This window comes from Streptomyces sp. AB3(2024) (genome assembly GCF_041862025.1).
Lineage (GTDB): Bacteria > Actinomycetota > Actinomycetes > Streptomycetales > Streptomycetaceae > Streptomyces.
The window spans coordinates 1-40,893 of sequence record NZ_JBGWAB010000069.1 but is presented as its reverse complement, the minus strand read 5'-3'; the positions used below and the strand labels follow the sequence as shown (position 1 = coordinate 40,893).

At 73.5% G+C, this 40,893-nt stretch carries 38 protein-coding genes; 23 read left to right on the top strand and 15 right to left on the bottom strand.

Features of this window, described 5'->3' with window-relative positions; genetic code table 11:
* Window positions 1–159: 159 nt before the first annotated feature.
* Window positions 160–642 (bottom strand): lamin tail domain-containing protein, encoded by a 483-nt coding sequence (locus ACEPPI_RS24600; RefSeq protein WP_373917425.1) that lies wholly within the window; start codon window positions 640–642, stop codon window positions 160–162.
* Between the two features lie 215 nt (window positions 643–857).
* Between ACEPPI_RS24600 and ACEPPI_RS24595 the strand changes: the two genes are divergently transcribed.
* From ACEPPI_RS24595 to ACEPPI_RS24585, 3 genes are all read left to right on the top strand, one after another.
* On the top strand, window positions 858–1,814 hold the full coding sequence (locus ACEPPI_RS24595; RefSeq protein ID WP_371680608.1) for a GlxA family transcriptional regulator: 957 nt from the start codon (window positions 858–860) through the stop codon (window positions 1,812–1,814).
* A gap of 110 nt (window positions 1,815–1,924) precedes the next feature.
* Complete coding sequence (gap, locus tag ACEPPI_RS24590; RefSeq protein ID WP_373917424.1) at window positions 1,925–2,923, top strand: type I glyceraldehyde-3-phosphate dehydrogenase; 999 nt, start codon at window positions 1,925–1,927, stop codon at window positions 2,921–2,923.
* A gap of 232 nt (window positions 2,924–3,155) precedes the next feature.
* Window positions 3,156–3,569 (top strand): nuclear transport factor 2 family protein, encoded by a 414-nt coding sequence (locus tag ACEPPI_RS24585; protein ID WP_356223825.1) that lies wholly within the window; start codon window positions 3,156–3,158, stop codon window positions 3,567–3,569.
* Window positions 3,570–3,599: 30 nt separating this feature from the next.
* Here ACEPPI_RS24585 and ACEPPI_RS24580 read toward each other — a convergent pair whose 3' ends face one another.
* The 3 genes from ACEPPI_RS24580 to ACEPPI_RS24570 all read right to left on the bottom strand — a co-directional run bounded on the left by ACEPPI_RS24580 (window position 3,600) and on the right by ACEPPI_RS24570 (window position 5,623).
* The gene (locus ACEPPI_RS24580; RefSeq protein ID WP_373917423.1) at window positions 3,600–3,815 is read right to left on the bottom strand and encodes a hypothetical protein; all 216 of its coding nucleotides are present in this window, start codon (window positions 3,813–3,815) and stop codon (window positions 3,600–3,602) included.
* A gap of 111 nt (window positions 3,816–3,926) precedes the next feature.
* The gene (locus ACEPPI_RS24575) at window positions 3,927–4,643 is read right to left on the bottom strand and encodes an intradiol ring-cleavage dioxygenase (RefSeq protein WP_373917422.1); all 717 of its coding nucleotides are present in this window, start codon (window positions 4,641–4,643) and stop codon (window positions 3,927–3,929) included.
* 146 nt (window positions 4,644–4,789) lie between these two features.
* Entirely contained in the window at window positions 4,790–5,623 is an 834-nt protein-coding gene (locus ACEPPI_RS24570; RefSeq protein WP_373917421.1) for a class I SAM-dependent methyltransferase, read from the bottom strand.
* Window positions 5,624–5,864: 241 nt separating this feature from the next.
* Here ACEPPI_RS24570 and ACEPPI_RS24565 point away from each other — a divergent pair, with 241 nt between their 5' ends.
* The gene (locus tag ACEPPI_RS24565) at window positions 5,865–6,851 is read left to right on the top strand and encodes an MsnO8 family LLM class oxidoreductase (RefSeq protein ID WP_373917420.1); all 987 of its coding nucleotides are present in this window, start codon (window positions 5,865–5,867) and stop codon (window positions 6,849–6,851) included.
* Between the two features lie 27 nt (window positions 6,852–6,878).
* Here ACEPPI_RS24565 and ACEPPI_RS24560 read toward each other — a convergent pair whose 3' ends face one another.
* Entirely contained in the window at window positions 6,879–7,562 is a 684-nt protein-coding gene (locus ACEPPI_RS24560) for a DUF4232 domain-containing protein (RefSeq protein WP_373917419.1), read from the bottom strand.
* Window positions 7,563–7,849: 287 nt separating this feature from the next.
* Here ACEPPI_RS24560 and ACEPPI_RS24555 point away from each other — a divergent pair, with 287 nt between their 5' ends.
* The 3 genes from ACEPPI_RS24555 (at window position 7,850) to ACEPPI_RS24545 (ending at window position 10,105) form a co-directional block, all read left to right on the top strand.
* Window positions 7,850–8,407 carry a 2'-5' RNA ligase family protein gene (locus tag ACEPPI_RS24555; protein ID WP_373917418.1) on the top strand — a complete coding sequence of 186 codons (558 nt, stop codon included), beginning with the start codon at window positions 7,850–7,852 and terminating at the stop codon, window positions 8,405–8,407.
* A gap of 102 nt (window positions 8,408–8,509) precedes the next feature.
* Window positions 8,510–9,088 (top strand): RNA polymerase sigma factor, encoded by a 579-nt coding sequence (locus ACEPPI_RS24550; protein WP_373917417.1) that lies wholly within the window; start codon window positions 8,510–8,512, stop codon window positions 9,086–9,088.
* A gap of 228 nt (window positions 9,089–9,316) precedes the next feature.
* Complete coding sequence (locus tag ACEPPI_RS24545) at window positions 9,317–10,105, top strand: CU044_5270 family protein (protein ID WP_373917430.1); 789 nt, start codon at window positions 9,317–9,319, stop codon at window positions 10,103–10,105.
* A gap of 73 nt (window positions 10,106–10,178) precedes the next feature.
* On the opposite strand, the gene ACEPPI_RS24540 is transcribed toward ACEPPI_RS24545, so the two are convergent.
* Window positions 10,179–10,829, bottom strand: a complete 651-nt coding sequence (locus tag ACEPPI_RS24540; protein ID WP_373917416.1) for a class I SAM-dependent methyltransferase — start codon at window positions 10,827–10,829, stop codon at window positions 10,179–10,181.
* Between the two features lie 186 nt (window positions 10,830–11,015).
* On the opposite strand from ACEPPI_RS24540, the gene ACEPPI_RS24535 reads away from it, so the two are divergent.
* From ACEPPI_RS24535 to ACEPPI_RS24525, 3 genes are all read left to right on the top strand, one after another.
* On the top strand, window positions 11,016–11,600 hold the full coding sequence (locus ACEPPI_RS24535) for a hypothetical protein (RefSeq protein ID WP_373917415.1): 585 nt from the start codon (window positions 11,016–11,018) through the stop codon (window positions 11,598–11,600).
* Between the two features lie 630 nt (window positions 11,601–12,230).
* Window positions 12,231–12,827: a hypothetical protein gene (locus tag ACEPPI_RS24530; protein ID WP_373917413.1), complete on the top strand. Its 597-nt coding sequence runs from the start codon at window positions 12,231–12,233 to the stop codon at window positions 12,825–12,827.
* A 51-nt stretch (window positions 12,828–12,878) separates the two neighbouring features.
* Complete coding sequence (locus ACEPPI_RS24525; protein WP_373917412.1) at window positions 12,879–13,562, top strand: M15 family metallopeptidase; 684 nt, start codon at window positions 12,879–12,881, stop codon at window positions 13,560–13,562.
* Between the two features lie 26 nt (window positions 13,563–13,588).
* Here ACEPPI_RS24525 and ACEPPI_RS24520 read toward each other — a convergent pair whose 3' ends face one another.
* The 3 genes from ACEPPI_RS24520 to ACEPPI_RS24510 form a co-directional block, all read right to left on the bottom strand.
* Entirely contained in the window at window positions 13,589–14,752 is a 1,164-nt protein-coding gene (locus ACEPPI_RS24520; RefSeq protein WP_373917411.1) for a serine hydrolase domain-containing protein, read from the bottom strand.
* 216 nt (window positions 14,753–14,968) lie between these two features.
* Window positions 14,969–16,252 carry an MDR family MFS transporter gene (locus ACEPPI_RS24515; protein WP_373917410.1) on the bottom strand — a complete coding sequence of 428 codons (1,284 nt, stop codon included), beginning with the start codon at window positions 16,250–16,252 and terminating at the stop codon, window positions 14,969–14,971.
* Window positions 16,249–18,807, bottom strand: coding sequence for an ATP-grasp domain-containing protein (locus tag ACEPPI_RS24510; RefSeq protein ID WP_373917409.1), 2,559 nt, complete (start codon window positions 18,805–18,807; stop codon window positions 16,249–16,251). Before ACEPPI_RS24510 ends, ACEPPI_RS24515 begins: the two co-directional genes overlap by 4 nt.
* Window positions 18,808–19,185: 378 nt before the next feature.
* Here ACEPPI_RS24510 and ACEPPI_RS24505 point away from each other — a divergent pair, with 378 nt between their 5' ends.
* Window positions 19,186–20,073 carry a TIGR03619 family F420-dependent LLM class oxidoreductase gene (locus tag ACEPPI_RS24505; RefSeq protein WP_373917408.1) on the top strand — a complete coding sequence of 296 codons (888 nt, stop codon included), beginning with the start codon at window positions 19,186–19,188 and terminating at the stop codon, window positions 20,071–20,073.
* Between the two features lie 118 nt (window positions 20,074–20,191).
* Window positions 20,192–22,180: a PE-PGRS family protein gene (locus ACEPPI_RS24500; protein ID WP_373917407.1), complete on the top strand. Its 1,989-nt coding sequence runs from the start codon at window positions 20,192–20,194 to the stop codon at window positions 22,178–22,180.
* An 18-nt stretch (window positions 22,181–22,198) separates the two neighbouring features.
* Here the strand turns inward: ACEPPI_RS24500 and ACEPPI_RS24495 are convergent, their stop codons facing one another.
* Window positions 22,199–23,644 (bottom strand): hypothetical protein, encoded by a 1,446-nt coding sequence (locus ACEPPI_RS24495; protein WP_373917406.1) that lies wholly within the window; start codon window positions 23,642–23,644, stop codon window positions 22,199–22,201.
* On the opposite strand from ACEPPI_RS24495, the gene ACEPPI_RS24490 reads away from it, so the two are divergent.
* Complete coding sequence (locus ACEPPI_RS24490; protein ID WP_373917405.1) at window positions 23,595–24,371, top strand: PE-PPE domain-containing protein; 777 nt, start codon at window positions 23,595–23,597, stop codon at window positions 24,369–24,371. The two genes, ACEPPI_RS24495 and ACEPPI_RS24490, sit on opposite strands and share 50 nt — an antisense overlap.
* A gap of 134 nt (window positions 24,372–24,505) precedes the next feature.
* On the opposite strand, the gene ACEPPI_RS24485 is transcribed toward ACEPPI_RS24490, so the two are convergent.
* Window positions 24,506–25,111: a TetR family transcriptional regulator gene (locus tag ACEPPI_RS24485; protein WP_373917404.1), complete on the bottom strand. Its 606-nt coding sequence runs from the start codon at window positions 25,109–25,111 to the stop codon at window positions 24,506–24,508.
* Window positions 25,112–25,200: 89 nt separating this feature from the next.
* Between ACEPPI_RS24485 and ACEPPI_RS24480 the strand changes: the two genes are divergently transcribed.
* Window positions 25,201–26,067, top strand: coding sequence for a class I SAM-dependent methyltransferase (locus ACEPPI_RS24480; RefSeq protein ID WP_373917403.1), 867 nt, complete (start codon window positions 25,201–25,203; stop codon window positions 26,065–26,067).
* Window positions 26,068–26,140: 73 nt separating this feature from the next.
* On the opposite strand, the gene ACEPPI_RS24475 is transcribed toward ACEPPI_RS24480, so the two are convergent.
* The 4 genes from ACEPPI_RS24475 to ACEPPI_RS24460 form a co-directional block, all read right to left on the bottom strand.
* A complete protein-coding gene (locus ACEPPI_RS24475; RefSeq protein ID WP_373917429.1) occupies window positions 26,141–26,500 on the bottom strand; it encodes a subtilase-type protease inhibitor in 360 nt (119 codons plus the stop codon).
* A 393-nt stretch (window positions 26,501–26,893) separates the two neighbouring features.
* Complete coding sequence (locus ACEPPI_RS24470; RefSeq protein WP_373917402.1) at window positions 26,894–27,454, bottom strand: DinB family protein; 561 nt, start codon at window positions 27,452–27,454, stop codon at window positions 26,894–26,896.
* A gap of 153 nt (window positions 27,455–27,607) precedes the next feature.
* On the bottom strand, window positions 27,608–28,009 hold the full coding sequence (locus tag ACEPPI_RS24465; protein ID WP_373917428.1) for an ArsR/SmtB family transcription factor: 402 nt from the start codon (window positions 28,007–28,009) through the stop codon (window positions 27,608–27,610).
* Window positions 28,010–28,250: 241 nt separating this feature from the next.
* Entirely contained in the window at window positions 28,251–28,625 is a 375-nt protein-coding gene (locus ACEPPI_RS24460) for a hypothetical protein (RefSeq protein WP_280919650.1), read from the bottom strand.
* Between the two features lie 298 nt (window positions 28,626–28,923).
* On the opposite strand from ACEPPI_RS24460, the gene ACEPPI_RS24455 reads away from it, so the two are divergent.
* The 9 genes from ACEPPI_RS24455 (at window position 28,924) to ACEPPI_RS24415 (ending at window position 40,791) form a co-directional block, all read left to right on the top strand.
* Window positions 28,924–30,498: a purple acid phosphatase family protein gene (locus ACEPPI_RS24455; RefSeq protein WP_373917426.1), complete on the top strand. Its 1,575-nt coding sequence runs from the start codon at window positions 28,924–28,926 to the stop codon at window positions 30,496–30,498.
* A gap of 485 nt (window positions 30,499–30,983) precedes the next feature.
* Complete coding sequence (locus ACEPPI_RS24450; protein WP_373917401.1) at window positions 30,984–31,508, top strand: hypothetical protein; 525 nt, start codon at window positions 30,984–30,986, stop codon at window positions 31,506–31,508.
* Window positions 31,509–31,920: 412 nt separating this feature from the next.
* Complete coding sequence (locus ACEPPI_RS24445) at window positions 31,921–34,065, top strand: hypothetical protein (protein WP_373917400.1); 2,145 nt, start codon at window positions 31,921–31,923, stop codon at window positions 34,063–34,065.
* A 103-nt stretch (window positions 34,066–34,168) separates the two neighbouring features.
* A complete protein-coding gene (pelF, locus tag ACEPPI_RS24440; RefSeq protein WP_373917399.1) occupies window positions 34,169–35,887 on the top strand; it encodes a GT4 family glycosyltransferase PelF in 1,719 nt (572 codons plus the stop codon).
* On the top strand, window positions 35,884–37,341 hold the full coding sequence (locus ACEPPI_RS24435) for a hypothetical protein (protein WP_373917398.1): 1,458 nt from the start codon (window positions 35,884–35,886) through the stop codon (window positions 37,339–37,341). The genes pelF and ACEPPI_RS24435 overlap by 4 nt, the downstream gene beginning before the upstream one ends.
* A gap of 57 nt (window positions 37,342–37,398) precedes the next feature.
* Window positions 37,399–38,400, top strand: a complete 1,002-nt coding sequence (locus tag ACEPPI_RS24430; protein WP_373917397.1) for a GDP-mannose 4,6-dehydratase — start codon at window positions 37,399–37,401, stop codon at window positions 38,398–38,400.
* Between the two features lie 93 nt (window positions 38,401–38,493).
* Window positions 38,494–39,207 carry an NDP-sugar synthase gene (locus ACEPPI_RS24425; RefSeq protein WP_373917396.1) on the top strand — a complete coding sequence of 238 codons (714 nt, stop codon included), beginning with the start codon at window positions 38,494–38,496 and terminating at the stop codon, window positions 39,205–39,207.
* A 7-nt stretch (window positions 39,208–39,214) separates the two neighbouring features.
* The gene (locus tag ACEPPI_RS24420) at window positions 39,215–40,132 is read left to right on the top strand and encodes an NAD-dependent epimerase/dehydratase family protein (RefSeq protein WP_373917395.1); all 918 of its coding nucleotides are present in this window, start codon (window positions 39,215–39,217) and stop codon (window positions 40,130–40,132) included.
* Complete coding sequence (locus ACEPPI_RS24415; protein ID WP_373917394.1) at window positions 40,129–40,791, top strand: spherulation-specific family 4 protein; 663 nt, start codon at window positions 40,129–40,131, stop codon at window positions 40,789–40,791. Before ACEPPI_RS24420 ends, ACEPPI_RS24415 begins: the two co-directional genes overlap by 4 nt.
* Window positions 40,792–40,893 lie beyond the last annotated feature (102 nt).

Sequence of the window (40,893 nt, the reverse complement as noted above, 5' to 3'; positions counted from 1 at the left end):
CCCCCCCCCCCCCCCCCCCCCCCCCCCCCCCCCCCCCCCCCCCCCCCCCCCCCCCCCCCCCCCCCCCCCCCCCCCCCCCCCCCCCCCCCCCCCCCCCCCCCCCCCCGGGGAGGGAGGCCGGCGGCTCAGCACCCCCGCGGGGGTGGCCGCCGGTCCGGGTCAGCCGTGGTGGTGGTGGCCGCCGCGCCCCCACGACTGGGTGTCCAGCACGTTCCCGCGGTTGTCGCGCAGGGTGGCGGTGTCGCGCTTGTCCCAGATCTGCTGGCGGCGGCCCTGGTAGAGGTCGCGCTGGGTGTTGCGGCCCTGGCCGGTGTGGACCTTGACGCTGGAGCGGCCGTCCAGGCGGAAGTCGCTGAAGCGGTAGCGGTTGCCCTCACGGTCGGTCAGCGTGAAGCCGCGCAGGTTGACGCTGTGGCGGCCGGTGTTCTTGACCTCGACCCACTCCCCGTTCAGGGCGCGGTTGGAGCGGTCGTCGCGGTTGGGGCTGTCGTACTGGACGCCGCCGATGACGACCGCGGAGCGCTGGCCCTTGTGGTCGCGTCCGTGGTCGGCGGCGACGGCCGGCAGGGCCGCCGCGCCGATGAGGGCGCCCGCGGCCACGAGGGAGGCGACCACGCGGCGGGTGGCGAGAGAAGCAGACATGGAGATGACCCCTTCAACAGACAGCCCGGTCCGGTCTCCTGAAAAGCCGGACGGGCTCCGAACGGTTCCCGGCGTCCTGCCGAGGAGCCACACTCTTTCGCCCCCGGCGCGCCAAAAGGTGGACCATTCGGCGCGTGTTGCCAAATGCGGATATATCCATGACTATCCCTTGAAGTCAATAAACATCTAAGCTGCGTTGGCGTACGCTCTTGCCCGTGCCACGTTCCCGCCTGCACCATGTCGCCGTCCTCGTCCTCGAAGGGGCCAAGCCGCTCGACGTCGGCATTCCCGCGCAGGTGTTCTCGACCCGCGCGAGCATGCCGTACGAGGTGAGGGTGTGCGGTGCGGCGCCCGGCCTGGTGACCGGCGGCGACGGACTCTCGTACTACGTCGCGCACGGCCTCGAAGCACTGGCCTGGGCCGACATCGTCTTCGTCCCCGGCTACCGCTTCCCCGACCGCGACGACCCGCCGCGGGCCGTCGTCGACGCGCTGATCGCGGCCCACGCCCGCGGCGCGCGACTCGCCGCCATCTCCACCGGTGCCTTCGCGCTCGCCGCCACCGGACTCCTCGACGGCAAACGCGCCACGACGCACTGGCACTACGCACGGGCCCTGGCGGCGAAACGCCCGCTGGTACGGGTCGACGAGAACGTCCTGTTCGTGGACGAGGGCAGCGTGCTGACCTCGGCCGGCGCCGCCTCGGGCATCGACCTGTGCCTGCACGTCCTGCGGGGCGACCTCGGGGTGGCCGCGTCGAACCACGCCGCCCGGCGCCTGGTAGCGGCGCCCTACCGCAGTGGCGGCCAGGCACAGTACGTGCCCCGCAGCGTGCCCGAGGTGCTCGGCGAGCGGTTCGCCGCCACCCGTGAATGGGCGCTGCACCGGCTCGGCGAGCCCCTCACCCTGGAGATCCTCGCCCGGCACGCCGCCGTGTCGGCGCGCACCTTCTCGCGCCGCTTCGCCGAGGACACCGGGTACACGCCGATGCAGTGGGTCATGCGCGCCCGCGTCGACCTGGCCCGCGAGCTGCTGGAGCGATCGGAGCGCGGCGTCGAGCAGATCGCCGCCGACGTCGGCCTCGGCACCGGATCCAACCTGCGGCTGCACTTCCAGCGGATCCTCGGCACCACGCCGAGCGAGTACCGGCGCACCTTCACCCGGGGCGAATAGCCGCGCGCCGCCACCCTGTGGCGCGATCCTTGCGGACCGTGGCAATCCCGCCGCTGTCACGGCCGCGACCAGCGGGGGAACCTGGTGGCGAACCCGAAAGGACACCCCTCATGACTCGCATCGCCATCAACGGATTCGGCCGCATCGGACGCAACGTGCTGCGCGCGCTGCTCGAACGCGACAGCGACCTCGATGTCGTCGCCGTCAACGACCTCACCGAGCCCGCCACCCTGGCGCGGCTGCTCGCCTACGACACCACCTCGGGCCGGCTCGGCCGCCCGGTGACCGTCGAGGGGAACGTCCTGGTCGTCGACGGCCGTCGCATCACCGTGCTGGCCGAGCGCGAGCCGGCGAACCTGCCGTGGGCGGAGCTCGGCGTCGACATCGTGCTGGAGGCCACCGGTCGCTTCACCTCCGCCAAGGCGGCCCGCGCCCACCTCGACGCTGGTGCGAAGAAGGTGCTGGTCAGCGCGCCGGCGGACGGAGCCGACGTCACGCTCGCCTTCGGTGTGAACACCGACGCGTACGACCCGGACCTGCACACGATCGTCTCGAACGCCTCCTGCACCACCAACGCGCTCGCCCCCCTGGCCGCGGTGCTCGACGACCTCGCGGGCATCGAGCACGGCTTCATGACCACGGTGCACGCCTACACGCAGGAGCAGAACCTCCAGGACGGCCCGCACCGCGACGCCCGCCGCGCCCGCGCCGCCGCCGTCAACATCGTGCCGACCACGACGGGCGCCGCCAAGGCGATCGGCCTCGTCCTGCCGAACCTCGACGGCAAGCTGTCCGGCGACTCGATCCGCGTACCGGTGCCCGTCGGGTCGATCGTCGAGCTCAACACGACCGTCGCCCGCGACGTGACGCGCGAGGAGGTGCTGGAGGCCTACCGCGCCGCGGCCGAGGGCCCGCTCGCCGGCGTGCTGGAGTACTCCGAGGACCCGCTCGTCTCCTCCGACATCACGGGCAACCCGGCCTCGTCGATCTTCGATTCGGAGCTGACCCGCGTCGAGGGCCGCCACGTCAAGGTCGTCGCCTGGTACGACAACGAGTGGGGCTTCTCCAACCGCGTGATCGACACGCTGCAGCTGCTCGCCGCGCGCTGACCCGGGGCCGGTGCACGGGGCGCCCGCGGCGGCGGGCGCCCCGTCCTGCTCCCGGGACGGCCGACAGGCCCTTCCCGGCCGCCCGGACACGGCCTCCACCGGCGGCGACAACGTTCGGTTGTCGAGGCGGCCGGACCGTTGTTGGATCTGCGGGAGCCCGTGCGATGAGCTGTGACCACAGCGGTCCGACGGACCGCGGGACACAGGACACAGCCACCGAACGGAGCTCCCCATGACCGGCACCGACCCCAAGGCCGTCGTCACCCGATACGTCGAAGCGGTGCGCGACGGCGACCTCCCCGCCATCCGCGACAGCTTCGCGCACGACGCCACCTGGACCTACCCCGGCGACCTGCCGATCTCCGGCACCTACGAGGGCCGCACCGCCATCCTGGAGGACTTCCTCGGCTCCGTCGGCCCGCTGATCCGGCCCGGCACCACCGTGATCGAGCTGACCCACGCCTTCGCCGACGGCGACCAGGTCCTCGCCGAATGGACCTCGACGGCGACCACGGTCGACGGCGCGGCCTACGCCAACCGCTGCGCCGGGGTGTTCACGGTCCGCGAGGGCCGGATCGCCGCGGTGCGCGAGTACGCGGACACCCGGCACACCGCGGACGTGCTCTTCCCTGCGCACCGCCGCTGATCCCCCCGGCCACGGCCCGCTAGAAGCCTTCTAGCCGCCGCCCCACTCGTCGGGCGCCCCGCCCAGCCAGCGGATCGGCGGCCACCCCACGGCGGTCTCCAGCCCGGCCGCGCGGAACATCTCGACCACATCGGCGAGGGAGTGCGCCATGCCGAGCGGGCGGTCCTCGCCGTGCACGTGCGCGACCACCGCCCGGCCACCCCCGGGAGCGACCGGATGGACGACGACGTGCAGGCGATCGGGCATGCCCCCAGCGTGCGTGCGCCGCGGCGCTGCGGCACGCCGGGCGCTCCGTACGGGCGACCCACCCGCACCCGCCCGGACGGCCCGCGCTCACGATGGCGGACGCGCCGACGGTCAGACGATGCCGATGACGAACGACGCCCGGTAACCGGCGCCGTCCCGCACCGGGGCCAGCGTCAGCCGGGCGCCCTTGGACGCGAAGCGGTCGTCGCGGGTGTTGGGGTGCGCGGGGGCCTTGCGGCGGGAGTAGGGATCGCCCGCGTACACCGTGTTGAGCAGCTCCTCGGGCAGGAACAGCTGGGAGGAGACCGCGGTGCGGCGCCCGGGGCGGACCTTGAAGTGCACGTGCGGGGCGATGTGCGCGTACCAGCCCGGCACGATGGTGCGGAACGACACGCGGCCGTCCCCGTCGGTGGTCTGGGTGCCGCGCAGATAGGTGGCGCCGCGCTGCGAGTACAGGCCGGAGGCATCGGCGTGCCAGATGTCCACGGCCACCTCCGCCAGCGGGGCGCACCCCTTGGCGGCCCGTACGATCTGCAGGTCCAGCCGCAACGGGACGCCTTGGCGGTCCTCCGTGACGTCGGAGCGGATCTGGCTCTTCGGGGTGTAGTACGGGCCCTCCCCGGTCTCGGCGGCGAGGACGCAGGACGGCGGCGGGCCGGACGGGTTCGGTGTGACGGCCCGTACGTCGGCGGCCCGGCCGGCGGCCGCCTCCGTCGTGCCGTCCCGCCTTGCGGTACACGCCGATGCCAGGCCGGTGAGGGTGGTGGTGCCGGCGGCCAGCAGCAGCGTACGTCGGCGGGTGTCCAGGGGGCGGGGCTCGGGGGTCACGGCGTGCCTTTCGCGGGGGTGGGGGCCATGGGCCCCACCGTGGCGCAGCCGCTCCCGCACCTCTCCCGACACGCCGCCGCACGGCCCCCGCTTACCTCCCCCCGGCCGACGCACCCGACGGCCGCCGGGCCGGTCGGCTCGGTCGCCTACGGGTGGTGGGCCGTGACGACGTAGTAGTCGAGGATCCGCCGCTCGTACGCCTTCAGGAAGTTCCGCGGCCAGGTGCCCGGTGCCCACAGCCGGGACAGCCAGGCGTCCCAGCCGGCCCAGACCCGGTGGCCGATCGACTCGGCCCGCGCCCCCGCGAGCCCGGACGCCGTGAGCGCGTCGGTGAGGGCGGACACCGGGCGGGCGATGTCCAGTCCGTTCGCGTAGGTGTCCAGCAGCAGGGCCAGTTCCTCGTCCCGGGCCGGCGCGTCGTCCGCGGCGAAGAAGCTGGCGACGGCGACCCGTCCGCCCGGACGCAGCACGCGCGCCGTCTCCGCGGCGAAGGCGGCCAGGTCCGGGAAGTGCTGCGCGGCCTCCACGCTGACGACGGCCTCGAACTCGCCGTCCGCGAAGGGCATCCGCTCCGCCGCGCCCCGTACGAATCTCAGCCGTTCCGGTGCTTCGCCGAGGAGGCCCGCGTGCGCCTCCCGGGCCCGGCGCAGCTGGGCGGGGTGGATGTCCATGCCGGTGACCCCGGCGGGGTGGCGCTCGCGCAGGGCCAGCGCACAGCCCATGCCGAGCCCGCAGCCCACTTCGAGGACCCGCAGCCGCTCCATCGGCCCGGCGGCGTCGAGCACCCGTCGGTAGAGGTCCTGCTGGCTGCGGATCCGCTCCGCCTCGCCGAGCGGGGCCGTCAGGTCGATGCCGTTCCAGTAGCCGAAGTTGATGAATCCGCCGGCGAAGACCGGCTCCCCGCTCAGGTCGGCGGGCCCGTAGGTCTCCCGTACCGCGGGCCGCATGACGGGGAAGGACTCCTCGGCCTCGAACGCCACGCCGTGACACCTCCGGGAAAACGCGACCGCCGCCGAACGTACGGACTCGCCCAGTCTGGCACCATCCGTACGCCCGACCGGGGCGCGCCCGGACCTGTGGCCGGTGTCGTACCCCGGACGGCCGGAAACGAGTGGGAGCGGTACCGCAGGTGGTCCGCCGGACCGTCGGGCCCGTCCGCAACGGTGGCGCGAAAGTGATCATCGATCCGGTATCCGGACGTGTGATCCCTATGCTGACGCCATGCTCGACATACCTCTTTCAGCGCTGGAAGTCGCGATGGTCCAGACGGACTCCCGCGCCCTGGACACCCTGCGGGACACCGCCGCCTTCGCTCAGGGAATCGAACAGCTGGGCTACCACCGGATCTGGTACGCCGAGCACCACCATTCGCCCGCGATCGGAGCGTTCCCGCCGGTCGTGCTGATCGCGCACGCCGCCGCCTCGACCTCGGCCGTCCGTCTCGGCTCCGGCGGCGTGCTGGCCCCCAACCACGCCCCCATCATGCTCGCGGAGCAGTTCGCGACGCTGGCGGCCCTGCACGAGGACCGCATCGACCTGGGCATCGGACGCGGCCCCGGGACCTTCGACGAGGGCGTCGCACGGGCACTGCGCCGCGGAGCCGGACCGGTCACCGACGCGGAGTACCGCGACGACGTGGCCGCCACCCTGTCCTTCCTGGTGGGCGAGGTCGCCCTGGGCCCGCTGCCGGAGCCGTGGCTGCTGGCCTCCAGCACGGCGGGCGCCGCCCTCGCCGCAGAGCTCGGTCTGCCGGTGGCCGTGGCGCACCACATCCGGCCGGACAACACCCGCGCGGTCCTGGAGCGTTACCGCGCGGAGTTCACCCCGTCCCGCTGGTGCGAGCGGCCGCGCGTGCTGCTGTGCGTGGAGACCGTGTGCGCCGAGACGGAAGAGGAGGCCGCCTGGCGCGTCGGACCGATGGACGTCGTCAAGGCCGGGCTCCTCAAGGGGGTGAGCGACCGGCCGTTCCCCACCCCGGCGGCCGCGGCCGCGCACCCCTTCACGCGGGAGGAGCGGCAGGCGCTGGCCCACTTCCGGTCACAGCAGGCCGTCGGCACGCCCGAAAACGTCGTACGACGGCTCGCCGGACTGGCGCGGGAGACGGGCGCGGACGAGCTGATGCTCACCACGCCCGTTCACGACCTCGGGGACCGCCTCCGCTCCTACGAGCTGGTCAGGAAGTACGTGGAGGCCACCGCCGCGGCGTAGGCACCGGCGGGCCACCGGCAGTGGCGTTCAGGACGGGCGGGTGGAGGAGAAGGCGGTGACGGTCACCTTGTCGTCGCACTCCGCGAAGATGCCGTCGTCCATGGCGATCTGGTGTGAGCCCGCGGTGGGGACGCCCAGGACGAGCGTGGGGAAGGTGGCGGGCGTGGCGCCGGACGCGCAATAGCCGTCGGCCTCGCCCTGGACGTTGACGAAGGTGAGCTTGGTCCAGGCACGGGCCCCCGGGGCCAGGGACACCGCGGTGGCCGGACCGCTGCGGGTGGTGGCCAGCGGGCGGTTGTGGTCGGGCGAGCCGTTGCCGGCTCCGGCGACCGTCGGGAACCCCTGGACCGTGCAGGGGTGGGCCGAGGTGTTGGTCACCGAGACGATGGCGGCACCCGTTCCCGTACCCGGCGGCCGGACGTCCGCCTGGTGGGCGTCGGAGACCTTGACCTGCCCGATCGTGCAGGCCTTGGTCCCGCCGATGCCGCCGGAGGACGTGACCCCGGCCGGCTTCGGCTCGGCCGGCGCGGGACCCTTGGGCGTCGCGGAGGGCGCCGACGGGGTCGAGGGCGCCGACGCCGATACCGGCGACGACGGCTCGGTGACCGCGCCGTCCCCGCCGGTGGGCGTACATCCCGTCATCAAGGCCGTGACCGCCACCGCCGCCGCCAGCACCGCTGCGGCCCGGCCGACGCCTGCTGTGTAGTGCATGAGCGCTCCCCGAGGTCCACGACCGGTTCCGCACCGGCACGCGTGGCCGGACACGCGACCGGGCCCCGCCCGGTTCTCGGGGGCACGGGGTTGTGGCGGTTCCGTGACGTGAGGCGGACGTGACGTGGCGTGACGTGACCGGGCGACCCCACCATCGTCGTACGGGCCCGCCCGCCGCCGGCCGCCGCGCGGCGGGGGGAGCCCGCGTCCCCCGCCCGGGGCATGATGACGGGGTGAACGTCTCCGCGACGGCCGGCGGCGGAAGCGGTGTCCCGGGTTCCCTCCGCGTGGCTCCCACGCCACGGACCGCCGTCGCCTGGCTCCCTCCTCCCGCGCTGTGGCCCCCGATCCAGGGCATCCGGGCCGAGCACGACCCCCAGATCCGCCGCTGGCCACCGCACGTCAACCTGATCTTCGGCTTCGTCCCGGAGAGCGACTTCGCGGCCGCGGCCCCGCTGCTGGCCGCGGTGGCCGCCGAGCGGGAGCCCTTCGCCGTCCGCCTCGGCGGGGTACGTACGTTCGGGCACCGCGCGTACGCCACGGTGTGGCTGGACCCGGCGGCAGCCGGCCTGGCCCCATGGACGGCGCTCCGGGACGCCCTGGCGGAGCCGTTCCCCCTGTGCCGCGGCCGGTTTCCCCGCTTCACCCCGCACCTGTCACTCGGTCGCACCGGCCGGGACCCGCGCGGGCTGGCCGCGGAGTGCGCCGCACGCCTGGACAGCATGTCGGCGCGGGTCGACCACGTCGTCCTGCTCGCCCGCCGGGGCGACGGGCCGATGCGGCCCCGTGCCACGATCACCCTGGGCACCGGGGCGGTGGACTGGCACCACGCCCCCGGCACCTGACGGCCCGTCGGACCAATCGTCACCGTCGGCGCCCGCGGCATGCCCTGCACCCTATGGCGGAGATCACATGCAACGGGCCGGTGCCCGCGGACACTTCCCACTGTGGACCAGCAACTGTTCGCGGACATTTACGACGCACACGCCCGGGCGGTGTACGCGCATGCCGTCCGCATGACCGCGGATCCCGCCGGGGCCGAGGACATCGTCTCCCTCACCTTCCTGGAGGCCTGGCGGCTCCGGGATTCGCTCGACGAGGTGGTGAACCAGCGCGCATGGCTCTTCGGGATCGCGACGAACGTCATCCGCAACCCCCGCAGGGCGGCCCGCCGGCACCGCGAGGCGATGGGCCGGCTGCCGCCCCCCGCCACGGTGCCCGATGTCGCGGACGCCGTCGTCTCCCGCATCGCCGACGCCACGCACGCGGCCGCCGCCCTGGCCGTACTGCACCGCCTGCGCCGTGCGGACCGCGAAGTGCTCCTGCTGTACGTGTGGTCCGGGCTCGCCCACGAGGAGGTGGCGCGGGCGTGCGGGGTGGCCGTGGGCACCGTGCGTTCGCGCCTCTCCCGGGCCCGCGCCCGCCTGCACAGGCTCACCGAAGCCCACCTCGCCGAGCCCGCGGCCCCGCGGAACGCCCCCGTGCGGCACCCGGCGCCCCCAACCGCCCGGGAAGGAACCCTGTGAACGCCGCCGACCCCGCCGCCGATCACGACCCGCGCCCGCAACCGTCCGAGCGGGGGGAGATCCTCCACCGCCTTCCCGGCCTGTCCGACGCGGATCTCCCCTTCCCCGGGCGCCACCGGCTCAAGGAGCACCTGATGCGCGAAGCGGAACCGACCCCCCGGCGACCGTCCCGTACCCGTCGGCAGGCCACCGTGCTCCTCGCCGCCGGAGCGGCGCTGCGCCGTCGCCCTGGCGGTCACCCTCGGCGGGCGCGGGTCCGGCGGCCCGGGTCCCGTCGCCGCCCCGCCCGAGCCTGCCGCCGTGCGGCTGCTCGACCGCGTGGCGGTCGCCGCCCGGGCCCTGCCGGCCCCGACGCTCCGCGACGATCAGTTCGTCTACACGCGGACCACGGGACACTCCACCGCCCTGACCGAGACCGCGAGCGGGGCGATGGAGGCGTCCCGCACGGACGAGTCCGCCGAGCGCTGGATCTCCGTCGACGGGTCCGCCGACTCGCTCGTGCGCACCGCTCGCGGCACCGCCGTGGAACCCGCGTACGGCAAGGGCACGGGCACTCTCGGCGGCCCCACGTACCGCTTCCTGGAATCGCTGCCGACGGACCCCGGCGAGCTCCTGAAGCTGATCTACGCCGACACCCGCCGCAACCACGGTCCGGGCTCGGGCTCGACCACCGGCCCCGACCAGGAGGCGTTCGTCGCCATGGGCGACCTGCTGCGGACGATGGAAGCCCCGCCCGGTGTGAGCGCCGCCCTCTACCGGGCGGCCGCGCGCATCCCCGGGGTGGTCTTCCTGCCCGAGGTCCGGGACGGGGCCGGACGCTCGGGCGTGGCGGTCGCGCGCGTGCACGACGGCGAACGCACCGAATGGATCTTCGACAAGGACAGCCTGCGGCTGCTCGGCGAACGCACCGTCCTCCTGGAGGACAGTGCCTGGGGGAAGGCGGGGGATACGGTGACGTCGGTGGCCGTCATCGGACGGGGCGTCACGGACCGGGCCGGGCAGGCGCCGCGGCCGTAGCGCCGTAGCGCCGTGGTCCGGGGCGGGCCGGCGCCGAGGCGGCGGGAGCGCGTGACGCCCCCGAGCCGTGCGTCTACCGCGCCCGCATCAACAGATGGCCCCGCCGGAACCGCTCTCCTTCGCACGGCTCCCGCAGCATGCGGCCGACCTCCACGAACCCGGCCTCACGGGCCAGCGCCGCGAGGTCGTCGACCGGCCAGCGGTAGGCCGTCGTCACCTTGTGGTCGAACGCTTCCACCGGGCCGCCCTCGGACTCGAAGAAGGCGACGAGCAGGGCACCCCCCGCCGTCAGTACGCGACGGAACTCGGCGAGGTAGGCGGGGACGTGCCCCGGCGGGGCGTGGATGACCGAGTACCAGGACAGGACGCCGTCGAGCACGCCGTCGGCCAGGTCCAAGGCGTCCATCGAACCGACGTCGAACCGCAGGCCGGGGTACTCCTGGCGGGCGAGCGCGATCAGCGCCGGCGAAAGGTCGATCCCGAACGCGTCGAGCCCCAGGCGCCGCAGATGGTCCGTCACGTGTCCGGGGCCACAGCCCAGTTCGGCGACGGACGCGGAGCCGGATCCGGACCCGGTGGTCCGTGCGAGTTCGGCGAACGCCGCGATGACCGAGCGGTCCAGCGGGAGCCCGTCGAGCGCGTCCCGGGCGAAATCGGTGTAGACGACGGCGAGCGCGTCGTAGGCGTCCGCGGTCGCGCGCAGGTGCGGGGCTGTCTCGGTCACGGGGACACATTAGAGGTCCCGGGACCGGACCCGGGCGGCGCTGCGTCCACTGAAGATTCCACTTCCCGATACGGCGACCCAAATGTACAATTTCATCATATTTATATGAATTTTACCCATCCTTCGCGGGAGTGGCGACGAATCACCGGGGCAACCGGAATCTGCGCTTTGCAGGAGATGAGATTCATGAACGTTCCCACCCGCTTCCGGTATCTGGCCGTCGGCGTGGCCACGACGGGCCTGCTGGCCGGGGGAGTGGCCCTCGGAGCCGCCGGCGCCGCCTCGGCCGCAGCGGCGCCGACGTCGCCCGCCCCCTCCTCGTCCGTCACCTCCGTCCTCACCGACGACCATGACAACAACGGCAACGGCAACTCCGACAACAACGGCAACGCCGACAACAACGGCGAGGGCCGTCACGACGGCAACAACGACGGCAACAACGACGGCAACAGCAACAGCAACAGCAACAGCAACGGCAACAGCAACGGCAACCACGACAACAACCGCGACGGCCGTCAGGACGGCAACCACGATCAAGGAAACCGTCACGACCGCTGCACGTGGGAGCGCGGCCACTGGAGCAAGATCTGGATCAGGGGGCACTACGAGAAGCGGTGGCACGAGGGCAAGTGGCATCCTGGTTACGAGGACCACGACGGCCGATGGCATCCGGGATGGAAGAGCCACGGCTGGTGGGAGAAGCACTGGGTCCCCGGCCATCAGAGCACCCACTGGGTGAAGGGGCACTGGAACTGCCACGACAAGTGGTGACCGGAGCCCGATGCGATCCCGGACCCCACCGCGATCCCGACGGTGCGGCGGCAACCGCTCATTCAGGTACAAGACTTGACGGTAGCCAGCCCGCGAGTAGACCCGCAGCGCACCGTACGGCCGACCCCGGGGGGTACGGCGGACCGCCCCACCCCCCGGGGCCATGAGGGCTACGGCCGACCGGCCGTCGGCGCCTTGAGGATCCCGGAACCGGGGGTCACCGCCCGACGGTGTTCATCAGTACGATCGCGGCGATGTCCGCGAGGATGACGGCGACGACGCCGATGATCGTGGCCCAGGCCCTCTGCGAGTCGTCCAGCTGCATGCGGTGCCTCCTGAGGTCCTGAGGGGATCGTGCCCTCCCGCTCCGTGCCGGGCCCCGCGGGCAGCCGCGCAGGCCCGCCCTCCGGCCATGATGACCCCGTACCGCGCCCACCGCAGCCCGGGCGCGCGGCCGGCCCGCCGGGCGCCACCACCGGCGGTTCCTCCCGCCGGGAGGGCCAGGCCCCTGGGACAGGACCGTGACAGAGGCGTGGCGAACCGTGATCATCCGGAGGGTTAGGGTCACCGAGCCGATCGCCGCGGGAGAGCGGCAGGCCACCACGTCATCAACCTCGGGGGATCCACATCGTGTTGACCAACCGCCTGTTCCGTACCGCCGTGCCGATCGCCCTGGGCGCCCTCGCCCTCACCGGCTGCGGCCCGGACGACGGCGGGGGCCCGGCAGCCGCGTCGAAGGGGACCTTCGCCGCACCGCTCGCCCTCAACACCGCGGCGGACGTCACCGAGACGCACTTCCCCGACAACCAGAAGACCCAGCTGGGCGTCACCCCGGTGTCGGTCGTCAAGGGCGACAAGGCCGCGGTGGAGACACTCGGTGTCGGACTGCTGACCGGCAAGACCCCCTACTACGTCACCACCACCTACACCCACAAGGGCGGTGAGGTGGACACCGGGAGCTTCAACTTCAAGCTGCTGCTGCACGGCACCGACCCGAAGCGCGCCTACACCTTCGCCCCGTCGTGGGGGGCCAAGTTCGAGCCCTGCCAGGAGGCTTCCGACGCCGACCTGCGCCTGGGCACGGGCAAGTCCGTCACCACCTGCGAGATCTACCTGGTCCCGGAGGACGTGCAGCCCGCGTTCGTCGGCTTCCAGGGCGAGCGCGACGCCGGCAAGCCGAGTGACGAGACCGGCACCGCGCCTGAGGTCGTCTGGAAGACGGGCTGACAGCCCCCGCTCCGCCGTGCCCGCCGCAGCGGACGGGTCTACGGTGGACGGGTGCGCTACCGCTTCGCAGCCGTGGCACTCACGGTCGCGATCTGCGCGACCACGCCGTCCTGCGGCGTACCGGAGGCGGCCGCCCCGGGGCTGCGGGCAGTGCCCGATGACCCGGTGGCAGCCCTCTCCGCAGGCGTCTCGGCCGTTCCCGCCGGGAAACTGGGCGCCAGCTACCGGCCCGGCTGCCCCGTACCCCCGGACCGCCTCCGGCTCGTCCGGATGAACCACTGGGGCTTCGACGGCAAGGTCCACCGGGGCGAGCTGATCGTCCACCGCGACGCCGTCGGCCCCCTGCTCCGCGTGTTCGCCCAGGCCTTCGAGGACCGCTTCCCGATCCGGCGGATGCGCGTCACCGCCGAATACGGCGGCAGCGACGAGCGGGCCATGGCCGCGGACAACACCTCCGCCTTCAACTGCCGACGGGTCACCGGCGACCCGGCCCGGCTCTCACGGCACGCCTGGGGCGACGCCGTCGACATCAACCCCGTCGAGAACCCGTACGTCGACCGCTACGGCACGAGCCACCCGCCGAACGGGCGGCCCCACCTCGACCGCGACCGGGCGGCCCCCGGCGTGATCCGCCCGGACGACGCCGTCACCAGGGCCTTCGAGGCGGTGGGCTGGTCCTGGGGCGCCCGCTGGTCCGAGCCGGACTACCAGCACTTCTCCGCGAACGGCGGCTGAGGACCGGCCGGGGCCGGAGGCGGGTCTCAGCGGCACAGGGCCGTGTCGACCACGTCCTCGACGTGTTCCATGGCCGCCTTGTCGGTCGGCTGGATGGTCACCGCGATGTCGACGGCCGCCCGGCCGTCCTCCCTGACCCCGCCCCGGGTCTCGTACCCCGGGAAGCTGCCGCCGTGGCCCCAGTAGACCCCGCCGCACGACAGCGGCCTGCTGACGAGCCCCAGTCCGTAGCGCGCGCCGTGGCCGAGGTACTCGGCGGGAACGGTGGTCCGCATCTGGGCGAGCTCGGCGTCCGGGAGGAGGCGGCCCGACAGCAGGGCCGCGTAGAAGCGGTTGAGGTCGGAATTGGTGGAGATCATCTGACCCGCCGCCCAGGCCCAGGAGGGGTCCATCTCCGTGACGTCGCGCAGCGGCGCCCCCGGCGATTCGCGGTGGTAGCCCTGCGGATGCGGTTCGCGGATGCCCGTCTCGCCGGGGGAGGGGAAGTAGGTGTGGCGCAGCCCGGCGCGCCGGATGACGCGCCGCTCCAGTTCCTCGGCGAGGGGGTGTTCGGTGACCTTCTCGACGATCATGCCGGCCAGCACGTAGTTGGTGTTGCTGTACGCCCACTTCTTCCCGGGATCGAAGGCGGCCTTGTGCCGCAGGGCGAAGCCGAGGAGCTCACGGGGCTCGTAGGGCCGGGGCTGGAGATCGTCGTCGAGGTAGTCCGGCAGTCCACTCGTGTGCTGCAGGAGGTGACGGACCGTGATGCGGCTGCCGTCGATGCCCTCGCCGCGGACCAGGCCCGGCAGATAGGTGTCGACCGGGGTGTCGAGGCCGATCTTCCCCTCGCCGACCAGCTGCAGCACGACCACCGCCGTGAACGCCTTGGTGTTGCTGCCGATCCGCACCTGTCCGTTCCTGGGCACCGCCGCGCCGGTCGCCAGGTCGCCCACCCCCGCCGTGTACGTACGGGTGTGCCCCTCGCGGTCCTCGACGCTCGCCAGTACACCGGGCATGCCGTCGGAGCGCACCAGCGCGGTCAGGCCCTGTTGGACGCTGTCGGGCCGGGCGGCGGCGAAGGCCGCGGGCTGGGCCAGGGCCCCCGCCGCCAGAACGCCGACGGCCACCGCGGCCAGGAGCGGGAAGGTCGCCGACCGGCCGCTCCGTCGCCCGCCGCAGCGGTATTCCTGCCCTGACTGTTCACGCACGGCTCAACTCCTGTGCAATCGTCCGGAAACCGGCAAACGCGCCGGGACCAGCATGTCCGTGCGCGATGCCCCCGGACGATGCGGCTACCGCCCGGGAGCGGGGTGGGGCTACCCCCCGGTGGCCCGCCCGAGGGCGTCCGGTACGCCGAGACCCCGCCCGGGCCGTGGGGTCACGGCTGGGACGGGGTCTCGGACGACCGGTCCGGCGCGGACGGGTCAGGTCCGGGCCGGCTGCGCGGAGGGCCCCTGCGCCGGCTGCGGCTGCGGCTTCGGCTCCGGACGCGGACGCGGGTGGACCGCCTCCTGCGGCAGCCTGGGCTCCAGGCGAAGGACACCCAGGGCCGAGACGGTCGCACCCGCCGCGAGCACCACCCACATCGCCGTCGGCGACAGGGTGAGCAGGGCCGTCAGCACGGCCGGCGCCAAGGCACTCGGCACCGCCCACGAGAGCTGGTAGACCGCGAGGTGACGGCCCCGGGTCTCCTCCGGAGCGGCCTGCGCGCACAACGCCGACGCCGTGGCGCCGTGCATCAGCTCGCCCGCCGTGAACAGGGCCGTCGCCACGAACACCCCGACCAGGACCACCGACTTGTCGCCCACCCCGGCGAGCGCCGCGAACACGACGAACGACGCGGCGAACACCGCCGCGCCCAGCGCCACCGCACGGGTGCGGCGGAACGCGACGAGCGCCCGGGTGACCGGGATCTGCAGGAGCGCGATCCCGACCGTGTTGACCGCGTACAGGACGCCCACCAGCGAGGTCGAAGCCCCCAGGTCCTGGGTGACGTACGCGGGGATGCCGACGGCCAGCACCGTGTAGCCGAACGCCGTCGGCACGTTGAGCAGGGTCAGGGCGAGGAAGGGCCGGTTGCGGGCCACGAGCCGGTAGCCGCCCTTGCGGGAGACCCTGGGTGCCGCGGAGTCCGCTGCCGTCCTGGGAATCGGGATGGAGCCGAAGCACACGGCGGCCAGCACGTAACCCGCGGCCGTGCAGAACACGATCACGTAGTAGAACGCGTCGCTGCCCAGGGCGAGGACCGCACCCGCGATCAGACCGCCCACACCCAGACCGGCGTTGCGCAGACTGCGCTGCGCGGCGAGCAGCTTGTCCCGCTCCGTGCCCCGGACGAACTCGGCGATGAAGGACTGGATCGCCGGCGGGTACGAGGTGTCGCCGAGCGCGACCAGGAGGATCACGGCGAACATGCTGACGCCGTTGTCCACCAGCGGGTACGTACAGAACCCGGCCGCCCGCAGCAGGTATCCGCCGGTGACCACGGCCCGGGCCCCGAACCGGTCGATGAGGACGCCCGCCGCCGGATTGCTGACCAGACCGATCACGGCGGCGGCGGTCATCAGGGTGCCGACCTGGGTGAGCGGCAGCCCGGTGACGTGGTGGAAGTACAGCAGGGACAGGGGCAGGTACATGCCGGCTCCGGTGGCGTCGACCACCATGCCCAGCATGTAGCGCGTCTTCGCCGACAGGCGGGTTCCGGTCATGGCGCGTCCCCGATCTCGCTGTGCTCCCGCACCCACACCCCGAGCTCACGCAGACGGCGCTCGCACTCCGTGCGGTCCGGCGCGGTGCCCACCGCGGCGGCGAGGAAGTCGGAGGAGCCCGAAGCCGGCGCGATGACCTGGCCCTCCTCGGCGTACAGCCAGAACCCGGCGAGCCACGGCTCCTGCGGCAGCGTCGGCAGCGAGCGCACCAGACCCGGCTGCTTCATCAGGAGCATCTGACCCGCCATGCACCGTGGCGCGGGCAGCTCACCGGACTCCGCACGCTGGCGTACGGCCGCGTGGAGCTCGTGGCCGGCGTCGGCGCGCACCGCGTACTCGCCGAGGTGCACGTCGAACAGCGTCCCGAAGACCTCGCGGATCTTCGCACCGCCGGGCCGGCAGGCGATCTCGCACAGCACCAGCCGGTCGTCCGGGGTGTGGAAGACCTCCATGTGGAAGGCGTAGTCGCGCAGCCGGGAACCCTCGGGGGCGAGCGCGGCCAGGACCTGCTCGGAGAGGTCGAGCAGGCGCGGGGTGATCGGGTCGTCCGGGTCGAGGGTGAGGTCGATGCGCGGACCGGCGTCGGAGGCGAAGGAGGACAGGTCGTACTGGTACTGCGACGGCCAGGCCATCGCCACCCGCCCGTCCGCCACCAGACCGTCCACGTGGCACATACGGCCCGGGACGTAGTCCTCCAGCAGGACGTCGTCCCGCTCGCCCGCGCCGTACACCTCCGCCAGGCACTCCTCGAAGGACGCCTCGTCCTGAAGGATGCGCAGGCCGATCGCGTTGAAGCCCTGACGCTCCTTGAACACGACCGGGAAGCCCTCGGCCGCCGCGAACGTCCGCGCATCCTCGGCGGTGCGCGGCTGCAGCCAGGCCGCGACCTCGATGCCCGCCGCCTGTGCGCGCGTCTTCATCAGTGCCTTGTCGCGGAACGGCAGTACGTCGCCGTACCAGGCACCCGGCAGCCCGAACCGCTCGCGCAGCCGTGCGGCCCGCAGCATGTCCGCCTCGTGCAGCGCCGTCACCCCGGTGATCTCGTGCGCGGCGGCCAGTTCGAGCGCGCGGGCGTCGACCTCGTCCGCGTCGAAGTCGTCGAAGATCTCCAGCCGGGTGTAGCCGAGGTCGCCGTCGGGCACCTTCTCACCGGCGAGTTCGATCTTCTCGCGGGAGCCGAGGACGACGATGTCGCCGGTGTGCTCCGGCAGCCAGGACCGGAACGGGAACGGCTCCAGCGGATTGCGGTGCAGGATCAGCAGGTTCTCGCGCCGCTTGACCTCGGCCGGCCGCGCGAGGACGGTCTCCCCGTCCGGCTGCGCGAGGGTGATGCGGATGTGCTCCCGTATCACCTCGGCGCCGCGCCGTATCGCCGCAGTGGTGTCCCCGGCGGAGACGGCGATCAGGCCGAGCCGGTCCCAGTTGTCCTTCAGCGGCCGTACGTCGTCGCCGGGCCGGGCACTGACGCGGACGTCGATGACGCCCTGCGCGGCACGCGCCTCCTCGACCCCGGCGACGGACTCCACACGGGTGCCCGGCGTGCCGACCAGGGTGCGCACGGCGGCGCCGCCGCGGGCCGCGGGGCGGTCGGGCAGTTCCTCGGCCAGGCCGAAGGGGTGGGCGAGCGCGAGCGTGCTCAGGTCGATGCCGAAGGCGCTCTGCACCAGCTCGGGGATGGCGTCACCGGCGATCCGGTTGTGGCCCTCGATCACGCGCGGGCCCTTGGCGGTGAGGCGCACCTCGGTGTGGCAGACCCCGTCGCGCATGCCCATCACGTCCAGGAAGCCGCGCACCGCGTCGCGCGCGGCGTCCTCGTCGGCCGCGGACAGCCGGGCCGGGACGGCGTGGCCGAGCTCGGCGAAGTGGCCGTCCGAGGTGAACTTCTCCGTGATCGTGACGATCACGTGGCGGCCCGCGAAGCTGAACGACTCGACGCTGAACTCCGGTCCGTCCAGGAACTCCTCCATCAGGAAGTCCTGCAGGACGAACAGCGAGGAGACGCGGTCGGTCCGGGTGCCGGAGAGCCGGACCACCTCGTCCCAGACCCGGTCGGCGTCCTCGGGTCCCCCGACCCGCTGCACACCGATGCTCGCGGTCGCGTCGACGGGCTTGACGATGAAGGGGAAGCCGTACTCGGCCCCGAAGGCGTCCAGGTCCTCGCGGGCACGCAGGGAGCGGGCGCCGACGGCGTGCGCGGGGTCGTGCTCGGCCACGTACCGCCGCATGGCGGCCTTGTCGCGGATCCGGGCGGTCACCTCGTAGCCGGTTCCTCCGAGGCCGTACAGGTCGTTGATCCGACCCGCGTTCTCCAGTCCGGGCTCGGTCAGGGAGAGGGCCACGGCGAAGCCGGGACCCTCGTGCCAGGCCCGTACCAGGGGCTCGACCAGCGACCAGTCCGTGAAGTCCACGACCTCGACGGCGGCGGCGAGCGCGTTCTGCTCCTCGCTGACCTTGGTGGGGTGTTGGAGCAACAGCACGCTCAGCCCCAGGTCGTGGGCCTTCCGCACGGTCTCGTCGGTCCCACCGACGAGCACCAGGGTGCGCTCGGGGTTCATTCGCTCTCATCTCCCCCTGCGTCAGCAGGGCATCTGGCTCGTACGGACTTCGTGGACGGGAAGGATCCGGGGCGTACGGGATGTGCCGTCGGTCTTCGAAAGGTAACCAGGCGCGCTCGCGCGCGACTTGCACCCGCCTGGGCCGGAGCTCGCGCGGCGATCAGGCATCGTTCGGGCCCGACCGGGGGGTCCCTCGATCACGGCTAGGGGCAGGCTCGCACCGGAGTGGGGCCGGGGCGCGACGGGCGGGCGGGGCGGCCGACGGGCGCCCGTGGTGAGGAACGGCCCCGGGAAGGAGCCCGCAGCCCGGATCCGCGTGTCGCGCGTCACACGTGGCGCCTTTGGGCCCCGGGACCACCCCGCGTCCACGATGGGGCCATGGAGATAGGCATCGCACTGCCCCAGTACGGCACCCACGCGCAGCCCGCCCGGATCGCCGGCTTCGCGCGCGACGCGGAGGACGCGGGCTTCGACTCGCTCTGGGTGGGGGACCGGTCGCTGACCCCGGTCGAGCCCAGCGACCTCTATCCGGGCCACACGCCGAGCAACCCGTACCCGCCCGAGTACCGCACCTTCCTCGACCCGCTCACGGTCCTGACCGTCGCCGCCACCGCGACCACCCGGGCCCGGCTCGGCACGAGCACCCTCAACGCCCCCTGGTACCCGCCCCTGCTGCTGGCCCGCACCCTCACCTCGCTGGACCTGGTGTCCGGCGGCCGACTGGACGTCGGATTCGGCATCGGGTGGCTGCGCGACGAATACACCGCGGTCAACGCCGACTTCGGCCGGCGCGGGGAACGCCTCGACGAGATCCTCGACATCGTCGAGGGCATCTGGACGCGGGAGGAGTTCGGGCACGAGGGCCCGCACTGGCGCGTCCCGCGCGCCCACGTGGGCCTGCGGCCGGCGCAACGGCCCCACCCTCCGGTCTACTTGGGCGGCTTTTCGCCCGCGGCGATGCGCCGGGTCGGACGCCGGGCCGACGGCTGGGTCGGAGCCGTCCTGCCGCCCGAGCGCCTGGCCGCGCTCTGGGACACCGCCCGGCGGGCCGCGGAGGAGGCCGGCCGCGACCCCGGCCTGCTGCGCCGCAGCATCCGCTTCAACCCCGGGCCGGGTGCGTCGTACGAGGAGGTCGCGGTGGTCCTCGCGGGGGTCAGGGACACCGGTGCCGACGGCTGCTTCGTCGACTACCAGCAGTGTGTGCGCGAACCGGACGAGGCGCTGGAACTGGGCATCAAGGTCCTGGAGCTCGTACGGGCCGGATAGCAGTCCGCCACCCCCGTGTCCCCACACCCCGGCCCCCATCCCGGCACCCCGTTCCCGGAGCCCGGAACCCCTCGGGAGAGGATGGCCGGCAGCACGAGGACGAGGGGGAGCGGGGGACGTGGGCGACGACAGGCTGCGGGATCGCGAGGGCTACGAGGCACTGCTGGCCTCCATGGGGCTGGAGCCCCTGGGGACCTGGTGGCTCCCGGGCGTACGGAAGGCCGCCACGGCGCGACGGCTCCTCGCCGTGGCGGCGGCGGACGGCGAACCCGCCGCCGGCCCGGCCGAAGCGGCCGCACTCCTCCTCGGCGGCGGCCGCGAGTTCCTGCTCGCGTTCGAGGGCCCCCGGGCCCCGCGGGGCTGCATGGGCAATGCGTGGCGCCGGGTCCGGATCAGCGCCGCCGATCCCGTCACGGCCCTCGCAGGCATCCTCACCGGTGCGGATCCCGATCCACGGGGACTGCTCCTCGCCACGACGGACGGTGAAACCGTCGCACGGGCGACCGGCGGTTCCGCCGCCCCACGGCCGCTGGTCCTGACCGGGGTGGGCGCGCGGATCGACGCGGCGGCCGAGGCAGGGGCCCGGCAGGACGCCGAGGACGCCGCGGCGGCCTGGGACGCGTTCCTGGCGGGCCCCGACCCCTCCCCGGCCCTCCTGGGAGCCTGGGCCGAGGGCCTCTCCTCCAACCCGAGCACCCCCGGACACCTCCTCCGGGAGCTGCTGCTCCCCTTCCCCGAGCTGTGGTGGCGGCTGCCGCCCGACGCGTTCGTGGAGACGGCCCTGGCGCAGGCCGATCCGAAGGCCGTGCTCCGGGGCCTGGAGCTGGGGGTACGGCTGACCCCCGCCCACTGGGCCCGGATCATCCACGAGGCCGCGACCGAACGCGAACGGTGGATGCTCACGATGCTCGCCGTCGACGGGCGGGTCGCCCTGGAGGAAGGGACCTGCGTCCTGCTGGCGGCCGATCCCTCCACCCGCGTCCGGGCCGAAGCCGCCGGCCTGACCGGACTCCCCGAGCACCAGGCCGCGCTGCTGGCCGAGGACCCCGACGCCGGGGTCCGGGCGACGGTCTGCCGGACCTCCTGGCCCGTACTGTCGGCCGACCGCCGCCGGGCCCTGCTCGCCGACGGGTCGGCCGCGGTACGGAACGCGGCGCTGCTGCGCCACAACGAGGACAGGCCGCTCTCCCGCGAGGCCTTCCTGCGCGAGGAGCCGGGCGAGCGGGCCGTCGAGACCTGCCGCCTCGGCCCGGACCTGGTCGAGCACCTTCTCGCCACCGGCGACGCGTCCCTGCGTACGGCACTCGCGGCCAATCCCCGCCTCGATCCCGAGAGCGTGGCCCGGCTGGCCGGGGACCCGGACGACCGCGTCCGCCACGCGGTCGCCCTCCGCGCGGACATCACCGAGGAACAGCGGGCCGCGATCCGCGTGGACGTCGATCCCTCCCGGAGGTCCCACACCCTGCGGTGGGTCGCGGACCGCCACGAGGACCCGGAGGCCATGCGCGTGCTCGCCGCCTCCTCGCACCTCCTGGTGCGCCGGAGCGTGGCCCGCGCCCGGCGCCTCCCGCCGGACGTGGTCCAACGGCTGGCCTGGGACACCGACCGGGTGGTGCAGCTGTTCCTCGCCGAGTCCTGCGAGGACGCCCCCGCCGAGATGCTGCTGCGGGTGTGGACCTGGTGGACCGGCAGCCTGTCGTCCCCCGGGCGCCCCCGTACGCACCCCAACTTCCCCCGCGAAGGCCTGCTGAGGTTCGCCGACGACCCGCACGGACGGATGCGCCGGCTCGCCCTGGACGATCCGCAGTCGCCCCCGGAGCTCGTCTCCCGCTTCGCCGGGGACCGCGATCCGGAGGTGCGGTACCGGGCGGCCGAGGACCCGCGCCTGCCCGTCGCCGACGCGATCCGCCTGGCCGAAGACCCGGTCGACTCCGTACGCGCGGCCGTCCTGCGGCACGGCCCCCTCCCCGCGGCCGTGCTGGCGGCGAGCCTGCGGGACCGGGAGACGGTGGGTGACGCCGCCCGCAACCCGGGCATCCCGCCCCACGTGGTCCGCGCCATGGCGGCCCGCTGCGCCACCTTCACCGCACCGGTGAAGGGAGCCTGACGGCGCCCCTCGCGGGTCCTACGCGGCGGCCTCTTCCAGCAGGTGGTGCTGGAGGCGTGCGTGGCGGAACTGGTAGACGGCGCCCACCCGGCGCAGGACCCCGAGCCGGTAGGCGTCGTCGAGGAAGTCGACGGTGGCCCAGGGGAGACGGCCGGTCAGGGGCAGCCAGAGGCGGGCCAGGAGCACCCACTGGCCCCAGGCGGTGAACGCCAGGGCGTACGAGAGCGAACCGGCCAGGCCGCCGACGGCGCCCAGCGCGAGACCGTCGGCCAGGAGCCAGCTGAGGGGACCGGCGACTCCCTGGAGGAGTTCGGTGATCAGACGGCCGCCGAAGGCGATGACCAGGGTGAGCATGGGTGCGAGGAACAGGGCCTGGCGCACCACGATGCTGCGGTTGACGGCCAGCAGGTCCGTCGGCGTGGCGGCGGATCCGAGGTCGAGGGGGGTCTCCAGGGCGGCGACGAGTCCGAGCACCAGGCCGCCCGCCAGGGCGAACGTGAGGCCGTACACGAGGGAGTTGACGATGGTCGCCTCGAACACCACCGGGTCGGGCGTTCCGCGGGCGCCGGTCAGCAGGGCTCCGGTGGTGAAGCCGAGCCCGCAGCCCAGGCCCGTGACGAAGCCGCCCAGGAGTCCTGCCGAGCACAGGGTGGCGCACCTGCGGGCGGCCGGGCCGTCGGCCCGGCGGACCCGTCCGCGTCCGGGCAGGCGCATCCGTACCCGGGACGGCGCGAACGCCCTGACGCGGAACACGGCCAGGAGCGCGTAGACCAGCCCGAAGGAGAGGCCGACCACGGGGCCGAACAACAGCGCGTCCAACAGGCCCGCGCCCAGCGCGAACGCGGCGCTGTGACCGGCGGCCAGGTTCTTGGCCGGGAAGACCAGCCAGTCCGCGACGCCGGTGACCAGGGAGCAGGCGAGGACGACGGCCAGGACGCGGGAGGACAGCCGTACCGAGTCGCGCAGTTGCCACCAGGCCAGGTCCTGGCGTTCGAGCCGATCGGGCCCGTCCAGGTGTCCGGCGAGGTGGACCAGGTAGTGCCGGGCGCGCTGCGGGTCCCAGCCGCGGCGTGGCCGGGCCCGGTCACGGGGCCCGGCCGCGCTCGTGGGACGGCGGCGGTAGACGGCCGGCACGAAGCCGGCCAGCAGGTGCTCCTCGATGGCCTGCGGGGTCGGGAAGCGGCGGGCGTCCAGGAGCACGGCCGGGTCCTCGGCCGCGGAGTCGCTGTAGACGGTACGGGCGAGCAGGACCATCAGCGGTGTGCCGAGCACCGCCGCGAGGTGGGCGCCGGGTCCGTCGTCCGATATGGCCGGTCGTTGACATGGTCCGCCGACCAGCGAGAACACCACGATGGGAACCGGTCGCCGCATCCGACGCGGTGACGGCCCCGAACCGAGGGAGAAGACCGGTCCCATGACCACCACGAAGCCGCGCGGGCTCGCCCGCCGCCTCAAGTCCGTCATCGCGTCGACCGTCCTGCTGCTCGCCGGCGCCGCCGCCGTACCGCCCGCCGCGCACGCCGACCCCGTGCACCACTACTACATCGAGATCGGCGGCACCGGCGCGGCCACGGACGCCCCCGGGTGCACCAGCAGCTTCACGGCCGCGAACGAGCACCTGAACGGCGGGACCGCGGTTCCCGTCTGCTACCCGGCCAGCGGCGGCCCGTTCGTCGGGAGCCGCAACGAGACGCCGGCGCCCTGGGGGACCCCGAGCTTCGGCGACAGCGTCAACGAGGGCTACTGGAACGCCCTGGCCGCGCTGGAGAGCACCTACCGCGCCGACCCCAAGGCCCGCTTCACGATCGCCGGCTACTCCCAGGGGGCCTGGGTCGGCGACCTGCTGCTCCGCACGATCGCCGACAACGGCACCGAGGTGCCCCGTTCGCAGGTCGACGGCATGCTCTACTCCGACCCGATGCAGCCCGGCACGGGCTTCTGGCACCTGGTTCCCGAGGGGGTGCTCGTCCCGTTCGTCGCCTATTCCCCCGGCACCGGGCCGGAGGAGTTCCCCGGAGTCCCGGTCCAGCGCTTCTGCATCCGGACCGACGGGGTCTGTGACGCCACGTCCCTGGACTCCTTCTCCGGCTTCCTGCGCCAGCACCCCCGGTACTTCCAGGCCGGCAGCATCATCGAGGAGACCCTCGCCCGGCACGGGGGCAGCGGGACCGCCTGGTACCCGGCGGAGTGACCCGGGCCCGCTGAACCACCGGGCCCCACCGGGCCCCCCCACGCCCGCCCCCCCCCCCGCCGCCCGCCGCGCGCCCGCCCCCCCCCGCCCCCCCCGCGGGGGGCGCGCGGGGCGCGGGTGCGGGCGGGCCGGGATCAGGCCGGGGGGCCGCCCGGCGGGCCGAGCAGGGCGGTGACCAGACGCCCGCACGTCGCGCGAGCGTCGAAGTCGGCGTCCGGGGAACGCGTCATCAGCAGGTGGTGGACGGTACCGACGAGCGCGAGCGCGAGGATGTGCGGGTCGGCACCCCCTGGCACGCGACCGGCTCCCCGTTCGGCCTCCAGGTAGCCGGCGACCGACTCCTGCATCGCCGCGTACCCCGGCTCCCCGGCCTCCAGCGCCCGCCGCGTGTGCAGGGAGGCGGTGGGCCGGGTCATCGCGAGGCCGACGACCGCGGGATCCAGGGAATCCAGCAGCGCCGCGGCGAAGTCGACGAGGTTGTCCGCGACGGTACCCCGTCCCACCCGGCCCGCCAGGGCTTCGGCGCCACGGGCGCTGCGGGAGAAACGGTCCAGGACGAGCGCGGCGACGAACTCGTCCAGCCCCGCGAAGTGCGCGTGCAGGACCCCTTTCGCGCACTGCGCCTCATCGGTGACCGCCCGGCTGGTCAGGGCGGCGGCGCCGCCCCGGGCCACGACCCGTTCGGCGGCGGCGAAGAGCCGCTCGCGAAGGTCGGGGATCGCCACTCCACGCGGAGACATGGAACCTCTTTCCGGAAAGCCGATTGCCAGTATGGGCGTGCGCCCATACTCTTTGGGCACTTGCCCATTCTATGGCGTGGAGGCATCCGATGGACCAGGCGAACCCGGCCGACGACGTGGCCAACAAGGACCAGGAGCAGGCGTGGAACGGCTACGAAGGTGCCTACTGGGCCCGTCATCAGGACCGCTGGGACGCCGTCAACGACGCTTTCAACCAGCCGCTCCTCGACGCCGCCGGGATCGCGCCGCGCGACCGGGTCCTGGACATCGGCTGCGGAGCCGGGCGTACGACCCGGCTCGCCGCCCGCCTGGCGGCGGAGGGGACGGCCCTCGGCCTGGACCTGTCGGCCCCGATGCTCGAACGGGCGCGGGCGAGCGCGGCGCACGAGCGGACGGCCAACGTCGTCTTCTCGCGGGGTGACGCCCAGGTCCACCCGTTCGCCCCCGGCGGCTTCGACGTGGCCCTCAGCCGTTACGGCGTCATGTTCTTCGCGGATCCGGGGGCGGCCTTCGCGAACATCGGGCGCGCCCTGCGTCCCGGCGGCCGCCTGTCCTTCGTCTGTGCCGCGCGGCCCGAGGAGAACGACTGGTTCCGGGCGCTGGCCACCCTGCACGGGATCCTTCCGGTGGGGGAGTTCGGCGCTCCGGGAGCCCCGGGCATGTTCTCCCTCGCGGCCCCCGGGCGGGCCTCCGCAATCCTGGCGGCTTCCGGCTTCGAGGCCGTCGAGTCCGTACGCGTGGAGGCGTACGGGGACTGGGGGCGCGACGCCGAGGACGCAGCCGCGTTCCTGCTGGACACCGGCCCCGGCCGTCACCTCCTCGACCGGGTCGGGCCGGCGGAGGCGGAACGCGCCCGCCGGACCCTCGCCGACGCCCTGCGCCCCTACGAGAGCGGCGGCGCCGTGCGGCTGTGCAGTTCCGCCTGGCTGGTCACCGCGCGCAGGCCCGCGGAGTAGCGGTGTGGCGGCGGGGGTGGAGCGGCGGTGTCGCGCCCGGGTCCTCCTCCGTCCCCGCCCGTGTGTGACCGGGTCAGAACGCGAGGACGGCGTTGCCGTTGACCGTCGCGGACATGGCGCAGGCGTTGGAGAAGGTGTGCTTCCAGGCGACGCGGGTGCCCTGCCACACGCCGTCGGCCGTGACGGTGACGGGGGCGTAGTGCATCGGACAGGTCCGGTCCGGGTCCGGCGCGGCCAGCAGGCGGTCGAACGCACCGCCCGCGGACTTGAGGGCGGCGCACGCGGCCTGGGGGTCGGGGTGGGTGCCCGTGGCGGTCGGCGCGCAGCTGAGGGTGGACGCCCGTAAGACGGTGGCCGTCGCGTCGTCGCCCTGGGCGACGGTGAACACCAGGGCGGAGGGCGCGTACAGGCTGCTGGGCTTGGCCTCGGCCATGCCGGTCACTCCGGCCAGGCAGAGGAGGGCGGCGGCGGAGACGGTAGCGATGCGACGCACGACAAGACTCTCTTTCGATTCGAAGGCTGGATGCGATTCTGCTTTTCGGAACCGCTTCCCTACGTGCTTGAGCCTGTCTGATCCGAAGGGGAGACGCACATCGATGACCGATTTACGGACACACCGTCCGCATAGCGGCAACCGAATGGTCGTTCGGGCAGCTCAGTCGGGGTGCGCCGACCGCGCGCGGACGCGCGGGCGCCCGGCTTCGTGGCCGGTGACCTGCTGTCTTTGGCGCGCCGGCGTACTGTCGGCCGCCCGTGATTCACCGGGCGGCCACTCAGCTTGTCCGGATAGCGTGGTCCTCGCCACCGCCCACCCGGCGCGCGGGTGTTACTGGCCGACCCTTCCGTCGACGCACTCGCGCAACAGGTCGGCGTGGCCGCAGTGGCGGGCGTACTCCTCGACCCGGTGCACCAGCAGCTCCCGGATCGCGATGTCGTCCTTGCCCACGCGCTCGTCCAGGTCCGGGTGTTCGGCCAGCGCGGCGTCGGTCGCGGCCTGCTCGCGCTCCAGATCGGCGTACGCGGCGTCCACCACGGCCTGCTCGGCGACGGCTCCGTGGAAGTCGGAGTCGCGCGCGCCGTACAGCTTCGCCAGCGGGTCGCCGTCGGTGATCCAGTTGCGCCAGTCGCGTTCCACCTCGGCCAGGTGCCGGAGCAGGCCGAGCAGTGACATCGTCGACGGAGGCACCGACCGGCGGGCCAGTTGCTCCGGGTCCAGGCCCTCGCACTTCATGCGCAGGGTCATGCGGTAGTTGGTCAGGAAGTCCAGCAGTGTCGCGAACTCTCCGTCCGGGCTTACTCCTTCGCTGTTGCGAGGGTCGTCGTCCGGGTCGGCCCACATGTCGGGGTAGACGGTCGCCTGGGTCCATCGTTCGGGTTGCTCGTCCATGCGGTCGATGATCGCCCGCACCGGTCCGGTCCGCCACCGAGTTCCGGTGCGGGTGCGGGTGCGGGTGCGGGTGCGGGTGCGGGTGCGGGTGCGGGTGCGGGGGTGGTGGCGCGGCGGCGCCGGCCGACGGGACACCCCGTCACCCCGGCCGTGTCACGAAGCGGCGCTGGCGCCCGTGCCGGTCTCCACGCCCGCGCGGGTCTCCACGCACGTCCGGGTCGGCCTGGAGTCGCCCTGCCGCAGTTCGGCGAGGAGTTCGCTCTGTCCGACCAGGAGTTCCGTGAGGATGCGGCGGGCCGCCCTCAGCAGATCGGCGACGTCGCCGCCGGCGAGCGCGTAACTCACCGTCGATCCGTCGCGGATGGAGACGACGATGCCCGACCGGCGCAGCACGGCGAGCTGTTGGGAGAGGTTGGAGGGCTCGATGTCGATCTCGGCGAGGAGTTCGCGCACGGGCCGCGGACCGTTCTGCAGCAGCTCCAGGACGCGGATGCGGACGGGGTGCCCGAGCATGCGGAAGAACTCGGCCTTCGCCTGGTACAGGGGTACCTGGATTCCCACGCGTGCTCCTGCCATCGCCCGCAACGGCGCTCTTCCGCACCGGCGTTCCGGTCGGACTGCCCTCGTGCCCGCCCTGGTGCCCGTCGTCGTGCCCGTCGTGTCCGTCGTCATGTCCGTCGTCGTGCCCATCATTGCGCCCGCGGGGCCCACGCCTGCCCGAGTTTGACTGCTTTCAGATATGCCGAGTTGAAGAAATCTTCAACTCGTGGGCATGCGTGGGCCCGGAGCACCCCGGCTACAGCTCCAGTGCCGCTTCGATGCGCTTCAGCTGGTGGCGGGCCATGGCCAGGTTGGAGTTGCCCTTGTCCAGCACGAGGTACAGGAACAGGCTGTTCATCCCGTTGCCCCCCAGCAGCCTGATGAGGTGGTACTGGCTGCCGAGGGTGATCAGCAGGTCCTCGATCTCGTCCTGCAGCCCCAGCATCTGCATGGTGCGGACCTTCGCCCGGATCACATCGGTGTTGCCCGCGGCGGCGACCATCAGGTCGAGGTCCTTGCCGCCGCCGAGGGTGCCCAGCGCCATCCCGCTCGTGTAGTCGACGAGCGCCGCCCCCAGCGCGCCCTCGATCGAGGTCATGATCTCCTTCAGGGACACTTCCACATTCGCCATCGGCGCCCGCTCCCTCACTCGCACGTCTGCGCCGGCACCCATGTCGTAGGCGGGGCCGGACTGTTAGCGGAACTCACGCTACTGAGCGGGCGCCACGACGGGCGGGGAATGACGGAACTGGCGGAAAACCTACCCCGTGCCCCCGTGCGGGGAACGTACGCCGTTCCACGGCCTGTCTCCTCCGTGATCTGCGGATCACTCGCGAAGATTCTGGACGTCACATGGGGGGCCGTATCCCCTTCGTTCACCCGTTGGTGGGATGCACGTCGCCCGAGGAGAGGATGTTCGCGCCATGGACCTGGACGTACCCGATTTCGGTATCCCTCAGAAGCTCGCCTCCCGCATGAGCATGGCCGAGCAGCACGACTACCTGCGCGCCCGGTTCACCCGGCGCGGCGCACTGCGTGCGGGTGCGGTCACCGCCGCCGTGGCCGGGGTCGGCCTCGGCGCGGGCGCGGCCTCGCCCGCCTACGCGGCCCCGGCCGCGCTGCCCGCCTCCTCCGAGCGGCGCGGCGTCGACGGCTCGCTGACCGCCCCCTTCGGACGCCACCTGCAGTACGGCGCCGACCCGAAGACCCAGATGCGCGTCTCGTGGCAGGTGCCCTTCGCCGTCAAGAAGCCGTACCTGCGCGTCGGCACCAGCCCCTGGGCGCTGAGCCGGAAGATCGACGCCGAGGTGCGCCACCTCAGCACCCCCGTCTTCAACGGCGGCAAGATCGCGGCCGCCGAACAGTTCTACCTGCACGTGGGCCTGGACCGGCTGCGGCCCGGCCAGACGTACTACTACGGCGTCGGCCACGACGGGTTCGACCCGGCCGCCCACCGCAACCTCGGCACCCTCGGCACCTTCACCACCGCACCCGCACGCGCCGAGAACTTCACCTTCACCGCCTTCGGCGACCAGGGCGTGAGCTACCACGCCCTCGCCAACGACGCCGTGCTGCTGGCCCAGAACCCGGCCTTCCACCTCCACGCGGGGGACATCTGCTACGCCGACTCCTCCGGCGCGGGCGCCCCCGGCGACACCTACGACGCCCGCGCCTGGGACCAGTTCCTGGCCCAGACCGAGTCGGTGGCCAAGAGCGTTCCGTGGATGGTGACGACCGGCAACCACGACATGGAGGCCTGGTACTCGCCGCAGGGCTACGGCGGCCAGAACGCCCGCTGGTCCCTGCCCGACAACGGCCCGGACCCGGTCAACCAGCCCGGCGCCTACTCCTTCGTGCACGGCAACGTCGGCGTCGTCGCGCTCGACGCCAACGATGTCTCGTACGAGATCCCCGCCAACTTCGGCATCAGCGGCGGAAAGCAGACCGCCTGGCTGGACCGGCGCCTGGGTGAGCTGCGCCACAACCGCGACGTCGACTTCGTCGTGGTCTTCTTCCACCACTGCGCGTTCTCCACCACCAGCTCGCACGCCTCCGAGGGCGGTGTCCGCGACGCGTGGGTGCCGCTGTTCGAGAAGCACACGGTGGACCTGGTCATCAACGGCCACAACCACGTGTACGAGCGCACCGACGCCATCAAGGCCAACCGGGTCGGCCGCAAGGTGCCGATCGGCGAGCGGACCGACCCGACCCGGGACGGCATCGTGTACGTCACGGCCGGCGCGGCGGGCCGCTCGCTGTACAGCTTCCCGGTACCCGACTCGTACGAGGGCCACGTCGCGGACCGCGACAGCGTGGACACCTACCACTGGGCCAAGGGCGGTGCGAAGGCGACCGAGACCGTCGAGTGGTCGCGGGTCCGGTACACCAACTACTCGTTCCTCGCGGTGGAGGTGGAAACCGGCTCCCACCCGAGGCTGAAGGTCAGCGCACTCGCCGAGACGGGGCAGCGCGTCGACCACTTCGAGATCCAGCGCGGCCGGTAGTCCGGTGGTGCGGTAGTCCGGGGGTCCGGGCCAGCCGCCCGGATCCCCAGCCCCTGCTCGCGTTCCCCGTCGGGGAGCGGTGAGCAGGGGCGCTTCGGCATGCCGTCGGAGGCATCGGCCGGACGCGGTCGCCGGACGCGGTCGCCGGACGCGGGCAGGCCCCCCGCACGGGCCCCCGGCACGTGCCCCCGGCCGGATCACGCCGGGTTGGCCGGGAATGCCGGGGGCGCGGCGGGCCGGGAAGCGGCTCCGGGCCCGCCCATGCGTCGGGTGTGAGCCAAAGAGCCGGACCCCGTGCCGCCCCCGGCGTCAATCCCGCCCCACACATTGCGTACGGTGTGTGTGCTGCCCGTATACGGTGTGTGATCTTCCTTCACGCACTCCCCGCAACCCCTTCGCGGGAGGGACACTTCCGGCCGATCGGCGGACGCGCCCTTCCGGACGGGGCAGACGGCGTACGTGTGTTCTGTCTAGCCTCCCGGGCCATGAGATCACCTCTGACGGGCCGTCTGGGCCTCGCCGCCGTCCTCGCCCTCGTTCTCGCCGTGTTCGGCCTCGCCCCCGCCGCGAGCGCCGACCCCGTGCCGGCCGCGCTGACGTTCAGCACGAGCAGCGCCACCACCACGCCCGGTGGCACCGTGCAGCTGTCGATGACGCTCACCAACAACAAGAGCTACGACGTCTGGTTCGTCTACCAGACGATCGATCCCACCTGGCTGACCACCCAGCGCCCCGACCTCAAGTACAGCTTCACCGGCTGTTCCGTCGCCACCGCCTCGGGCAGCACCTCCTGCGCCGGCACCGGTCCCGCCAACCTCGGCGGGAACTACGGCGCCACCATTCCGCCCGGCCAGAGCCGCACCGTCACGCTGACCCTCCAGGTCGCCGCCGACTCCGGCTGCAACGGCAACATCGGCTTCTACAGCTACTACTACGCGGAGTTCAGCGACAGCAGCAACGCCACCGGCGGTCCCGTGTACACGCCCGAGACCCGCGTGCTCTGCGCCTGACGAACCGCCCGCCCGCCCCGTCGAGGGCGATGGCCTGAAATAACCGGAGATCGGGTGTTCGAATGGTCTCGACCTTCGGAGCCCGGCCGGCGGACCGCCACGGTCCGCAAAGGTGCACCATTCGGGGCCCGGACCAGCGCGCATTTCTCTGCGCGCCTCCGGGCCCTCGCGCACGGGACGCCCGGAACCCACTCCGGTCCCCTCAAGTGATCCTTGAGTGCGCCCCCATTGTGCGCCCGCGGTTTTCCGCCGGTTTTCGCGACACCATCACAAACGCTACACAGAGACATCACCATGTGACGCGACGGATGCGTCGACGACTGGCTTCTGAGGGGGCGCCGGCGTCGCGCGAGGGGGTGCGTCCGCTCCGTGCGAGCCGTGCACACCCCTGCCTGGGAGGGGACTTCACCGCATGAAGCGGACCATTCGCACCGCCGTGCTCACGGTGGGCACGCTCATCGCCGCGCTCGGCTTACCCGCCGGAACGGCACACGCCGACGACCCGGCGCCGCGCACCGACCTGCGCGTGCTGGTGGTGAGCGACGGCGGCCCGTCGACCGCCGCCATCGCGGCCGAACTGGACTCGGCCGGAACGCCGTACACCACCGTCGACCTCACCCGGGGCGGGCGGCCCACGATCGACGCCGCCTTCCTCGCCGACACCGTGGACGGCCGGCCGCGCGCCAAGTACCAGGCCGTGGTGATGCCCAACGACAACCCCTTCCCGGCCGGCTCGGCCGAGATGGCGGCCCTGAGCGCCTACGAACGCACGTACGGCATCCCGCAGGTCGATGCCTACACCTATTCCCGGCCCCAGGTCGGCCTCCAGTACTTCGCCTCCGGCGGCTACGCCGGCAGCCTCGACGGCGTGCGCGCCGGGGTCACCGCGGCCGGCCTCGGCGGCCCGTTCGCCTACCTCGACGGGGCCGTCCCCTTCGAGGACAACTCGCCCACCGTCGGCGAGAGTTACGCCTACCTCGCCCAGCCCGCCGCGGGTGCCGACTTCACCACCTACGTCGACGCACCCATACCCGGCACGCAGAGACGAGGCTCGCTGGTCGGCGAGTACCGGCACGACGGACGGCGCGAACTCGTCGTCACCTTCGTCTACAACCAGTACCAGCAGCAGTTCCGCCTGCTGGCCCGCGGCATCGTCGAGTGGATGACCGGCGGGGTCCACCTGGGCGCCTCGCGCAACTACTTCGCCGTGCACGTCGACGACGTCTTCGCCGCCGACGACCGCTGGGACAGCGCCCTCAACTGCACCCCCGGCGACGTGGACTGCGCGAACGGCGCCGGCACCCCGAGCCCGATCCGCATGACCGGCGCGGACGCCACGTACGCCGCGCAGTGGCAGACCGCCCACCGCTTCACCCTCGACATGGTCTACAACGGGGCCGGCAGCCTGGACCAGCGCGAGGACAACAACGGTGCCGACGAGCTCGCCGACACCCTCATCGCCCAGCGCGACCGCTTCCGCTGGGTCAACCACACCTACACGCACGCCTACCTCGGCTGCGAGCAGGACGTCAGCGCCGTGCCGTGGAAGTGCGCCACCCTCCCCGGCGGCGCCACCAAGTGGGTCAGCAGGACGGCCATCAGCGACGAGATCGCGCTCAACCGCGTCTGGGGACAGAGCTCCGGACTGCCCCTGCAGAACGACGAGTTGGTCACCGGCGAGCACTCGGGCATGAAACTGCTCCCGCAGCAGCCGCAGGACAACCCCAACCTCGCCCTCGCCCTCGCCGACAACGGCGTCAAGTGGCTCGCCTCGGACAACTCCCGCGACCCCGACCAGCGCCCCGTCGGCCCGGCCGCCACCGTCGCCCGCTACCCGATCAACGTCTTCTACAACGCGGGCAAGGCCGTCGAGCAGGCCGACGAGTACAACTGGATCTACACCCGCCGGTCCCAGGGCGGCAGCGGCATCTGCGAGGACCACGCCGACACCACCACCTGCCTGCCCGCCCCGCTGGACACGGCCACCGGATACGCGCAGTACATCGCGCCGCAGGAGATCCGCACCGCCCTCGGCCACGTCCTCTCCAACGACCCCAAGCCGCACTTCATCCACCAGTCCAACCTCGCCGAGGAGCGCATCGCCTACCCCGTTCTCGACGGGGTCCTCGACGGGTACGACGCCCTCTTCGCGGACAACACCCCCGTGGAGAACCCCCGGATGAAGGACATCGGCGTCGAACTCCAGCGCCGCGCGGCCTGGAAGGACGCAGTGAAGGCCGGTCAGGTCACCGCCTACCGCATCGGTGACACCGTCACCGTCCAGGCCCCGAACGGCCTCGCGGTACCCGCGAGCCTGCTCGCCGGAAGCCGCCAGGGCACCGCCGCCTTCGGCAGCCCCTACGCGGGTCGGGTCTCCGGCTGGACGGCCTCGGCCGGGACGCCGCTCGCCTTCAGCCTTCCGGCGTCCGCCGCCGCCACCGGAGCGCAGTCCGCAGCCGCCACCTTCTCCCGGCCGGCTCCGCAGACCGCCCCCGCCCCGCGCACCGAGGTCCCCGCGGCCGTGCGCGAAGGCGGCTCCCGAGCCCCCCGGGGCTGACGGACCGGCGCACGCGAGGTCCCGGCCGCCCCTGCGCGGCCGGGACGGCCAGGTCCACCGACCGCGGCCACCCCCACATCTTTTCCGGCCGTGGAGCCCACCCATGCACGTTCACCACGGCGCGCGCCGCCCCGGAGCGACGCGTGTCACCCTGCTCACCGAAGGCACCTACCCGCACAGTCACGGCGGCGTCAGCGTCTGGTGCGACCAGCTCGTCCAGGGCATGCCCGACCTCGACTTCGACGTCATCGCGGTCACCGGCACCGGCCGCGAAGCCCTCGCCTGGGACCTGCCGGCACACGTCCACAGCGTCCGCTCGGTCCCCATGTGGGGCGCCCCGCCGGAAGGCCGGCGGCCCCACGGGCGGGCCGAGCGGCGGCTGGCCGCCGCGTACGAACGGTTCCTGACGGCGCTCCTCGACCCGCAGGCCGAGGACGGGTTCGCCCCCGCGCTCTACACGATGGCGCGCGCCGCCGCGGACGGACAGCTGAGCCCGTTCCTGCGCGGCCACCGCGCCATCACCATCCTCGCCGCGGTGTGGAACCGTCCCGGACTGGCCGTCCGCGAGGCCCGTCCGACCCTGCGCGACGCGCTCACCGCCACCACCCTGCTGGAACACGCCCTGCGCCCGCTCGCCGCACCACCGCCGAGCGACGGCGTCGCACACGCGGTCAGCGGCGGCGTCGCCGTACTGCCCGGTCTGGCCGGACTCGAACGCCACGACGTGCCGCTCCTGCTCACCGAGCACGGGGTCTACCTGCGCGAACGCTACATCGGCTACCGCACCGCGCCCTACCGCTGGCCGGTCAAGGCCCTCGTGCTCGGCTTCTTCCGGCTGCTGGCCCAGGAGAGCTACCGCCGGGCCGCCCTGATCACCCCCGGCAACCGCTACAACCGGCTGTGGGAGGAGGAGGGAGGCGCCGCCCCGGAGTCCATACGCACCGTGTACAACGGCGTCGACCCCGCCGCCTTCCCACCGGCCGGGCCCGAGCCCGAGGTCCCCACGCTCAGCTGGGCCGGCCGGGTCGACCCGATCAAGGACCTGGAGACCCTGATCCGTGCCTTCGACCTGGTCAGGCGTCAGGTACCGGAGGCCCGGCTGCGGCTGTTCGGCGGCACCCCCCGGGGCGGGGAGGCCTACCGGGAGCGGTGCGAGGCACTGGCCGCCGAGCTCGGGCACGCCGACGCCGTCGTCTTCGAGGGCCGCGTCGACGACATCAAGGACGCCTACGCCGCGGGCAACGTCGTGATGCTCTCCAGCATCAGCGAAGGCTTCCCCTTCACCCTCATCGAGGCCATGTCGTGCGGACGGGCCACCGTCTCCACCGACGTGGGCGGCGTACGGGAAGCCGTCGGCGAGGCAGGACTCGTGGTACCGCCGAGGGACCCGGCCGCCATGGCCGCCGCCGCCGTGGAACTGCTCGCCGACGCCCCGCGGCGCGCGGCGATGGGCGAGGCCGCCCGACTGAGGGTGATCGAGCAGTTCACCCTGCGCCAGACCATCGACACCTTCCGCTCCATCTACCTGGAACTGCCCGCCCTCGCCCGGTCCGCCGCGGCCCCGCCCCGCATCGCAGTGGCACCCGTGCCCGCGCAGACGTCCACGGCACCGGCCTCCGCGCCGACGGCCGCCGCAACAGCGACGGCCGTCACGGGACCGACGGCCGTCACGGGACCGGCCGTCGCGCAGGCGCCCGCCCCACAACCGGCCGCCCCGGCGAGTACGCGTCCGCGCCGGCCCGTACCGTCCTGGGCCAGGGCGGACGCCCCCGAGGAGAGCACCGCGGCGGCGGTCTCCGGCACGGGGAGCCTGGCCGGATGAGCGGACCCATGGACCTCGAACCGCGCCACGGGCAGGACGACACCCTGGCGCTCCGGCTGGCCGTTCCCAAACGGCCGGCCGGGCCCCGCCGCGGCTCCGGCACCCCCGGGCCGCGCAGGCCCGCCCCCGGCCACGACGGCGAGGCCGTCACCCTGGGGCTGCGCCTGCCCGGGCCCGCCCGGACCGACGAGGCCGTCAACGGGCTCGCCGCCGACATGGCCGACCGCGTGGGACCGGCCGTCCACCCGTACGAGGTGGCCGCACTGCTGGAGGCGGACGGGCTCTCCGCCGACACCATCCGGCAGCGATACGGCCACCCCGACATCTTCTCCCTCGCCACCGCGCTGTACGAGCGGGTGCCCCGCGTCTTCCCGGAACCGGCCCGCGCGGCCGACCCGTGGCGCCCCGACCACCTGCGCTGCCTGCTGCGCGGAGTGCTGTTCGCCCTCCCCGCCCTCGCGTACCTGCTCACCGCACCGCTGTGGCAACCGGGGAAGCACGCCGCCGCGCTCGTCGTCGCGGGCATCGTCTCCTGGGCATGGGGCCAGGCCCTCGGCCACCGCGCCTACCTGTGGATGGTGGCGGGCCGGCGCGAGGCCGCCCGCACCCTGCTGCGCGGGGCACCGCTCGGCGCGGCGCTCGCCACCGCGGCCGCCGCCGTCCCGGCCCACGGTTCCCCGGTGATCTGGGCGGCGGCCGCGCAGTCCCTCTACCTGGCCGCCGCGGGCGTACTGCTCGTCCTGGGCCGGGAAACGCTACTGCTCGCCGCCCTCGCCCCGCTCGCCGCGGGCGCCGCCGTACTGCCCTGGTGGGAACCCGGCCCATTGCTGCGCACCGGACTGACCCTCCTGGCCCTCGCCGCCACGCTCGCCGCCGCCGGCCGGACCCTGCGCACCGAGTACGCCGCCGCGCCCGCGGCCGGCGAGGGTGCCGGGCCGCCGCTCCCTCGCTCCCTGCCCTACGGCCTGTTCGGCCTGGCCGCAGCCCTGTTGGTGCTGCTCGCGGGCCGCCGTGAGCCGTACGCGGTGATCGTGCTCACCGTCAGCATGGGTCCCGCCGAATGGCTGCTCTACCGCTACCGGGGCCTGTCGGCCGCCGCGCTCGGCGCGTCCGGGAGCCCCGTCGGCTTCCGGCTGCGGTCGGCCGGCGTCCTCGCCCTGTGCCTGCTCCTCTACACGCTCCCGCTGGTGCCCGCCGCGCTGCTCACCGGGGCCGGCCCCGCCACCCTGCCCCTGCTCGCCGCGACCCTGTGGACCGCCCTGCTGCTCCAGGCCTTCGCGGTGGCCTGGGCCCCGGCCCTGATCTGCCTCGGGGCCGCCGGCGCCGCCGGCGCGGTCACCCTGTTCCACCTGCCCCCGGGACCGTCCGTCCTGCCGCTCTGCTGTGCCGGCGCCGCGCTGTGCCTGATCGGGTGCACGCTGCGGCTCCTCGGCCGGCCCGCCTCCCATGCCTGACGACCCCCGCCCGACCCCGTACCCGTACCCGTACCACCCATCGAAAGGAGAGGTCGGTTGACCTCCGCACCGCTCGCAGCCGTCACCGGAGCCGAAGGCTTCATCGGCTCCCACCTCACCGAGTCCCTCGTCGCCCGCGGCTACCGGGTCAGGGCCATGGCCCAGTACAACTCCTTCTCCTCCTACGGCTGGCTGGAGACCCTCGCCCCCGATGTCCTCGACCAGGTGGAGATCGTCCTCGGCGACGTCCGCGACCCCGGCTCGGTCCGCGGGCTGCTGGAGGGCGCCGACTGCGCCTACCACCTCGCCGCCCTCATCGCGATCCCGTACTCCTACCGGGCCCCGCACAGCTACGTGGACACCAACGTCACCGGCACCCTCAACGTGCTGGAGGCCGTCCGCGCGCTCGGCACACCGCGCCTGGTGCACACCTCCACGAGCGAGACGTACGGCACTGCGCAGACCGTCCCGATCACCGAGGACCACCCCATCAACACCCAGTCCCCGTACGCCGCTTCGAAGGCCGGCGGTGACCGGCTCGCCGACAGCTACCACGCGAGCTTCGACACCCCCGTGGCGACCCTGCGGCCCTTCAACACCTTCGGCCCGCGCCAGTCGATGCGCGCGGTGATCCCCACCGTCATCGGCCAGGTGGCGGCCGGGGAGCGCGTCATCACCCTCGGCGACCTGCGCCCCACCAGGGACTTCAGCTACGTCAAGGACACCGCCGCGGCGTTCCTCGCGGTGGGCACCGCGCCCGCCGCGCAGGTGGTCGGCCGCACCTTCAACTCCGGTACCGGCACGGAGATCTCCGTCGGCGACCTGGTGGCGCTGATCGGCAAGGTGATGGACGTCCCGATCGAGGTGCGCGAGGACACGGAGCGACTGCGGCCGGCCGCCTCCGAGGTCATGCGGCTCGTCGCGGACGCGAGCCGGCTCACCGCCGCCACCGGCTGGGAACCGGCCCACAGCCTGGAGGAAGGCCTGGCGCACACCGTCGAGTTCTTCCGCGACCCGGCCAACCTCGCCCGGTACAAGACCGGCATCTACAACGTCTGACCCCTCCGGACCCCACACCCCCCACGTCCACCCCACCGCCATATCCCCGTCCCCCCACCACGGCTCCGCACACGACTGATGGAGGAACTCCCCATGTACGCAGTGATCCTGGCGGGCGGCAAGGGCGTCCGACTGCGCCCTTACACCACAGCCCTCCCCAAGCCGCTCGTCCCCATAGGCGACCAGCACGCCATCCTGGAGATCGTGCTGCGTCAGCTGTCGGCCGCCGGATTCACCCGCTGCACCATCGCCATCGGCCACCTGGGCGAGATCATCCGCGCCTACGTGGGCGACGGGTCCCAGTGGGGGATGGCCGTCGACTACGCGACCGAGGAGAGCCCGCTGGGGACCATGGGCCCGCTGCTCAACCTGCGCGACCGCCTTCCCGAAAGATTCCTCGTGATGAACGGCGACGTCCTCACCGACCTGGACTACGCCGACGTGCTGCGCCGCCACGAGGCCTCGCGGGCGCCGCTGACCATCGCCACCTACCCGCGCAAGGTGCACGTCGACTTCGGGGTGCTCACCACCGACGCCACCCGCGTCGTCGGTTTCACCGAGAAGCCCAGCATGGACTACCGCGTGTCCATGGGCGTGTACGGCCTGAGCCGGGACACCCTCGACGGATACACCCCCGGCCTGCCGCTCGGCTTCGACGAGCTCGTCCTCGACCTCCTCAAGACCCAGAACCCGCCGCACGCCTACGAGTTCGACGGCTACTGGCTGGACATCGGCCGCCCCGACGACTACGACCGGGCCAACGCCGAATTCACCTCCCGCAAGTCCCTGCTGCTCAAGGGAGCCTGAGCACGTCATGCGCATTCTCGTCCTGGGACGCACCGGCTATCTCGGCGCCCACGTCGCCGACCGGCTGGGCGCCCTGCCGGATGTACGGGTCCTCGACGCCGGGCGCTCGCCCGGCGCCGGGTTCGGCATCGACCTGGCCACCGACCGGACCGAACGGCTGGCCAAGACCCTCGCGGGGGCGGCCCCCGACGCCGTGGTGAACTGCGCGGGGGTGACCGGCGGTGACCCGGTCACCCTCGCCGAGGTCAACTCCCGCGGCCCCGCCGTGCTGTGCGCGGCGCTGCGGGAGGCCGCCCCGCAGGCCCGCCTGGTCCACCTGGGCTCGGCGGCCGAGTACGGGCCGGGCGCGTTCGGCGTCCGGGTGGGGGAGTCGGCGGCCACCCGCCCGGTCAGCCCGTACGGGGCCACCAAGCTGGCCGGGACCGTCACGGTGGCCACCTCCGGCCTGGACGCGGTGGTGCTGCGCGTGGGCAACCCGGTCGGGCCCGGCGCACCGGCCACCGGTCTGCCCGGCAGGCTCACGGCCCTGCTGCGGGAGGCCGGCCCGGACCCGGCGGCGGTGCTGCGGCTGGGCGACCTGTCGGCCTACCGCGACTTCGTGGACGTACGGGACGTGGCCCGCGCGGTGGAACTCGCGGTCACCGCCCCCGGCCCGCTGCAGTCGGTGCTGAACATCAGCACCGGCGAGGCGGCGCCGGTCCGCGAACTGGTGCACGGACTGGCCCGTCGGGCGGGTTTCCGGGGGCGGATCGAGGAGAACACGGGCGGCGCGCCCGGCTCGGCCCGCTCGGCCGAGGTGTCCTGGCAGTGCTCCGACGTCACGGCGGCAGACCGGGTCCTGGGGTGGCGTCCGGCCCGTCAACTGGACGACATGCTGGCCTCGTTGTGGGAGGCGGCCCCCCGGAGCGGCAGCCCCGCGCGATGACCCTGCTGGTTCCCCTGTACGTGCATCCGGCGGAGGACCCGGGGGCCTGGGCGCGGCTGATCGGGGCCGCGCCCCGGACCTACGCGGTGGTGCTCAACCCCGCGAGCGGTCCGGGCCCGCGCCCCGATCCCGCGTTCACGGCGGCCGCCTCGGCCCTGCACGCGGCCGGGGCCCGGCTGCTGGGGTACGTCGACACCGCGTACGGGAGGCGGGACGGGGCGGAGGTCAACTACGAGATCCTCCGCTACCGGGAGTGGTACGGGGTCGACGGCTGCTTCCTGGACCGGGTGACCGCGGAACGCCGGGGGCTGCGCGCCTGCCGCCGCCTGGTCCGGTCGCTGCGCAGCCTGGGGGCGAGCACCGTCGTCCTCAACCCGGGCGTCCACCCGGACCCCGGCTACCTCCGCCTGGCGGACCTGGTCGTCACTTTCGAGGGCGACTGGAGCACGTACGTGTCGGCGTTCAGCCGGCCCGCGTGGACCGCCCGCCACCCGCCGGAGCGCTTCTGCCACCTCGTCCACGGGGTCCCCGAGGCCCTCGTCCCGCTCGCGGTGCGCACCGCGGGCGAGCGCGGCGCGGCGGTCTCGGGCCCGGTCACCGGCCACCTCCCCAACCCGTGGACCGAGCCGACCCCGGCCCTGACCGCCCCAGGCACCTGACGTCCCGCCGGGCGGCCCCGCCTCAGCCCGCGGCGGGGCCCTCGGCGACCCGGAGGGTGGCGGGGCCTGCGGACGGCAGCGGGGCGGAGCCGGCGCCCTCGT

Bases quoted from the DNA above. Each gene is read 5' to 3' on its own strand.
- ACEPPI_RS24445 (WP_373917400.1), top strand. From the start codon at position 31,921: ATGAAGCGGACCATTCGCACCGCCGTGCTCACGGTGGGCACGCTCATC.
- ACEPPI_RS24565 (WP_373917420.1), top strand. From the start codon at position 5,865: ATGCTCGACATACCTCTTTCAGCGCTGGAAGTCGCGATGGTCCAGACG.
- ACEPPI_RS24490 (WP_373917405.1), top strand. From the start codon at position 23,595: ATGACCACCACGAAGCCGCGCGGGCTCGCCCGCCGCCTCAAGTCCGTC.
- ACEPPI_RS24585 (WP_356223825.1), top strand. From the start codon at position 3,156: ATGACCGGCACCGACCCCAAGGCCGTCGTCACCCGATACGTCGAAGCG.
- ACEPPI_RS24535 (WP_373917415.1), top strand. From the start codon at position 11,016: ATGAACGTTCCCACCCGCTTCCGGTATCTGGCCGTCGGCGTGGCCACG.
- ACEPPI_RS24600 (WP_373917425.1), bottom strand. From the start codon at position 642: ATGTCTGCTTCTCTCGCCACCCGCCGCGTGGTCGCCTCCCTCGTGGCC.
- ACEPPI_RS24460 (WP_280919650.1), bottom strand. From the start codon at position 28,625: ATGGCGAATGTGGAAGTGTCCCTGAAGGAGATCATGACCTCGATCGAG.
- ACEPPI_RS24515 (WP_373917410.1), bottom strand. From the start codon at position 16,252: ATGACCGGAACCCGCCTGTCGGCGAAGACGCGCTACATGCTGGGCATG.
- ACEPPI_RS24485 (WP_373917404.1), bottom strand. From the start codon at position 25,111: ATGTCTCCGCGTGGAGTGGCGATCCCCGACCTTCGCGAGCGGCTCTTC.
- ACEPPI_RS24435 (WP_373917398.1), top strand. From the start codon at position 35,884: ATGAGCGGACCCATGGACCTCGAACCGCGCCACGGGCAGGACGACACC.
- ACEPPI_RS24505 (WP_373917408.1), top strand. From the start codon at position 19,186: ATGGAGATAGGCATCGCACTGCCCCAGTACGGCACCCACGCGCAGCCC.
- gap (WP_373917424.1), top strand. From the start codon at position 1,925: ATGACTCGCATCGCCATCAACGGATTCGGCCGCATCGGACGCAACGTG.
- ACEPPI_RS24495 (WP_373917406.1), bottom strand. From the start codon at position 23,644: ATGACGGACTTGAGGCGGCGGGCGAGCCCGCGCGGCTTCGTGGTGGTC.
- pelF (WP_373917399.1), top strand. From the start codon at position 34,169: ATGCACGTTCACCACGGCGCGCGCCGCCCCGGAGCGACGCGTGTCACC.
- ACEPPI_RS24580 (WP_373917423.1), bottom strand. From the start codon at position 3,815: ATGCCCGATCGCCTGCACGTCGTCGTCCATCCGGTCGCTCCCGGGGGT.
- ACEPPI_RS24510 (WP_373917409.1), bottom strand. From the start codon at position 18,807: ATGAACCCCGAGCGCACCCTGGTGCTCGTCGGTGGGACCGACGAGACC.
- ACEPPI_RS24425 (WP_373917396.1), top strand. From the start codon at position 38,494: ATGTACGCAGTGATCCTGGCGGGCGGCAAGGGCGTCCGACTGCGCCCT.
- ACEPPI_RS24560 (WP_373917419.1), bottom strand. From the start codon at position 7,562: ATGCACTACACAGCAGGCGTCGGCCGGGCCGCAGCGGTGCTGGCGGCG.
- ACEPPI_RS24470 (WP_373917402.1), bottom strand. From the start codon at position 27,454: ATGGACGAGCAACCCGAACGATGGACCCAGGCGACCGTCTACCCCGAC.
- ACEPPI_RS24420 (WP_373917395.1), top strand. From the start codon at position 39,215: ATGCGCATTCTCGTCCTGGGACGCACCGGCTATCTCGGCGCCCACGTC.
- ACEPPI_RS24480 (WP_373917403.1), top strand. From the start codon at position 25,201: ATGGACCAGGCGAACCCGGCCGACGACGTGGCCAACAAGGACCAGGAG.
- ACEPPI_RS24450 (WP_373917401.1), top strand. From the start codon at position 30,984: ATGAGATCACCTCTGACGGGCCGTCTGGGCCTCGCCGCCGTCCTCGCC.
- ACEPPI_RS24475 (WP_373917429.1), bottom strand. From the start codon at position 26,500: ATGGCCGAGGCCAAGCCCAGCAGCCTGTACGCGCCCTCCGCCCTGGTG.
- ACEPPI_RS24415 (WP_373917394.1), top strand. From the start codon at position 40,129: ATGACCCTGCTGGTTCCCCTGTACGTGCATCCGGCGGAGGACCCGGGG.